The sequence below is a fragment of the Moorena sp. SIO3I6 genome (assembly GCF_010672095.1).
The window spans coordinates 1-41,402 of sequence record NZ_JAAHHU010000053.1 but is presented as its reverse complement, the minus strand read 5'-3'; the positions used below and the strand labels follow the sequence as shown (position 1 = coordinate 41,402).

The 41,402-nt window shown below is 42.9% G+C and carries 45 protein-coding genes and 1 pseudogene; 15 read left to right on the top strand and 31 right to left on the bottom strand.

Going from position 1 to position 41,402, the window contains the following annotated elements; translation table 11 throughout:
* Window positions 1-10 precede the first annotated feature (10 nt).
* The 6 genes from F6K49_RS17100 to F6K49_RS17075 all read left to right on the top strand — a co-directional run bounded on the left by F6K49_RS17100 (window position 11) and on the right by F6K49_RS17075 (window position 1,902).
* Window positions 11-178, top strand: a complete 168-nt coding sequence (locus tag F6K49_RS17100; protein ID WP_366514195.1) for a DUF433 domain-containing protein — start codon at window positions 11-13, stop codon at window positions 176-178.
* Window positions 179-180: 2 nt separating this feature from the next.
* Window positions 181-531 carry a DUF5615 family PIN-like protein gene (locus tag F6K49_RS17095; protein ID WP_293024498.1) on the top strand — a complete coding sequence of 117 codons (351 nt, stop codon included), beginning with the start codon at window positions 181-183 and terminating at the stop codon, window positions 529-531.
* Between the two features lie 13 nt (window positions 532-544).
* Entirely contained in the window at window positions 545-679 is a 135-nt protein-coding gene (locus F6K49_RS17090) for a hypothetical protein (protein WP_293063892.1), read from the top strand.
* A 624-nt stretch (window positions 680-1,303) separates the two neighbouring features.
* Complete coding sequence (locus tag F6K49_RS17085; protein ID WP_293024464.1) at window positions 1,304-1,609, top strand: type II toxin-antitoxin system prevent-host-death family antitoxin; 306 nt, start codon at window positions 1,304-1,306, stop codon at window positions 1,607-1,609.
* Window positions 1,554-1,763, top strand: a complete 210-nt coding sequence (locus F6K49_RS17080; protein ID WP_293098520.1) for a hypothetical protein — start codon at window positions 1,554-1,556, stop codon at window positions 1,761-1,763. Before F6K49_RS17085 ends, F6K49_RS17080 begins: the two co-directional genes overlap by 56 nt.
* Before the next feature lie 31 nt (window positions 1,764-1,794).
* On the top strand, window positions 1,795-1,902 hold the full coding sequence (locus tag F6K49_RS17075) for a type II toxin-antitoxin system YoeB family toxin (protein ID WP_293024466.1): 108 nt from the start codon (window positions 1,795-1,797) through the stop codon (window positions 1,900-1,902).
* Between the two features lie 35 nt (window positions 1,903-1,937).
* Here the strand turns inward: F6K49_RS17075 and F6K49_RS17070 are convergent, their stop codons facing one another.
* A complete protein-coding gene (locus F6K49_RS17070; RefSeq protein ID WP_293024468.1) occupies window positions 1,938-2,279 on the bottom strand; it encodes a XisI protein in 342 nt (113 codons plus the stop codon).
* A 43-nt stretch (window positions 2,280-2,322) separates the two neighbouring features.
* Between F6K49_RS17070 and F6K49_RS17065 the strand changes: the two genes are divergently transcribed.
* Window positions 2,323-2,463, top strand: a complete 141-nt coding sequence (locus tag F6K49_RS17065; protein WP_293024470.1) for a hypothetical protein — start codon at window positions 2,323-2,325, stop codon at window positions 2,461-2,463.
* A gap of 326 nt (window positions 2,464-2,789) precedes the next feature.
* Here F6K49_RS17065 and F6K49_RS17060 read toward each other — a convergent pair whose 3' ends face one another.
* From F6K49_RS17060 to F6K49_RS17040, 5 genes are all read right to left on the bottom strand, one after another.
* Window positions 2,790-3,446, bottom strand: a complete 657-nt coding sequence (locus F6K49_RS17060; RefSeq protein WP_293024472.1) for an ankyrin repeat domain-containing protein — start codon at window positions 3,444-3,446, stop codon at window positions 2,790-2,792.
* A gap of 92 nt (window positions 3,447-3,538) precedes the next feature.
* Window positions 3,539-7,498, bottom strand: coding sequence for a DUF4157 domain-containing protein (locus F6K49_RS17055; protein WP_293098513.1), 3,960 nt, complete (start codon window positions 7,496-7,498; stop codon window positions 3,539-3,541).
* 103 nt (window positions 7,499-7,601) lie between these two features.
* The gene (locus tag F6K49_RS17050; protein ID WP_293098510.1) at window positions 7,602-8,885 is read right to left on the bottom strand and encodes a hypothetical protein; all 1,284 of its coding nucleotides are present in this window, start codon (window positions 8,883-8,885) and stop codon (window positions 7,602-7,604) included.
* A 316-nt stretch (window positions 8,886-9,201) separates the two neighbouring features.
* Complete coding sequence (locus F6K49_RS17045; protein WP_293098506.1) at window positions 9,202-10,719, bottom strand: hypothetical protein; 1,518 nt, start codon at window positions 10,717-10,719, stop codon at window positions 9,202-9,204.
* A gap of 288 nt (window positions 10,720-11,007) precedes the next feature.
* The gene (locus tag F6K49_RS17040) at window positions 11,008-13,092 is read right to left on the bottom strand and encodes a tail fiber domain-containing protein (protein ID WP_293098502.1); all 2,085 of its coding nucleotides are present in this window, start codon (window positions 13,090-13,092) and stop codon (window positions 11,008-11,010) included.
* 157 nt (window positions 13,093-13,249) lie between these two features.
* Between F6K49_RS17040 and F6K49_RS17035 the strand changes: the two genes are divergently transcribed.
* On the top strand, window positions 13,250-13,396 hold the full coding sequence (locus F6K49_RS17035; protein ID WP_293098499.1) for a hypothetical protein: 147 nt from the start codon (window positions 13,250-13,252) through the stop codon (window positions 13,394-13,396).
* On the opposite strand, the gene F6K49_RS17030 is transcribed toward F6K49_RS17035, so the two are convergent.
* The 18 genes from F6K49_RS17030 to F6K49_RS16945 all read right to left on the bottom strand — a co-directional run bounded on the left by F6K49_RS17030 (window position 13,385) and on the right by F6K49_RS16945 (window position 32,129).
* Window positions 13,385-15,595, bottom strand: a complete 2,211-nt coding sequence (locus F6K49_RS17030; RefSeq protein ID WP_293024482.1) for a hypothetical protein — start codon at window positions 15,593-15,595, stop codon at window positions 13,385-13,387. The two genes, F6K49_RS17035 and F6K49_RS17030, sit on opposite strands and share 12 nt — an antisense overlap.
* A 180-nt stretch (window positions 15,596-15,775) precedes the next feature.
* A complete protein-coding gene (locus F6K49_RS17025; RefSeq protein ID WP_293024484.1) occupies window positions 15,776-16,345 on the bottom strand; it encodes an Ig-like domain-containing protein in 570 nt (189 codons plus the stop codon).
* 39 nt (window positions 16,346-16,384) lie between these two features.
* Window positions 16,385-17,647, bottom strand: coding sequence for a hypothetical protein (locus tag F6K49_RS17020; protein ID WP_293024486.1), 1,263 nt, complete (start codon window positions 17,645-17,647; stop codon window positions 16,385-16,387).
* A gap of 62 nt (window positions 17,648-17,709) precedes the next feature.
* Complete coding sequence (locus F6K49_RS17015) at window positions 17,710-18,969, bottom strand: hypothetical protein (protein ID WP_293024488.1); 1,260 nt, start codon at window positions 18,967-18,969, stop codon at window positions 17,710-17,712.
* Window positions 18,970-18,995: 26 nt separating this feature from the next.
* Window positions 18,996-19,226, bottom strand: coding sequence for a hypothetical protein (locus F6K49_RS17010; protein WP_293024490.1), 231 nt, complete (start codon window positions 19,224-19,226; stop codon window positions 18,996-18,998).
* Between the two features lie 70 nt (window positions 19,227-19,296).
* Entirely contained in the window at window positions 19,297-19,743 is a 447-nt protein-coding gene (locus F6K49_RS17005; protein WP_293024492.1) for a hypothetical protein, read from the bottom strand.
* Between the two features lie 87 nt (window positions 19,744-19,830).
* Window positions 19,831-20,346, bottom strand: coding sequence for a hypothetical protein (locus F6K49_RS17000; protein WP_293024494.1), 516 nt, complete (start codon window positions 20,344-20,346; stop codon window positions 19,831-19,833).
* Between the two features lie 59 nt (window positions 20,347-20,405).
* Window positions 20,406-21,233: a hypothetical protein gene (locus tag F6K49_RS16995; RefSeq protein WP_293024496.1), complete on the bottom strand. Its 828-nt coding sequence runs from the start codon at window positions 21,231-21,233 to the stop codon at window positions 20,406-20,408.
* Between the two features lie 13 nt (window positions 21,234-21,246).
* Complete coding sequence (locus F6K49_RS16990) at window positions 21,247-22,011, bottom strand: phage tail protein (protein ID WP_293098496.1); 765 nt, start codon at window positions 22,009-22,011, stop codon at window positions 21,247-21,249.
* A gap of 31 nt (window positions 22,012-22,042) precedes the next feature.
* The gene (locus F6K49_RS16985) at window positions 22,043-23,035 is read right to left on the bottom strand and encodes a baseplate J/gp47 family protein (protein ID WP_293025047.1); all 993 of its coding nucleotides are present in this window, start codon (window positions 23,033-23,035) and stop codon (window positions 22,043-22,045) included.
* Window positions 23,036-23,079: 44 nt separating this feature from the next.
* Complete coding sequence (locus F6K49_RS16980) at window positions 23,080-23,217, bottom strand: hypothetical protein (protein WP_293025049.1); 138 nt, start codon at window positions 23,215-23,217, stop codon at window positions 23,080-23,082.
* 57 nt (window positions 23,218-23,274) lie between these two features.
* Window positions 23,275-26,817, bottom strand: a complete 3,543-nt coding sequence (locus F6K49_RS16975; RefSeq protein ID WP_293098493.1) for a putative baseplate assembly protein — start codon at window positions 26,815-26,817, stop codon at window positions 23,275-23,277.
* A complete protein-coding gene (locus F6K49_RS16970) occupies window positions 26,817-27,209 on the bottom strand; it encodes a GPW/gp25 family protein (RefSeq protein ID WP_293025053.1) in 393 nt (130 codons plus the stop codon). Before F6K49_RS16970 ends, F6K49_RS16975 begins: the two co-directional genes overlap by 1 nt.
* 136 nt (window positions 27,210-27,345) lie before the next feature.
* Window positions 27,346-27,741, bottom strand: coding sequence for a PAAR domain-containing protein (locus F6K49_RS16965; protein ID WP_293042218.1), 396 nt, complete (start codon window positions 27,739-27,741; stop codon window positions 27,346-27,348).
* Window positions 27,742-27,806: 65 nt separating this feature from the next.
* Window positions 27,807-28,454, bottom strand: coding sequence for a phage baseplate assembly protein V (locus F6K49_RS16960; RefSeq protein WP_293042215.1), 648 nt, complete (start codon window positions 28,452-28,454; stop codon window positions 27,807-27,809).
* Window positions 28,451-29,518, bottom strand: coding sequence for a contractile injection system protein, VgrG/Pvc8 family (locus tag F6K49_RS16955; protein ID WP_293098490.1), 1,068 nt, complete (start codon window positions 29,516-29,518; stop codon window positions 28,451-28,453). Before F6K49_RS16955 ends, F6K49_RS16960 begins: the two co-directional genes overlap by 4 nt.
* A 116-nt stretch (window positions 29,519-29,634) precedes the next feature.
* Window positions 29,635-30,387 (bottom strand): LysM peptidoglycan-binding domain-containing protein, encoded by a 753-nt coding sequence (locus F6K49_RS16950; protein WP_293098487.1) that lies wholly within the window; start codon window positions 30,385-30,387, stop codon window positions 29,635-29,637.
* Complete coding sequence (locus tag F6K49_RS16945; protein WP_293098484.1) at window positions 30,378-32,129, bottom strand: hypothetical protein; 1,752 nt, start codon at window positions 32,127-32,129, stop codon at window positions 30,378-30,380. Before F6K49_RS16945 ends, F6K49_RS16950 begins: the two co-directional genes overlap by 10 nt.
* Before the next feature lie 95 nt (window positions 32,130-32,224).
* On the opposite strand from F6K49_RS16945, the gene F6K49_RS16940 reads away from it, so the two are divergent.
* Complete coding sequence (locus tag F6K49_RS16940) at window positions 32,225-32,377, top strand: hypothetical protein (protein WP_293098481.1); 153 nt, start codon at window positions 32,225-32,227, stop codon at window positions 32,375-32,377.
* On the opposite strand, the gene F6K49_RS53410 is transcribed toward F6K49_RS16940, so the two are convergent.
* From F6K49_RS53410 to F6K49_RS16920, 5 genes are all read right to left on the bottom strand, one after another.
* The gene (locus F6K49_RS53410; RefSeq protein ID WP_366511440.1) at window positions 32,356-32,433 is read right to left on the bottom strand and encodes a hypothetical protein; all 78 of its coding nucleotides are present in this window, start codon (window positions 32,431-32,433) and stop codon (window positions 32,356-32,358) included. The two genes, F6K49_RS16940 and F6K49_RS53410, sit on opposite strands and share 22 nt — an antisense overlap.
* Before the next feature lie 74 nt (window positions 32,434-32,507).
* Window positions 32,508-32,873 (bottom strand): hypothetical protein, encoded by a 366-nt coding sequence (locus F6K49_RS16935; protein WP_008178157.1) that lies wholly within the window; start codon window positions 32,871-32,873, stop codon window positions 32,508-32,510.
* A gap of 53 nt (window positions 32,874-32,926) precedes the next feature.
* On the bottom strand, window positions 32,927-33,361 hold the full coding sequence (locus tag F6K49_RS16930; RefSeq protein ID WP_008178159.1) for a phage tail protein: 435 nt from the start codon (window positions 33,359-33,361) through the stop codon (window positions 32,927-32,929).
* 171 nt (window positions 33,362-33,532) lie between these two features.
* The gene (locus F6K49_RS16925; protein ID WP_293025069.1) at window positions 33,533-34,795 is read right to left on the bottom strand and encodes a phage tail sheath subtilisin-like domain-containing protein; all 1,263 of its coding nucleotides are present in this window, start codon (window positions 34,793-34,795) and stop codon (window positions 33,533-33,535) included.
* 28 nt (window positions 34,796-34,823) lie between these two features.
* Window positions 34,824-35,696, bottom strand: coding sequence for a Pvc16 family protein (locus F6K49_RS16920; RefSeq protein ID WP_293098476.1), 873 nt, complete (start codon window positions 35,694-35,696; stop codon window positions 34,824-34,826).
* 283 nt (window positions 35,697-35,979) lie between these two features.
* On the opposite strand from F6K49_RS16920, the gene F6K49_RS16915 reads away from it, so the two are divergent.
* The 3 genes from F6K49_RS16915 to F6K49_RS16905 all read left to right on the top strand — a co-directional run bounded on the left by F6K49_RS16915 (window position 35,980) and on the right by F6K49_RS16905 (window position 37,775).
* The gene (locus F6K49_RS16915; RefSeq protein ID WP_293025073.1) at window positions 35,980-36,912 is read left to right on the top strand and encodes a hypothetical protein; all 933 of its coding nucleotides are present in this window, start codon (window positions 35,980-35,982) and stop codon (window positions 36,910-36,912) included.
* A gap of 78 nt (window positions 36,913-36,990) precedes the next feature.
* Window positions 36,991-37,179, top strand: a complete 189-nt coding sequence (locus F6K49_RS16910; RefSeq protein WP_293025075.1) for a hypothetical protein — start codon at window positions 36,991-36,993, stop codon at window positions 37,177-37,179.
* 107 nt (window positions 37,180-37,286) lie between these two features.
* Window positions 37,287-37,775 (top strand): LuxR C-terminal-related transcriptional regulator, encoded by a 489-nt coding sequence (locus F6K49_RS16905; protein WP_293025077.1) that lies wholly within the window; start codon window positions 37,287-37,289, stop codon window positions 37,773-37,775.
* A 40-nt stretch (window positions 37,776-37,815) separates the two neighbouring features.
* Here F6K49_RS16905 and F6K49_RS16900 read toward each other — a convergent pair whose 3' ends face one another.
* Window positions 37,816-38,037 carry a hypothetical protein gene (locus F6K49_RS16900; RefSeq protein WP_293098473.1) on the bottom strand — a complete coding sequence of 74 codons (222 nt, stop codon included), beginning with the start codon at window positions 38,035-38,037 and terminating at the stop codon, window positions 37,816-37,818.
* Between the two features lie 668 nt (window positions 38,038-38,705).
* Here F6K49_RS16900 and F6K49_RS16895 point away from each other — a divergent pair.
* A complete protein-coding gene (locus tag F6K49_RS16895) occupies window positions 38,706-38,897 on the top strand; it encodes a type II toxin-antitoxin system HicB family antitoxin (protein WP_293025081.1) in 192 nt (63 codons plus the stop codon).
* 46 nt (window positions 38,898-38,943) lie between these two features.
* The gene (locus tag F6K49_RS16890) at window positions 38,944-39,168 is read left to right on the top strand and encodes a type II toxin-antitoxin system HicA family toxin (RefSeq protein WP_293025083.1); all 225 of its coding nucleotides are present in this window, start codon (window positions 38,944-38,946) and stop codon (window positions 39,166-39,168) included.
* A 138-nt stretch (window positions 39,169-39,306) separates the two neighbouring features.
* Here F6K49_RS16890 and F6K49_RS16885 read toward each other — a convergent pair whose 3' ends face one another.
* A complete protein-coding gene (locus tag F6K49_RS16885; RefSeq protein ID WP_293025085.1) occupies window positions 39,307-39,912 on the bottom strand; it encodes a Uma2 family endonuclease in 606 nt (201 codons plus the stop codon).
* A 262-nt stretch (window positions 39,913-40,174) separates the two neighbouring features.
* Between F6K49_RS16885 and F6K49_RS16880 the strand changes: the two are divergent.
* Window positions 40,175-41,402, top strand: a pseudogene (locus F6K49_RS16880) (S9 family peptidase); the annotation flags it as partial.

The following is a 41,402-nucleotide window of genomic DNA, read 5'->3' as shown; positions in this document are numbered from 1 at the left end:
TGGAACTCGTATTCCTGTTTGGGTATTGGTAAATGCCCGTAATCTAGGCATTAGCGAGTCTCAACTACTCTATGACTATCCTACATTAACAGCAATTGATTTAGCGAATGCTTGGATCTATGCCCAAGTTAATCCTGAGGAAGTTGCCACTGCAATCCAAGAAAATGAGGCAGATTAATGATGGTTCGTTTATATGCTGATGAGCAGTTTCCTAGACAAGTAGTAGAATTACTTCGTTCTTTAGAACATGATGTTTTAACAGTCCAAGAAGCTGGTAATCAGGGTTTATCCGATGAAGCAGTATTAGCTTTTGCTGTGAACCAAAATCGCGCAGTATTAACTTTAAATCGCCGTGATTTCTTTCGTTTACATCGTTTAAATCAGGAACATTGCGGAATTATTGCTTGCGTAGATGATGGCGATCGCCAGAGAATGGTAATGAATATTGATCAGGCGATAAATGGATTAGAAACTCTCGCAGGTAAACTTATTCGAGTTTATCGAGTACAACCTCCTAATTTATCACAATAATTGTGGCAAAGCGTTGATCAAACACCTGAAAAATTTATCGAAAGCCACCAAAAGTGAAACCCAACACCAATTCTCCCTGTTGGGTTTCGCGAAAGCTTTACCCAACCTACAAGATTATGCGATCGCACTGGTAAGTAGGGTTTGTTGAAACATTGCCTTGTTGTTTCTTCATTTTGGGAATGTATTGTAGTATTGTAGGTTGGGTTGAGGCAACGAAACCCAACAAATTCAGGTAAAATAAGAGATGATGTTGGGTTCCGCTCTGCTATCAAATCGATAGGTTTTCTCAAAAATATTTATTCGCTCAACCCAACCTAGGGGCGATCGCACTGAATTTGCAATTGCTTAGCGTTGCACTTTGTTTGCTGAGGGATAGGTAGGTGCGCTCTTACCATTAAGAATTAAATTCGCCACGGGTCGCACCTGAAGTTGTGGAAATGGTTAAGGGATTGCAGGAGTCGCTTAAGGTTAACTCTTTGTCTAAAGGTAAATTTTCAGTATGATTACTCATAACAATTTACAATTCATAAAGTCAGATCAGGTTTTGGTTTCAAGGAAAGCATCTGTTGCTAGGTAAGTCTTCAGCTATCAGCGTGTCGCGTATCAGCTATCAGCGTGTCGCGTATCAGCTATCAGCGTGTCGCGTATCAGCTATCAGCTTTTGAATACAATAAGCTGACGGCTGACGGCTGACGGCTGATGGCTGAATGCTTACGTTGCTTGATTTGGAATAAGTGATATAATATATGTACGTAAATCTGTACATAAACTGATGTTTGATTACGAGATTACATCTCAAAATGATGCTAAAAATAACTTATTTAAGTTGTTGGATATAGTTGCACAAAATAATCAGGTATATATCATCAATCGTCGTGATGGGGAGAATGTTGCTTTGATTACAGAATCGGATTTGAGGAGTTTAGTAGAGACGGTTTATCTGTTAAGAACCCCTAGCAATGCAATTCGCCTGCTGGATGCAATTGAGGAGTCTAAGACTGGAAAAATAAAACCTCAAACCATTGAAGAACTTTACTCTGAGTTGGGAATTGAGCAAGAAGAAGAAGAAAAAGGCTGAATTGGATCAAGTAAAGCCAGTTGTGGTTAATCGCAGTCCTGGTTTTAGTTCTAGGTTTAAGGAAGATTTGGCTTGGTGGTTCAAGCATGATTTTAAAGTGGCGTCGAAAATTTTGGATTTGGTTACTGCTGTAATGGACAATCAATCCATTTGAGGGCATTGGTAAACCAGAACCATTAAAGTATATGGATGCAGATATTTGGTCACGCCGCATTGATTTGGAACATCGGCTGGTTTATCGGGTGGGAAGTAGTCAGATTGATTTTCTGGCTTGTCGGTATCATTATGAGTGATGTTTTGTTATATTTTATTGTCAATTAATCCACTACTAAGCCACTCCGTAGCCTGTGTAAGGACGTTTATAACTGGGATGTAAACCGAGAAGAATGTCCTCTTTTGGTATACCCATGTCCACCAAATATTGCGCCAAATCAGCTTCTGTCATATTTCGCTGAATCCAAACTTTACCATCTTTGATATCTAAATGGATGAAACAGTTGTAAACTCGTTTGAGTCCATCCCAGCCGATATCTAGAAGTTGATAATGGTCATGTTCTGTGTCAAAAATAAGTTGACACTCAATCTCTGAATTTGGATTATTCGCTTCTAAGGTGGCATGATTAGTTAATAGCTGGCGGATGAATAATCGGTACTTTTCTAGTTTTTCCATTGGATGATTACCTCTTCAACAGGATTATATATACCAATCCTAAATGAATTGTGATAATTTTTGTTCCCTTTTCCCTACTCCCTACTCCCTGTTCCCTGTTCCCTGTTCCCTGTTCCCTGTTCCCTTTGGTATAGCACTACCCATTAAATTTAGGACATTGATACATGCTCAAAAGCTGTTGTAGTCAACTTTTGCCTCTTGCCTCTTGCCTGGCGCGTAGCGCTATATATGAGTAATTTTCATTTATCCTTCAATAGTGAGCGGGATGCTTACGCTAGCAAAGGGAAACCATAGTGATGAGTAGGGTGCTTCAGGCACTTGTTTGGTCAATATAAGGAACATTTTGCTATTTTGCGGGCGTTAGTACCGTTATCGATTCGATTGCTTTGGTGCGTTACGCTGTCGAAGGGCGCACCAAAGCAAGATCAGCGATTAGCCCAAAGGGCTACGCTTCGCGATCGCACTAAGCTGAACGCCTACCACCATACTATGAGGTATGTCTAGAGTGTGTCATGGGATTGTTTGCTTGAGGTAAGAGACATTTGGCTCTTTTGCGCCGTAACGCACCAATAATCTTGTGATTTTCTCTTTTATCTCAGTGTCTGCATTCTTCGGCAGCCTTTCTATTGGTTTTCGGTAATCGTTATCAATTACTTCGGGATCGGCATCTCGATCGAGAAGCGTTTTAATTATCGGAATATTCAGCTTACTTACCGCGATCCCTAATGCATTCATTCCACTAAATCCGCCAGCTTCATTGATTGTGTCTTTTGCTCCGTGATTAAGGAGCAGTTGAACCATTTCTATATTTTCTTCCTCTACACTCCATCTCAGAGGAGAATTGCCTTCATTATCCTTGACATTAGGATTAGCTCCCGCTTTCAATAGTAAGCTTACTATATCTTTGTGGCCGCCCCACATAGCCATGAGTAATGGATGAGAATCCCGGTCTAGATTCCAAGCATTGACATCAGCTCCGGCTTTTATCAAAAGTTTTACAATTTCTATTTTTCCTCCATAATCCACTTCATCTATCGCTTCTTGTAAGGGAGTCCAGAAAGGGGGATTAGGCATGTAAAAATTAACGTCGAGGCCTTGTTCAATCATTTTCGCAAGATTACTATCATCATGGTCTCGAATTATATCAAAAATATCTTGATTGTTCATTTTAATTAACCAAAATAACATTATGATAAACTACTGTAAACTCAATACTTGAGATTAATAGTAACGTTCAAGGCTTGAGCTAAAAATATTCTCTATATATAATCTCCATAATTGTCTAATAGCTCTTGGCAGTTTTCCAGTGCATTCTTCATTTGATTGATAGCATCTTCATGTCTTTGATCCGGTTTTCCACCAAAGCATTCATCTTGTATTTGTTGTCTTTTATCAATACATTCTTGTATAATTATAATTCTGTTAATAACATGGTTTTTCGTCATTCCTTTGACTGATATTCCTTTGAGTTTTTTCCCTGCTTTTAGCTTATCCAAAGCTGGCTTACACTTAGGCAGTGGTATAGAACCACAAATTGCATCTTTTTCCTCTTGGAGTCTCTCAAGGACTTCATCTTCACAAGTCTGATTTGAATGTTTTCTATCTCTTTCCGCTTTTTTTTTGCCATCTTCTCTTTTACTTCTTCGAATTGTATAATCATAATCCCAATCTTTTCCCCCATCAATAACTGTGATAGAGCTGAATATAGGATGTTTATTCTTTGTAATCTTGGCAGCTTTCATTGCATTAGCTTTAGTTATTTTATTGTTCTTTAAATATTTATTCTCTTCAACATGTAAGTCTCTAAGTCCGGCTTCAACTACTTTTTCTTTACTTTGCTCATTCTTACTCCCCTTACCCTTCTTCCCATTAAACAACCCCCTAGCCTTCAACAACACCTTATCAATCGCCTGATCAATCCGCTGGCGAATCTTACCAATAATATTCTCAACCTTCTTCGCCAAACCACCAATACCCAACAAGGAAGCCAAGAACCCTATTACCACTGGTACAGCTTTCGCTAAAGCATTCTCTACCAACTTGGCTGCACCACCAACTGCACCAGATGCGATCGCACTCACGGCATCTACCACAGCATTTACCAATTCCAGCACCTGACTACCGCGATTGATAAAGAACATTATTATATCATAAATTGCCATGGCGGCTTTGACAAAGGCTGATGCTGGATTTAACAAGCTCAGAACCCACTTCACCCCGGCGGTGATCACCTGGGTAACTACCATGCTTTTGATTTCTTCGATGACTGTTTGTTTCAGGTCGTTGAACTGTTCCTTAACATGTTCCCACAGTCCCATGGGTCCGCGATCGCGTAATACCTGGAATATTTCCACGCTTTTCTCCATCCCAGCTACTACTGGTTCCCCAAATAGTTTGACTGCTTTACCACGAATGTAAGTAAATGTCAAGCCCAAGACTTGGGTTACTAAGCTGAATATTCCCGGTAAGCTAAAGATGTCATCGGGTAGTTGAATACCCATCGGTCCCAGGGTTCCAGTTAACCAGCCAATTAAACCGGCTTGTAGATGTTGCCCAATGTTACCGACAAAATTCTCAAAGCCTTGTTTGATACCACTAATTAAGTTACCTAGGAAGCCGATGGGGTCTTTAATAATGGTACCAATCACACTAGCCGCTTTACTCAAGACACTCAGCAACATGTCTTTGAGTTTCTTAATAGTATCGATGACTCCAGTTATGGCATCAAATGCCTTGGCGAACCAGGGTTGATTGGATGCCTTCATCTCCTCAATACGGGCATCCAATTCTTCGAGGTTTTTAGTGTAGGCTTGTGACAGGGTATCTATGAGCTGACCGTGTTTATCATCAACACTTTGCTCTAGCCCATCAAACTGACTCTGAATATTATTAGCAGCTTCTTGTCCAACCTGCTGCAAAGAAGCAGGTAATCCGTCTACATATTCCTGAGTTTCTCGCCTACCTTCTGCAATCTTCTCCTTGGCTAGGTTAAGCTGCTCAGTCACATAGTTAGCAATATCAGTAAGGGTTACATCCATCTCACTGAGATATTCATTCCGCCCTTCTTTAAAAAAGGCAGTAACTTCTGGGGGAACTCCCAAAAGCTTGTCCTTAAACCACCTGCCTGCGCCCCAAATACCATCGTAACGGCTTTTATAGTCCTCCATGTATGGAGCAACGTAATTTTCATAAGCCTTTTTAGCCCGCTCGGTTCCAGCATTAAAGCGACTCATGACCTCGCCTTGAATGCCATTCAGGATGTTCTCAACTGACGTTTTTGTGTTTTGGTAGATACCATTGATGTGGCTAGCAACATCAATTCGCTTTTGCTCATCCTTACCCTTAGCTTCAACTTGCTGATTGGTAACCTGAGCTAATAATTCAGCGCGGGAGCCATGCATTCCTTGCAGTTGTTGCCCAGCTGTGGTTGCAGCTTCCCCTTGGGCTTGGGTTAACTGGTTTTGCTCGAACTGACGATAGGCTTGGGGTGCTTGGCTGGCATTAGTTTGAGCCTCTTGTTTTGCTGCTAAAGCCGTTTGGAATTGGGGTTGATTGGAATTGGCTAACTGTTCCGTGGTAACATCAGCGTCAGCCATCTGTTGGTCAAGTTTTTGGCTACTTTCTTGTAGCGGTGCCTCCACTTCACCTTGTCCCTTGGCTTTAGGAATAGCTTTTTGAGCACCAATATTTTTGGTTACTGCTCCCGCTTCATTGGCAGGTAGGGGAGTTACTGATTTCGGTTCGATACTGCTGGTATCCGGTGCTTGTTTCGCCTTCTGTTCTAAGGGTGCTTGAGATGCAGTTTGCTCTTGCTTAACGGTATTTTGCATCTGGCTCTTGACAGAAGCCAGTTTGTTACTATCCTTAAACTCATCCGCTTGTTCAAGAGTTTCCGGAGCTGTTGACTGGATGCGCTCCATTAATTTAGCCTTGAAAGCAGCAGCATTAAAACCAGGAGTGGGAGCTTGTGCCATCTCACCCACTTGATTGGCCTGGGCTTTGCTTTCTATTTCCTTGGCAGGACTTACCGCTGCAGCTTGGGCTTGTTTAGCTTTTGTACTAGCTGGGGCGTGTTGTTTTTGCTTATTGGCAACTCCCTTAGCTTTAGCAACCACTGCTTTAAAATCTGGATCTGACTCTGGGGAAGCAGCAGTAGTTTCTTGGGGTGTTGCTTCAGCAGCTGTTGCCGTGGTTTCTTGATTTACCTCAGCTTTCATCCCTTGATTAGCTGCTTCTGGAGCCATTGCCTCCTGGTTTTTCCCTGGAGTTCCTCCAGAACTAACCGATGTGGCATTTGTTTCCGGCTTTGGGGCTGTTTCAGCCTTAGGAGCAGCAGTCTCTTGAGGTGCAACTACCTCTGTGTTAACTGTATTTTCCCCCTCGACTTCTGGTTTTATATCAGTATCCTTGACAAGAGTCTGAGATTCTTGATTGACCCCATTCCCCGGACTCTCCTTGATCGGAACAGCAAACCCAGCCTTCTTTTCTATTTTATTTGTCTTCTTGGCCTGTTGATCAATTACCTTGGCCTGAATTCCCCCAGTTTGCTGTATCGTATGGGTCAACTCATGGGCCGTCAAACTATTCTTACCAGGAGACTTCCCCGCACCATAGAAAATATCCCTACCATGGGTAAAGGCTTGGGCTCCCAACTCCTTATTCATCTGTACCGCACTAGAGTCAGTATGCACCCGCACCCCACTAAAGTCAGCCCCAAATCTGGGTTCCATGAAAGCACGGGTAGATGCTGGCAGAGGTTGACCCGTACCCCGTCGGGATTGGATTTTGGTTTCTAAATTAGGGGATACTTGTGGGGTTTGACTGGGATTTGCTTTAGTTTGTATTTCCTCTTCGTCCGATTGTAACTGTAGGGCTATGGGCTTAGTTTGTATTTCTTCTTCGTCGGATTGTAACTGTAGGGCTATCGGCTTAGTTTGTATTTCCTCTTCCTCCATTTGATTTTGCACTGAGGGTGCTGACATCCGCATTACTTGGGCTGCAACTGTGTCCGCTTCCTTCTCGTACACATCATTTGGTTCCCCCACTTGCATTTTTGTCTGGATGAGACGATTGACGGCTTGGTTACCGATGATGCTTTGCAGTTTCAGGAGGGGGTGAACCGGACTATGGGTAGCCAAGGGGGTTGGCTTGGCTTGAACGGTTTTCCCCGTTGGGGTTGTTTGGTTGTTTTTGGTTTGGCTTGCCCGTTGATATCCCATAATCTCACTGCCTGTGTACCGAGAATGACCGAGTATTGCTAGGGTTCCACTACTAAGTTTGTTGTAATTGCTGGGAAATACTTACCTTAATAGTATCTAAAACTTACAAATCTTCAGCTTGATGATGAACTGTCGCAGAAATATTAAAACCAGCACCTGTTGGATTTGTAAACCATGCCGAAGCTGAAAATCCTAGGTGGTTAGTATTTACTGTGGTTAATTTTACAACAACGTAACCATCAGAACTGTAGTACTGGGAAATGCTGACACCATTGGCGTAATCTTTTGCTTGAGCCGATACTATAGTATTCTCTTGGTAAGTATATCCGACTACATCTGAATTAATAGCAGCAGCAACTCCATAGTTATAGCCTTCCACTAAAATCCTATACATAATATTGGATTTCTTGGGAATATTAGTTTTGATATGTATGGGGTTAGATGTTCTTAGTCTAGTACTCCATGTCACAAAGTCTCTTCTCACTTGGCCATTTTGAGAAGATAATTTTCCGGTAGCTTGAATATCTCCAGACACTTCTAGTTGGGCGTTAGGATTTGTGGTGCCAATACCAACTTTGCCACCTGTTGAATCACCCCTTAAGGTCATGACAACATTATCATTTGCATTTATTCCTCTTCCTGTTTCAGTATCTGTATTTTGTAGTCTAAACCATATCGAATTACTAGCTTCATCATTGATATAGTGGAATGTCATCAGAGTGTCATGTACGCTAATTTTTGCAGCTTGATTTGCACTACCTAGCCTGCTAATTATCAAAGGGTATTTTCCATCACTAGTATCAAAATTTGCTGAACCACCGTCTACAGTCAAGGACCCCGTGGTATGCAAAGCATCATCTATCCTCAGTGCCCCAGATGAATGCCCTGAGCGCAGCACTCCGGTAATTTTCACTTCATCATTATCAGCGTCTCCCAAGGACACATTTCCGGCAATATGCTCCGTATCACGGGCAATCACATCCCCCTGTACTTCCAAATTCCCCGATACCTGTAGATTACCCCCTACTGACAAGTTTTTAGTGGCAAAATCTTGGTTAACAGCACCGTTAAGAGCCGCTTTGGTATCTAAGGTATTATTAACTTTGGTAATTTCATTATCCACATAGGTTTTAACGGCTTGTTCGGTAGGAACAGCTAAATTGCTGTTATCTGCTAGGTTTCCATCACTAGAAAATGCGTTTATCGATAATGTTCCTAGTTGGAAATTACCACCAACAGTCAGGTTTTCATCAATAGTGAGAGAGCCATTCAGGTTTAAGTTTTTGGCGGAAATATCACCAATTACGTCCAACTCCTGTGAGGGAGTATCTGTACCAATGCCAATTTTACCATCGACTGTAAGTGTTGGCTCTGGCCAACTACTCATTTGTTTTTACCTCCGTTGATAAAAAAATTGTTAATTGCTCAAAATACTTACGGCATCTTTATCAAGATTTTGAGCCTCGTTTTATTCTGGTGTTTGGGCTTGGGCAAAGCAAGTCTTATAAGACTTGCTTTGCCCCACTAATACGTAACCAATAATCTCTGAATTTTGCCGGTTATTTATCCAGAGCATCCAGCCTTTTTTTCTATAATTAAAATTTGGAGGTTTAGGTGGCTAGACGTTGTTATAATTGTTGTCTCAGTTTTCTCCTTGTTATGGTATTACTCAAAATGAGCTAATAGTAAGTGGAAAACTTTTGCTATGGCAGGTTACCTGTAGCTGCAACTTGTATCAAGTTAAACCATTTATCATCTGATCTCCACAGACCATAGCAGTCTCGATTTCCTGCGCCGACCCCTTTATGTCTCATCCAGTGACCTTCATTTCTGGCTAATAATTTATCTGAAGCTTGAACCCGAATTGTAGAGAACCACTTGTGATCATGACGCCATACCTCAAACAGATCGTGGTTAGAGCTATCAACTCTATGAAATCTCATCCAGTAATCTTCATTTCTGGCTAATAATTTATCTGAAGCTTGAACCCGAATCGTAGAGAACCACTTGTCATCATTACGCCATAACTCAAACAGATCGTGGTTAGAGCTATCAACTCTATGAAATCTGAGCCAGTGACCTTCATTTCTGGCTAATAATTTATCTGAAGCTTGAACCCGAATCGTAGGGAACCACTTGTCATCATTACGCCATAACTCAAACAGATCGTGGTTAGAGCTATCAACTCTATGAAATCTGAGCCAGTGATTTTCATCTCTTGCTTGAAGCATAGCCGCTTTTTGAGCAATAATCGACCCGGTTTCAATTTCATTTTTTAAAGAAGAAATACTTGATATAATTTGACTCTCAAGAGCTTTTTTTGTCGCTGTTAGTTCATCCTTCGTTTTCTTGAGTTCTTTTTTTAACTGCTGTATTTGCTCGTCTACATAAGTTTTCACCGCCCTTTGGGTAGGTACTGCTAACTGGCTATTACTACTGAAAGTGCCGTCACTATAAAACTGATTGACTGCTACACCTTCTTGCAACTTAAGCTCGCCATTAACTTCTAACTTCGCCTGCGGATTCATGGTGCCGATACTCAAATTACCATCCACTCTGAGGGAACCAGTGGTATGCAAAGCATCATCTATCCTAAGCGCCCCAGATGAATGCCCTGAGCGAATTACACCGGTAATTTTCACTTCATCATTATCAGCATCCCCCAAGGAGACATTTCCAGCAATATGCTCGGTATCACGGGCAATTACGTTTCCTTGTACTTCCAAATTCCCCGATACCTGTAGATTACCCCCTACAGACAAGTTATTAGTGGCAAAATCTTGGCTAGCAGTACCATTAAGAGCCGCTTTGGTATCGAGGGCATTATTAACCTTGTTAATTTGATTATCCACATAGGTTTTAACCGCTTGCTCGGTAGGAACAGCTAAATTACTGTTATCTGCCAAGTTACCATCACTGGAAAATGCGTTGATCGATAGTGTACCTAGTTGGAAATTGCCACCGACACTAAGGTTGTCATCAATAGTGAGGGAGCCATTGATGGTTGAGTTTCCGGTAGTGGTGACTAAGCCGGTTAAACTGGAACCATCCCCAACAAATTGGGCGGCAGTAGCACTACCACTCAGGGTTAAGTTTGTGGCAGAAATATTGCCAGTAGCGGAAATATCACCAATTACGTCTAACTCCTGTGAGGGAGTTTCTGTACCGATACCAACTTTGCCATTGACTGTAAGTGTTGGAAGTGTCCAACTAAAAGCCATTTTTATTTACCTCTGTTGAGAACAAATTGTTAATTGTTAATTAGCGGTAGCGTTGCTACAATTGGTGCTTGAGCACCAAAGCTGTAAATCTTGACTAGAGAGGATTTTATAATTGGTTTAGCCTGCGGTCATATTGCTGGAGCTTCTGCTCAAGGTCTTTGACAACTTCAACCAAGTACATGCTGATTTTCCGTATTGGAATACACAGGGATTCTAGTAGTTGTAACTCATGGGGTTTACATCTTACTGTAATTACTTTTAATCAATACATTTTATAGAATGTCAGATCTAACCCCCGCTTTGTAGTACCCTTGAGGGTACCTTTTTTTCTAATTGATTGAGCCTGCGCTCATATTGCTGGAGCTTCTGCTCAAGCTCTTTGACAACTTCAACCAAGTACATGCTGATTTTGCGGTAATTGATTGCCCCAGGGGAGCCGTCTTGATCGTAGTAAACGAGTTGATTTAAACCTAGTTCATGAAATTCTTCAGCAATGTATCCAATTTCCCAGTGTTCTGCATCCCCAGGTCGTGTATAGGTTTTTGGTGCTACTTGCAAAATCTTGGTGAAATCATCTTCTAGAGATGCGATGTTTTCCTTGCTTTTTCGGGAGGAGTTATCTTGATAAAAGAGCTTGCTGGAATTATCCCACTGCATATTACGGCGATCGCCAAAGGGAATATTATTGACTAACAATCTTCCTCTGATGCGGACATCACCATTACGAAAGAACATGATGCCTTTGCTCCAATCCCAACCCCCGGCAGAGTTATCACAAGTTATATGGATAAAATCCCCATTACCATTAGTTCTTGAATGAAAAATAAACTTCTGGTTATTCACATCTTTACCAAGAACTAAGTCACCAACAATATGCTGTGTGCTCTTGGGGGTTTTTGTGCCAATACCAACCTTACCGCCTGTTATGGCCAGAGCGTTACCTTCCTCAAGTCTTAGATCTACATATTTTCCAGGAGAGCCCCATCCCAGGTACAAACCTCGCTGATTGTTTTTTCTTCTGACTTCAAAGTAGCCATAGCGATTATCAGCGGTCGATTGCGCTCTGTGCCAATAGTTGTTGGAAGCAATTGCTGCCTGACCGCCAACATAGACATTACCCCGAACATCTAATTTGGCTCCCGATGCGGGACTAGTTGTACCGATGCCCACATTTCCATTTCCTTTAATGACTAGCGCGGTTTCTACAACGCCATCGTTACCCGTATTAACAAAACCAATGCCTCCATCAGGGTTAGGGTTATTACCATCGGTTTTTTCAATCACTAAAGCATCTTGATTACTCCCAAAGAAATTGTTGTCGTACCTGAGTCGAAAACCATCTCCAGTAGGTGTACCGGATTCATTGGTACTATAAAAAATCTGAGTTCCAGTAGTTGCTAATTTTAAAGCACCTGCCAGTTCTAATTTGGCGCTAGGATTTGATGTGCCAATCCCTACATTCCCATTGTTGTAGTAAATACTGCCACTACTACCCTCAGACCACTTTCCAGGATTAATACCTGTTAAAGCGGAGCCATCCCCCTCAAACCGATTTGCCTGAATAGTTCCAGTGGCATTGAGTTCACTAGTAGCGATCGCATTACTAACAGTTAAATTATTCTCTATCGCTAGAGAACCTGTCACCCGATCGGTCACACTTAATTGAGCAGTAGCGATCGCATCCCTAACACTGAGACTGCCATCCACAGTCAACGACTCAGTGGTATGCAAAGCAGAATTAACTTCCACAGCTCCGGAGGAATGTCCGGAACTTACCACCCCGGCGATGGTAATGACATCACTATCTTCATCCCCCAAGGAGACATTGCCAGCAATATGCTCCGTATCACGGGCAATCACATCCCCCTGTACTTCCAAATTCCCCGATACCTGTAGATTACCCCCTACTGACAAGTTATTAGTGGCAAAATCTTGGCTAGGAGCACCATTGAGATTCGCTTTGGTATCGAGGGCATTATTAACCTGGGTAATTTGATTATCCACATAGGTTTTAACGGCTTGTTCGGTGGGAACAGCTAAATTACTGTTATCTGCCAAGTTACCATCACTGGAAAATGCGTTTATGGATAATGTTCCGAGTTGGAAATTACCACCGACACTAAGGTTGTCATTAATAGTGAGGGAACCAGCGATGGTTGAGTTTCCGGTAGTGGTGACTAAGCCGGTTAAACGAGAACCATCCCCAACAAATTGGGCAGCATTAGCACTACCACTAAGGGTTAGGTTTGTGGCAGAAATATTGCCAGTAGCGGAAATATCACCAATTACGTCTAACTCCTCTGATGGAGTGTCTGTACCAATGCCAACTTCACCGTTGACTGTCAGTGTTGGAAGTGTCCAATTAAAAGCCATTTTTCTTTACCTCATCTGTTCCAAGGTTTCTACCTTTTCCATCAGCACTGAAATCCTATGGTGCTGCTCTTTGACGACTTTGGTTAAAACCGCAATTGCGTTTGATTGGTTGTTCTGTCATAGTTTTTATTAACCATATAGCAATCCTAAATGAATTGTGAGAATTTTGTTCCCTGTTCCCTACTCCCTACTCACTACTCCCTGTTCCCTGTTCCCTGTTCCCTGTTCCCTTTGGTATATAATTAAGCTGTTGGTAATTCTGTGCCATTGTGTTACGGAATTTAAGTCAAGACTAAGACACTGAAACACCTGTTGGTGATTTCAACTCTTGAATTTGGTTTTTTAAGATCTTTATTTCCGATTGCTGAATTTGCATCTTTTGCAACAAACTTGAGAGCCAGTGGTAATTAGAATTAAGACCAACGACAACGTTGATCGGTTTTACACCTTCTTGCTCGGAAGTTTCCCAAGCTCTACCAACAATAAGGGCAAATTGGTTGGCTGCGATTTCGTGAGGTGAGACTGCTATCCCCATACCATCATTGAAACCTGAAGGGATAATATAATCTCCTGATTGCACGCTACCTCGAACTTTAATGGGCACTTGTCCCAAAAATGCTACTTGCTCATAGAGATGTTGCTCTTGCTTTTGGGGAGCATTGCCTAAGACAATAGGCTGATTAGTAATTGCCATAACTTGATCTGCTCCCTGGGTATACTTGGTAACTTTGCCACCAAATACACCCACTAGTTCACCTGGTTCAATTACTTCACTATGATTAAGTCGTGGTAAGTATTCTGCATAATCTCCACTACCGCTTCTCAAACGAATATTATTATTGCCAGTTCCCTCAATGGCACCAACGTCACGGTCACCAGATTTGAAGGTGATAAAATTACAGCCCCCACCAGGGGAAATAGTACCTATCTTGAGAGCTAAAACATCTGCATTTGTACCACTGCTAGTATTTTCAATCACTGCAATATTATTAGCCATCGAAGCAGCACCATTTTTAGTACCCCTAACATGCAAAGTAGTAACTGGATTAGACAGTCCAATTCCAACCCTACCTGGCGATTTATTTTGAATTAGTAAGTTACCCCCGCTAGCTTGTAGATGTAGGTTAGAAACAACTCCATTATTTCTAGCCATAATTTCATTATCATCTATGGCAAGATTTACACGATTAGTGTTGCCGACAACTAAATAGCCACCGCCATTGGGTTCTGCATCAGTACCACCGATAATGTGCAATCTGGCTTGGGGATCTGTGGTGATAATACCTACATTACGATTTTCAGCAATAGTTAAAGAATGTAGACCATTACTGGCTCTCAAGGACAAATCTCCATTATCGATCAGACGAATTCTCGATGTGTTGCCAGCATCTCGGATATCTGCTCCGCGCAACCGTAAATCTCCACCGAGATCTAACGAACCTGTAGTCGTTAAGTTGCCATTTACCGTTAAATTATTCTCTATCGCTAGGGAACCTGTGACCCGATCGGTCACACTTAATTGAGCAGTAGCGATCGCATTACTAACACTGAGACTGCCATCCACAGTCAGGTTATTAGCAGTAAAATCTTGGTCAGCAGCACCGTTGAGAGCAGCTTTAGTATCGAGGGCATTATTAACCTGGGTAATTTGATTATCTACATAAGTTTTAACCGCTTGTTCGGTAGGGATAGCTAAATCACTGTTATCTGTAAGGTTTCCATCACTGGAAAATTCATTAATGGCTAACCCCGTTCCGAGCTGGAGACTATTCTCAATGGTGAGGGAACCTGTCACCCGATCTGTGACACTTAATTGAGCAGTAGCGATCGCATTACCAACACTGAGACTGCCATCCACAGTCAACGACTCAGTGGTATGCAAAGCAGAATTAACTTCCAAAGCACCGGAGGAATGTCCGGAACTTACCACCCCTGCGATGGTAATGACATCACTATCTTCATCCCCCAAGGAAACATTCCCAGCGACATGCTCGGTATCACGGGCAATCACATCCCCCTGTACTTCCAAATTCCCCGATACCTGTAGATTACCCCCTACTGTCAAATTCTGGGCAGTAAAATCTTGGTCAGCAGCACCATTGAGATTCGCTTTGGTATCGAGGGCATTATTAACCTGGGTAATTTGATTATCTACATAAGTTTTAACGGCTTGCTCGGTAGGAACAGCTAAATTGCTGTTATCTGCTAGGTTTCCATCACTGGAAAATGCGTTGATGGATAATGTTCCGAGTTGGAAATTACCACCGACACTAAGGTTGTCATTAATAGTGAGGGAACCAGCGATGGTTGAGTTTCCGGTAGTGGTGACTAAGCCGGTTAAACTGGAACCTTCCCCAACAAATTGGGCGGCAGTAGCACTACCACTCAGGGTTAAGTTTGTAGCGGAAATATCACCAATTACCTCTAACTCCTGTGAGGGAGTGTCTGTACCAATGCCAACTCTACCACTAACTGTAAGTTCTGGATCTGGCCAACTACTCATTTTTCTTTACCTCCGTTGCCAAAATGTAACTGTGAATGATGTTTGATTTGTGCTTACAAATTTGGGTGAGTAAAATCTCTGATGATTTCAGTAGAAATTTTTTATTCGTTGGTTTTTGGGTTGCTCATTGATGCCCTATAGGTTTCGCCTTTTACTTTTCATCAATTGGCTGCTTGCCAGTCATGATTCAGGTGGCATAAATTCCAATGAAATCGAGTCACTTTTAACGCCTTCGGCTACCGCACTCACGGTCACTGATACAGTTTCAACAGAAGAGGTAAGTTCTACTGTGGCTTGTCCCTCTTTAGCGGTTACTCTTCTTGCTGAAAGGGTACCTCCAGTTGTTTTAAGAGCTATATTGAAATCTTTTTTTACGATTTCATCTCGTGAATTTATGACTTCGATTGTGATAATCGCTTTATCTTTACCATCAGCAATTAATTCAGGAATAGCGTCACCATCTGTATCGATAGCAGTTGTGATCAGATGGATTTTAAGAGGATTCGGTTTTCTTTCAACTCCTATGGGTACTCCATTTTCATCAAGTTTAAGTTGCCATCGGTCTAGATTGGGGCTTAAGGCATATTTAGGGGAGTCTTTGATACAAACAAAGCCCCAGGCGGAAAAGTCTTCAGGGTTCTTGTTTGGATAGAGTTCTTCTAAAGTTGGTTCTCGCCATTTTCCACAATCCAAAACTCGACCTGCAAAGCTAACCAGCTTTTTTGTTTTTTTATCAAAAATAATAATCATAGTCAGTCTCCTTAAATAAACCCTTTTGTTAGTAAGCCCTCACTGCCATCCACCTTTTTGAGCGATCGCATAACCTTTAGCGGCTACTTTACCCTCAGGAGTTGCAGTAATGGTTCCATTAGCATCTGCGGAACAATTAACAAGAATGTCCTCGCCAGCTCTGAAGTTGAGATATTTGATGGTTGCAAAAAAGAGGCATTCATCTCTAGTAAAACCCTCGGGAACAGGTATACTTTGACCATGGGTTAATGATGAAGCAGTGGCAATACCTAGCCCAGCTAGTCTACCTGCAATACTTCCAGTTACGTTCAAATCTCCGTTAATATTGACACTGCCACTCACGTCTAATTTCTGAGATGGATTCGTCGTTCCGATACCTACATTGCTATTTCCTCTAATAACAAGGGCAGTTTCTACAACCCCATCGTTACCTGTATTAACAAAAGCAATGCCTCCATCAGGGTTAGGGTTATTACCATCGGTTTTTTCAATCACTAAAGCATCTTGATTAGTCCTAAAGAAATTGTTGTCGTACCTGAGTCGAAAACCATCTCCACTAGGTGTACCGGATTCATTGGTACTATGAAAAATCTGAGTTCCTGTAGTCGCTAATTTTAAAGCACCAGATACTTCTAAAGTGGTAGCACGCAAACCACCCACAGTTAAGTTATTCTCTACGGTGAGGGAACCTGTCACCCGATCGGTCACACTTAATTGAGCAGTAGCGATCGCATCCCTAACACTTAGACTCCCATCCACAGTCAAGGACCCAGTGGTATGCAAAGCATCATCTATCCTAAGCGCCCCTGATGAATGCCCTGAGCGAATTACGCCGGTAATTTTCACTTCATCACTGTCTTGGTCCCCCAAGGAAACATTCCCAGCGACATGCTCGGTATCACGAGCAATCACATCCCCTTGTACTTCCAAATTCCCCGATACCAGTAGATTACCACTTACTGACAAGTTATTAGTGGCAAAATCTTGGCTAGCAGCACCATTGAGATCCGCTCTAGTGCTAATTTGATTATCCACATAGGTTTTTACTGCTTGCTCGGTAGGAACAGCTAAATTGCTGTTATCTGCTAGGTTTCCATCACTGGAAAATGTATTGATGGATAGTGTACCTAGTTGGAAATTGCCACCAACAGTCAGGTTTTCATCAATGGTGAGGGAGCCCTTCAGGGTTAAGTTTCTAGCGGAAATATCACCAATTACTTCCAATTCCTGTGAGGGAGTATCTGTACCAATGCCAACTCTACCATCGACTGTAAGTTCTGGCTGTGGCCAATTAAAAGCCATTTTTATTTACCTCTGTTGATCAAAACTTGTTAATTGTTAATTGATAATTACCTGTAGCGGTACTAATTCCCAATTGCCAGCCATTGAATATGCCATCCTCTGCTATTGGCAAAATCTGGTGTTAGGTCTTCACCACTAGAAAATCGCACATAAACACGGAAACCTTGGTTAGTCCTGTCGTATGCAGAACTTCCGCCTGTTGCTCCCCAATTACTACCGTTTCCATGCATATTAACTAGGTAAATTGGTGTCGATTTAAAACCACAGGCTGAGGTATCTACATCTACATAAATACCTTTAGTCCCACCACGATAAGGTTGCCAATTAGTTGAGCCTTCGGGAGTTTTTCCACAACAGATTCTTAAGGCTGTTCCTGAGGTGTCTTGTGCCGCGCCTAGTAGCTTGCCTATTACGTGTAACTCTGCTTCTGGGTTTGTTGTACCGATACCAACGTTACCACCAGCTTTTATAAAAAATCTTCCATCTGCTACACCTGTTTCCACAAAATTGAGTCCTGGATTTGTGCCTCCTAAATTTTGGTTTATGTGCCACTTAGTTCTTCCACTTGGATCTTCAAAACTGATCAATTCTTCCGATTGACGTGTTGCTCGAATTCCCAAAGTATTTCTAGGATTTGGTGTGCCAATGCCGACTTTGCCACCTAAGGTTAAATTATTCTCTATTTTTATAGAACCACTCACCAGATCGGTCACACTTAATTGAGCAGTAGCGATCGCATCCCTAACACTTATACTCCCATCCACAGTCAACGACCCCGTGGTATGCAAAGCATCATCTATCCTAAGCGCCCCTGAGGAGTGTCCTGAGCGAATTACGCCTGTAATTTTGACTTCATCACTGTCTTGGTCGCCCAAGGAGACATTACCCTCAATATGCTCGGTATCACGGGCAATCACATCCCCCTGTACTTCCAAATTACCCGATACCCGTAGATTACCCCCTACGGTGAGGTTATTAGTGGCAAAATTTTGGTTAGTAGCACCGTTGAGAGCAGCTCTAGTACTAATTTGATTATCCACATAGGTTTTAACTGCCTGCTCGGTAGGAACAGCTAAATTGCTGTTATCTGCTAGGTTTCCATCACTGGAAAATGCGTTGATCGATAGTGTACCTAGTTGGAAATTACCACCGACAGCCAGGTTCTTATCAATGGTGAGGGAGCCATTCAGGTTTAAGTTTGTAGCGGAAATATCACCAATTACCTCTAACTCCTGTGAGGGAGTTTTAGTACCAATACCAACTTTGCCTTTGACTGTAAGATTTGGTTCTGCTTCGGGCCAAGTATATTTAAGTTCATCCATTTTTATTTATATCCTGGGATAAAAAGTTATGAATTAGTTAAGATACTTGTGACATCACTTTCAAGATTTTGATTCCCGTTTTCTTCTAATGTTTGGGATTGAACTAGCATTTCTTCTAAGACTTGAATTGCGCCGCTAATCCGTAATAAAGTTTCTGTAAGGTTTGCCTTTTTTGCCTCTAACTCTGTCAACATTGTTTGACCGGATTCAAATTCAGTTTTTAGGCTTGTCAGACGTTGTTCTAGTTGTTGTTTCATCGTTCTTCTGCTTCTTTACTAACGTTGATAAATTTATGTAATTGTTAATTGTCAATTCCCGGTAGCGGTACTAATTACCAATTGCCAGCCATTGAATATGCCATTTTTGATCATTGTGATTGGCAAAATCTGGTGTTAGGTTTCGATCATAAATAAATCTGAGGTAAATTCTAAAACCTTTAGCTGTGGCGAAGTATGGAGCACTTCCACCTGTAACTATCCAATGACTACTATTGCCATGCAGATTTACTATGTAATATGGTGTAGATTTAAAACCACACGCTGAAGTATCTACATCTACATAAATACCTTGAGGAGTAGAATCATAAGGTTGCCAATTAGTAGAGCCTTCGGGAGTTTTGCCACAACAGATTCTTAGTGAATTTCCCGATGTATCTTGGGCTGCGCCGAGTAGCTTGCCGAGCACATGTAACTCTGCTTCTGGGTTGGTTGTACCGATACCAATTTTATTCTTGACAGTAAGATTCATAGCATCAGGCCAAGTGTATTCACTCATAGTCTTTGCTCCTTTATCACTTGCATATCATTGAACTGTACGGATTTTTTGATGGTGTGTAGGGGGACTATTTCCTAAGAGTTAGTTTCAGTCAACAAACCACTTCATCGCTACTTTGTCATTATCATGACCACGGGGAGTATGTTCCCCTACATTCCAACGAATCTTATCCCGATCGCCTTTAGTACTAACAATAACCATCCACCAGTAAGAATCGTCTTGAAATTTCAATACATCTCCCTCAAAACTTATGCTTACATGAGAATTATTTTGAACATAAACAATTCCAGTTTTTATCGTAATATTTTGTGCATACGTGATGTATTTATGGTCACCACTATCCATTAATACCCTTACTTGAGAGCCATTTTGTACTGCATTAATTAAGTCATCAATATTGCCTGCCGTGCGGTTACCATTGGCATCATGGGCATAGGCTAGTGACCAACGATTTAGATTTGTCAATTTTGAACCATCTCCTACAAATTCTGTCGCTTTAACTGTGCCTTCAATTTCCAATTTTTCCGTAGGATTTTCTATGCCAATCCCAACGTTGTTCTTGACGGTAAGATCGATATGATCAGGCCAAGTGTATTCACTCATAGTCTTTGCTACTACCTAGCTTGTTTATCAATTTAAATGTACAGAATTAAGTCAATAGACTATTTCCTAAGCAACATATAGTTAGCTGTGCCAGGGTTAATTGTATTTGTTGATAAGTCCTGACTGTAACAACGAATTCTCCAGCCGTTTGTCTCTGGCTCGGCAGAAACTTCTATCTCAAAATCGGAGACAAAAGCACCACTTTTTTGTACTGCCAGCTCTCTAGGGGAAACAAAAATTACCCAGTCATCCACAGTTGTTCCCGCTGGTACAGAAATTGTTTGATCATCTTCAGCTATATCCACAATAAACTGTCTGGGGGAAGGTAACTTGGCACCAGCAAGTTTCCGTACAGAATTATCCACTGTACTAACATTACCGTTATTGTCTAGTCTCACCTGTGCCAACCGCACTACAGTACCATCGGTAGGGACATTACCAGTTCTTAAATCTACATTGCCATCTTGGAGATTGTCTTGCCTAGTGGTACCACCGTAGATAACAAATTTGGGACGTTCAGCGGTGCGAGTGTATTTAGTCACGCCACCTACTTCTACTTGGTAAGGGTTTTCTGGAATTTCCCGATAGATGATGGTAATTTCAATAGTTGTATTGAGTTCTAATCCATCTAAGTTAATGGTGTCTGGTAGAGGAGAATCCGATAAGATAATAATGTCTCGACCTTCGTTATCGATTGCCATTCCTCTAGTAACAGCAATTTGTTTTTCCGCTTCTCTGCTGACTTCTAGCCCTTCCACCACACCCCATTCATGGAGGGAACGATTGTGGCGCTTGCGCATATCACGATGGTAAGCTTGTTCCTCATTAAAGTCTGCTTCGATGAGAAACTGAGAGGTGAAGTAATTGGGACGTTGAATATCTGTCATAATTGCTACTCTCCTAAGTTGACTCTAAATTTTCGGGAATATTGCCTAAAATAGTATCAATACCAATCTGGGAACCTTTAATTCCAGACGTAGGATCTGCAAGCTGGATGGTGTCAGGAAAAATAATTTCTAGTTGGTAGTCGGTATGGGCAGGTTTTTCCTGTTCGATAATAGCTGTGGCAATTTCTACTTGTCGGCTGAGTTGCTCTGGGTTTAATCCTTTATTGAGAGCAATTTTTACTCTAAAAAAGTGAGGTAATTCACCACCAATATAACTACCTTTTCCAAGGACTGACTGCGGAGGAAGTTGTTGAGGATTTTGGTTTAGTAGTTGGGAGTCACCAATTTGAAACTCTGCGTCGATAGTTTCGGGAATAGTAGTTTCGGTAATGGTGGGAGTTCCCTCGATAAATAGGTCTAGCAGTGCTTGTAAATTGGCTTTGGTTCCTCGAAAGCGATACCGTTCTACAATATTAGCAATGAAATCCCGTTGTTGTTGGAGAGATAGATCGGCTCTGAGACTCAAAGCTACCCAACTCGCTAACCAGGGTAGAAATTCTTTCGGTGTTTGTTGGGGATCGAAGTATGTATGGATATCGGCAATTTTTTGTTCTAAACCTTTGTCAGAACCTTTGTCGGAAGAGTTGACACCATCTTTTTCAGGACCCAGGAGAATCTTTTCAAAGGCAAGTAAAAATTGCCCGAGGAAAGGTTTGCTTTGATAAATCTCCGGTAAGTATTGTAACAGGTTACTGGGGGCGCTGGTTCTATTTGTCATCAGTTTTTGAGATGCAATGCATTGTTAATTGTTAATTCTCCTCAGGGATAACTGGTTCTAAGGGAGATATGATTTCTATGTCCCTGGCTGTAATAGTTAAATTTACTAGTTCTTCTGGTTTAAGCTGGATGGCACTTAGCTGTCCTGTATCGGTGTAAACTAGGCGTTGTTGGTTGCCTAAAATTGAATCAAGATTAGGCAAAAATACTTCGTCTTGTTGATTATTTTTGGTGATATAATCCACACCTTCTAGTTTATCAAGTAGTTGATAAATTTCGGAAACATAAACATTCCGACCAAATGGCCAACTTGGTTGTTGAGGATTGTTTCTATCTGGCACAACACGGAAAAATTCTTCTAGTGCATTGTTTATATCTCCCCTAGTGTCTGTTTCTTTAGCTTCTCGGTTGAGATGTATCGTTAATCTGATACTAATAGTGAGGTAGCGTGGCCTAACAACATGGATTTTAGTAGTGATTAGTCGCCGTTGTTCTAAGTAGTCTTTTACTTTGTTAATTAGTTCTTGGCTCGGTTGAGGAGTGCTATTATTACTATCCTGACTATGAGGGATAATAATAATACTGACATGACCTGGTTTATCCACAGGTTCCCCTAGGGGATTCTCCGAATTAAGGTTACGTCGAGGCAAGCAGTGCGCTCTGGCAATGGTATCATCTGCTTCTAGGGCTAATTCCACAAAGTCGGCACAGGTGATAGCTCGGTAGCGATCGCGTACCTGATTAATTGCTTCTTTAATCTCTATTTGTAAATCCTTTTTGGGATCGTGCTGCCAACTTTCCCCATTAAGCAGCTTTAAAAACATGATAATATTCGCCTCTGTCACCCGATTTTGCCGATAAAGCAGCATCTCGGTCAGGTAGGCAAATAGCTCAATCAAGGTAATCCCCGGATCGGAGGGGTTATGATTTGTCCATTGGGGGGCGTAAGTCGGAATCAAGCTAATCGCTTCCGCCACCAAATCATCATAGGTTTTGTCATCTAAATTAGGTAATTGTAAAGGCATTTTTAGAATTTAGAATTTAGAATTTAGAATTTAGAATTTAGAATTTAGAATTTAGAATTTAGAATTTGGAATTTGGAATTTAGAATTTGGAATTTAGAATCGGGAATCGGGAATCGGGAATCGGGAATCGGGAATCGGGAATCGGGAATCGGGAAAACTGATCTTACTCCCCATCTCCCCATCTCCCCATCTCCCCATCTCCCCACCTCCCAAACTCCCTACTCCCTACTCCCTACTCCCTACTCCCTACTCCCTTGGCTATACACAAGATTGATGGTATGGTTGCCGGAATAAACCAGAAAGTTACCGGTGACTCTTGCACCTCCTATGTCTTCACATTTTTCTCCTGTGAGACTAACGACGTGATCGACTCCGGGGATGGATTCGAGGAGTCTATATAAATCAGAAAGATAGGGTTCTCGACCAAAATCCCATCCTTTTCGGTCAAAACCGCCGGTTAGGGGATGTAAAAAGCGTTCTAGGGCTTGCTCAATTCCTTGTTCTACTTGGCTGGCTGTTTCTAAGGATGTTACGGCAATGGTAGTGGTGATATTAACACTGACATAGGCTGCTCCAACGACGGAAATTCTAACGGTGGGTTGGGCATTGGTTTCTAGATAAGTTTGAACGCGGTTAATTAATTCTTGACTGGGTAAAGGCTTAGCTTCCTTGGAGTGGGGAACAATAATCACGCTCACCACTCCTGGTACTTTGGCTGGTGCAACAGCAGAATTATTATCGATATCTGTGAGGGGAAAACACTGGGGCTGATTATTAGTAGGAGCAAGCAATTGGGCTAAATCTACGAGGGGAACACATTTTGCCCTGACTACCCCTGGCAGGGCTTTAGCTAAGTCTTGATAATCGTCTTGGGTAACAGCACGGTGGCGGTGGCGAATTTCTTTGGGAATGCGATCGCGTAATGAATCGAGGCTTTCTGCATCTGCCCCCCCTGTGGCTGCTGCTGGGTTAATTACCCGGTCTACATAGGGAATGGTAGTTTTTAACTGCACGATCTTGCCTGCATCTTGGTTACCCTGGCTACCTCCTCCGGTTTGATACTGCTTGAGGCGCAGGTTACCTCTACCAATGGCCGGAATTAAGCCATTAATGCCGTCACCAAACTGAATTGTCCCGGTGAGACGATCTAAAACATAGTGGCGATCCCGTGGGCTAGATTCATAAAAATCCGCTACTTGATGCCAGCGGACCCAAATCTCTTGGGCTCTTCCGGTACTATCGTAAGTAATATTGATCGCGTCTTCCCCTTCTTGCTGTTTAATTTTTTCTTCTTCCATCCCAGAGGGTAATTCTAGTTCCCGCACTTCCAATTGTTGCCCTTCTAAAATAGGAGTACGGTTAGTAGTAAAGGTTTGTTTTTTCGAGCCATCACTAGAACCCAGGATTTCGTTACGGATGGTAACTCGTTGGGCTGCCATAGTCGTGTTAAGGAGTACCTGGCCTAAGCGAGGCTCAAAGGTATAATTGCCACTAGCGTGTTGCACCCGCAGCCAGTAGCGAGGAGATAAGCTAAATTCCTGTTTGGGAGTAATATCTGCTGGTGGTAAAACGATGATTGTACCGGAACGGGTGAGATTGTCGGTATTATCCTGAACTGTTATTTTCCGCCACTGTGAACCATTCCAGTATTGCCAAACGAGTTGGGGGGTTTCATCTGCTGGTAATTCGGTGTCAGCAAAGGTTTCCATCGTGGCACTGTAAACTAAGTTAGGCTGATCGCTCTTAACTAGCTGGAGAAAAACCCTATCGCTACTTCCCAAGGCAGCCTGGGCAGGAATAGTTACGTTGATAGCTATGGTTTTCGCTTCACCCGCCTCTAGTTGTAATCGAGCAGATGTCACCTGAACGCTCCATTCCGGTACACGCTGCATCCCCACAGTAGCAAGTTGGAAAGTAACCGTTTCTGAGTTAGTATTGGTTAACCAAAACCGATGGGTAACCGTTGTACCAGGTAAACCAGCATTTTTGCTGATAGTAGGAGAAATTGGTATTAAATTTTCTCCATATTTGAATGCAGCTGCACTCACAAAAAGACTGAGAGGAAGATTAGGAAAACTCCGTTCCACTGGCAAGGAAAAACCTAGATAGGTCGTTGGTTTATCTAAGTCTAGTGACTCAAAAGGAGCGAAGGGGAAATCCTCAATAGTTCGAGTCAAAAAATCATTGTCAGTAATTATCTGTTCCGGTGGCTCTGTCAAGGTAAATTCGTAGTCGATGGAGACGGAATTAATTACTGGGGGGACAAACGTTTGCGGATGATAGTTATTATCCGTATCAAACCTCGCTTCCTGACCATAATTACCACTAATAATTCGTACCCGAATCCAGAAGCTAGTTACCCCATTGATAGTAGTTTCCTGGGGTTGGATATCTGCTTCTTCTGGTAGGGTAAATGTGATTTTTGGATTGAGATTGCCATCGCTGTCATCCAGTAAGTTCGTAAAAGCCCTAGTTTCGTCTACAAATGTGTCTGGAAGTTGAATGGGATTGTCTGGGGTTGAATCTGGATCTAAAAGCCCTTCCCTGGTAGCGATAAACAGGGCTTGCCAAGATTTACCATTCCAAAACTCCCACTGTAATCTGGGATTGAAGTGTTCAGATATAGTCTTGTCTGGTTCAAATCTAGTATTTAATTGGTCAGATATAGTCTGTAAATTAATACCAATATCCCTAGGATGTGCCAGGTTTAAATTCAGAGTAATTTGCGCTCCTGACTGGGAAAATGCTTCTGCATTAGCCAGATAAAAGGTGTCGCCAAATTTAGGCTTTTCCCCAAAGGTAAAGATTGACTGATTGATATCTTGGTTGAGGGAATTGGTAACAGCAGCCTCTAATCTTAAGTCAGTGCGGTTTAATTCTACTTCTAGGCTTAGGTTACTAATAGTTGGTAATTGGTGTTTGCTCACCATACCCACAGCAGAATTTTCACTAGAACTAATTGGAGTTACTAAACGGCAACGCAGCCAACGGTTAGTAACTCCATGCACTTGAGTCAGGGGTATAGCATTAATCTCCTCAAAGTTAATTTCCCCCTCACCACTCTGACTAAAGTTGTTAGTACTATCACTATTAGGTGTAATTGTCTGCCAAGCTTGTAAATCTTCTGTTTCGTGCCAAACTTGCCACTCTAACTCAGCTGCATCAGCAAATACTTGGTCTAACTCTATGATTAACTTAAGATTATTAATAGTAGGAAAACTGAGCAGTTGCTTATGCCCCACATAAAAAACATGCTCAATCTCTTGATTTCCCCGAAAAATCGGTAAATATGTTGTTGTTGGGCTAATTTCCGTCAGAGAACTGTAATCAGCATACTGGTCTTGTGAGGGATTACGCACAAATAGAGATTCTAATTGCGCCCCAGTTACCACCAACTCCTGTTCAGTTTCAAAAATTACCGATTCGGTTTCTCCTTCTGTGGGGGGTGCAGCAACTTGTGTCCCTGTTGGTACTAATGCATCCACTGTAGTTCCCGTCGCCAGGAAAAATGTCAGGGGTGCCCTTGCTGGTTGAGGTGCTAAACGGGAAGCTCCCAACAAATCTAGAAAGGCGAGGAAATTTTTATCTGGCACTTGATTGAGGCGAGAAATAATTATCTCACCAAAGCGGGCAAAGATTTGCACCAGTGCCTGGGCAACACCTTTATTTTTTAGTGCTGCAGAGGTTGGATACTCGGTGAGATATTTAGCCAGTAGGTCTTGCACATCTTGAGCAATAATCTCTGCCGTTCTAGAATCAATTTGAGGAGCTTTTCTTGCCATTACCCTGCACCCCCTTCCAGATAAAACGGATACACTAAATTAAATACGTTATTAGTTGCTCGCACCCGATAGTCAATATTAACCAGCATTTGTTCTGGAGTAGGGGATTGAACGCGCACATCCACAACATCAATGCGGGGTTCAAACCGCAATAATGCTTCCTGTACCGCTTCAGAAACTCTAGCCGTAGTGGCAGCAGAATTGGGCTCAAACACCAAATCGTAAATACCGCAACCAAAATCAGGGCGCATAATTCTCTCACCCCTAGCAGTGCCGAGGATAATTAAAATTGATTGGCGTACACTCTCTTCATATTCCGCAAGTTGGAAATCTCCCTGAGTATCTAAACTAAGGGGAAAGCCTACACCTACACCTAAAAATGGTTTCGTCATATAGCGTTTTTAAATTATGTGAGGTACAAATTTTTGGGTTTTAGGGAACAGGGAATAGGGAACAGCGGATCTGGGAATAGGCAATCATATCCCCCCCTTATTAAGGGGGGTTAGGGGGGATCCCATCTTCTCCTTTTCAGCCTATAAACACCGTACCTACTGCGATTACTTGTCCGATTGGTAAATCAGCAGGATCATTACAGGTTTCAGCAATATCCCCATTACGGGCAGCTGCTTTACCGTTAATTTTCACAGTCTGACTCCCAATTTTGATGGTGCCTCGATTAGCGGGTGGATTTTGAAAAGAAGTCCCCGGTGGACTGGGAATATGGGGTGGAGTATTATCTGCCGTACTATCTACCGTAGCGGCTGGCATCCCCATAATGTTGACATCACTGCTCAAATTGCCATTGATAATGCCCGCAAAAGGATGGGGTAGGGGAGTTGGTGTCGGAGGTGTTCCCGGCACGATCACAATATGAGTATCAACTGCGGTAATTTGGTCCCCTTGTTTGGCTGCTGGTTGTCCCATAATTAAAGCTGATTGCTGATAGCTGTTCGCGTAGCGTGCGCGTAGCGCATTTGCTGATTGCTTACCTAGTTGAGATTAATGATTTGACCGTTAAGATTCATGGTGCTGCTGGCTTTAATATCCATTATAGCACCGGATTCAACTTTGGTATCTGCTGAAGATTTGATTTCAATATTCTGTGCTTCTAGTTTAATATTACCTTGAGATGCTGATAAAGTAATGTCTCCTTCAGTAGTAATAGCAATAGTGTTGGTAGCCGTATCAAAAACAATGCTGTTTTTCTCGGTTTTATCTACAATTTCAATAGTTTCTTCCCCTTCTTTGTCATTGAGACGGATTACATGACCACTACGGGATTTAATCATGCGGACATTGTTTTCTCCATCATCATTATTAATAGGAGGTTTATCCTCACCATTCCACAGTGCTCCAATAATGTAGGGAAAACGCACATCCCCGTGTTCAAAAGCCACTAATACCTCATCATTAACCTCTGGGATAAAATACATACCCCGTTTATCCCCCGCCATGGTTACAGCTATTCGCGCCCAGTCGCTTTCGTCTTCATCACTTAGCCAGGGGTATTTCACTTTAACCCGACCTAGTCCTTCTGGGTCTTGATTGTTGGTAACCACACCAACCACGACACCATAAATACGAGATGCGATCGCTCGCTGGGATTGACTATCCAGAAGTAATTCAGAGAATTTCATTCGGCATTCCTCCGCACTGTAAACTTGGTCTGATATTGGCTATCACGATAGCGATGTAGGACACTAGTAACATAGTATTGACCGCTAAAGCGCCTGCCCACACCCTCAATTTGCACCACTTTGCCAGCTCGTAAATCGGTACGTCCTCGACAAATTCCTTCCCCTGTGATCAACTCTAAATTGAGTTGCCGAAAACGGGCTTGAGCGAATTGCTCTGCTTCCGCTAAAGTGATAATCGGGCGATCGCTCAGGGTTTTTACTGCTGTACCAAAAGCATTTTGACTTAGGGCTGCACCGCTAATTTCTCCCCCCATTTTGCTGCCTTCATCACCAGTGGTTGCGCGTCCGATAATTGCTTGCTTTTCTTTCGGATTCCAACCCTGTACTTTGACTTCATTCACTTGACTTGCGGAGGACATACAAGGGTAAAATTGCAGTAGGTCATCACTAAAGGTTAGGGTAATAATTTCACTGTCTTGATTAGCCGTAGGTCGAAATACTAAATTACGATCCTCCACCATCACCTCATAATTAATTTTTCCTGCCCGTTCTTGCAAAAACTCCATATGGGTTTGATTGGCTTGTAAAATATAGTCATGCACTACCCCACTATCTTCCACTTGGGATGAAAGTCCTACCTGCTGGGCAATTTGCCCTGCAATATCACTATCTTTTAGTTGTACAAAAGTCTGGGTATGACGACCACGATGTAAGCGATGGCTGCGATCATAACCCCGAATCATTACCTTCGGTAGTCTATCAATGGTAAACTCCGGTTCTATAGCAGTAATTTCCCCTATTATAAGGGTAGCTAAGTTTTCCCGGTAACCTAATTTCACTTCTACCGTATTGCCAATACTAAACAAGGAGTTATCTAGCCACAACACTTCCCCTTCCTGCACATCCAAACTGCCAAACGTTAAGGCAAACATGGTGGGTAAATTAACCTGTTCATCTACTGTTACCCCAGTAATATGTAACTGTGCAGACCCTGGTAAACTAGAACCATTAACCAGGATTTCATAATCTGCGAATATGGAGGCTTGGGGTTGAGTAAAGGGCATTTTAAAAAGTTAAAAGGGAGTAGGGAGTAGGGAGTAGGGAGTAGGGAGTAGGGAATAGGGAACAGGCAATAGTAACGCACAACCCTTGGGCTTGCTACAGCAATCAATCATAACTATCAACGCAATTTGGGAATAGTTAAGGTTTTACCAGTATCAAGTTCACGGGGATTATCCAATTGATTTTCTTGGGCAATCAGTCGCCACAGCTTAGGGTTACCATAGACATCCGCCGCAATGGTGCTGAGGGTTTCACCTCTTTTGACAATACGAGTGGTTAATTCTGGATCGGTACGCCGTTTATCATCTTCTGGGTTAAGATATTCCGAAAACGTGATATTAACTTTTGCCCGTATCGGTTTACCATCACTTTTGAACAGGGTGAAGGTTTGGGTCAGATTAGTAATTACCCCCACAAACGGGAAGTCAGAATTAGTTGGTGCTTTACCCCAGTAAACCTTACAAGCTGGTGGTGGTTGTTCTTTACCCCCAACACGTTGAATGCGGGTCAGGGCAACAAGTTTATTGGTTTCCTCCCGTACATCCTCGATGGCGGTACTGTCTATTAAACGATTATTATTTTGATTTTGATTTTGAAGTCGTGAATTTCTAACCCCTTCGGAAACATCAAATAACAATTCCAGAGTTAGTTCCCGACTTCCCCCGCCACCAAAATCTAAGATGGGCGCATTATATTCTTTTTGGCTCGAACCACTCCAACTAACTCCTTTTTTGATAGCATAGGATTCGGGGTTAAACAAAACCGTAATCTCTGGATAATTGGCTCTGTCTTCCGACTCTACAGCACGGTACTTACTGTCTTGAGTTTTTTCCCACTTCAAAGGAATTATAGTTAGTTTAGCTAATGCCATTTTTCTATCCCCCGACGTTCTTGTTCCATCGTTAGCTGACGAGTGAGAATACGACTAACGTGTTCCGCTATTGCCTCGATATCCACATCTACTCCTTGGGCTGGGGGTGTTGGTAGATTTGACGTGGCTGTGGTTGAAGTAACTGGTGCTGTCATGGGAATGGAATTAGCTCCAGTTAGATTATTAGGTTGACGAGCAATTACCCCATCACTTAACTGTTGCAGTTTCGATACTTTGGCTACAGAGTCGTTATCAGTTTTGCGCCAAACTAAATCCGGTGTCGAGCTAGTTTTACCTGTCTCGGTATATAAATTCATGTTTCTATTTGGGCTTGTAGTTGTTGTCAGTGAGAGCTGGCTTGGTTTGAGGACAACCGATTTGGTTTGAACTAAAGAGATGTCATGATTGTGGTTATAATCCGATAGCTTATTTTGTACCAAACTACTGTCTGATTCTTTTTCCTCCTGGGAGCGCCAAACCAAATTATCTGCCGAGTTATTGATTGCTGTATCCTTGGTCAGATTAGTAGTTTGAGTTGGGGTTATAGTTGTTGTCGGTGATGGCTGACTTGGTTTGACAACAACCGGTTTGGTTTGAACTAAAGAGATATCCTGAGAGGTTGTCTGAGAAGTCTCATTTGCTACATCCAAGCCCCCTAAATCCCCCAATTTTGGGGGACTTTTACCAGCCAATTGGATTCTTGTTCCCCCCAGAATTGGGGGGCTAGGGGGGCAAAATTCAGTATCAAAAAAGTTTTCAGATATCCTCTGATTGGGCTTAGAATCCGAGAGCTTAGTTTGTACCAAACTACTGTCTGATTCCTCTTCCTCCTGGGAGCGCCAAACTAAATCCGGTGTCGAGCTAGTTTGTCCTGTCGCTAAAGGCTGAGTGGGCTTAGCTACAACTAATTTAGTTTGTATAACAGAAGCTGGATTGACTGGAGAGGGGGAATGGAAATCACCCTCTGTTTGCGGTGGGACAACCTGAGACTGAACAATCTCTGGAGGTGTAAACTTATCCTGGAGTGCAGATAAGGTTGCCTGACGATTAATCTTGACTTGCCTTGGCAAAGATGTTGGAGGTTGAGCACTAGGGCGTGTCTTCAAACTCGGAGATCCCCCATTATCCCCCGAGCGAGCAATCCCTCTCTCGGGGGACTTTGAGTATGGCTCCCCCTTCCGCGCGGGGGGCTGGGGGGGATCATAATCTTGCGGAAAACTTTGAAAACACGCCCTAGACCTGGATACAGTTGAAGATTTAATTTGGCTGATAATCGGGACTTTAGGACTAGTTGATGGGACAGATCGAGATGGTGGTTGGGATCTCCCCTGATGCCCTAGGTGGTCGGGAAATTGGCGAGAATTATTCCTAGTTGCCATTGACCTTTGCACCCCTTCTCCCCTCCCTGAAAGGGCAACATTAGAAGGCGCAACATTAGTCGGCTCCAGATAGGTATTACTCACATCAGCAGATTCTACCCTAGGGCGACTAAAACGCTCCAGATTTAACTTGGGTTGTAAACCACTGGCACCATAACGGGAGTTAATTTGTTCTGGTAGGGTTAATCGTTGGGTCAGCCTTGCCGTGGTTGCTTGGGTAGATTGGTAATGGCGGTGCAGTTGGCGGGTATTAATTACTCCACCAGACTTTTCTTGTCGCCGTTGCAGACGACTTAGTAAGGGGGAATTTTCTGGACTTCCCGATTCCTGGAAATTATTGGCTTGTGAAGCTGAATTATCCATCTTATTTAGAAAGGGGAAAATCCCCAATTACCGACCTATAGCGTTTATCATCCTGATGAGGTATAGCCCTACGCGCAAGGCAAGAGGCAAAAGGCATGCATGCTAAAGTTGACTACAACAGCTTTTCAGCTTTTATCAATGTCAAACACCTGGGTAGTGCTATACATTCAATTTTCTTACCGCTACTCCCTGCTCCCTGCTCCCTGCTCCCTGTTCCCTTTTCCCTTTACGAACTATTCAAACGCTGATTGATTTTGGCGACTTCGGTAACCCATTTTCGGCGCTCCCGGTGTTCCATGGTCATGATTGATTCATAATGCCAGTGGAAGTGATAGGCCAGATAGGCTACCTCCTCATGGATTTGGGTAAGGGGGTAGCCTAGGATTCCCCCGATAAATCGAGTTCGACAGCAAAATTTTGCTCACAGTGGGGGCAGCTAATTTGAAGCGATCGCATACCATTGCCATTGATTCGATTGTACAGATCCTGCAAATACGCTAAATCAGAGGCAAATAAACTTTCGATAATCTTAGGATTAACTACCTCCACCGAACCAAGGCGAGTCACAACACGGGAGAGCAACAGCACAATCAGATAGGCTGGGTTGTTTTGCACACGAGGATCTTTGAGGGGCAGAATTTCATCCGCCGCTGTCGCCATCCGCATGACTCCTTCCTGATGCAAATTCCCTTCTTTATCTATATACCCTGCTGGTAAGATAAATTCGTATTCCGTCTGTAGCATTTTGGTTCTTGGTTATGGCTAATTGCTAACTGATTACTGTTAACTGATGACTGTTAACTGACATTAACTCTCTGCAAACGTTCACAGGTAATCGTTAGGGAATCAATCCCAACATCGCTACCCTTAGCATCTAAGCTGGGTGCTTCATACTTACTCGCCCAAGCATTAAAGAAATCCCAGCGCACTTTTTCTTCCCCATCATCATTGAGCAGGATAATCGAGCCATTTTTGCGCTCAATTGTCCCATTCACTGCTTGTAAATGCCAATCGTAAAGTTCCTTGGAGTCAGTAATACCATACTTGAGGGCAATATCAGGGTAACTAGCTTTGCCCCGCAACTTACGTACTGTGGCATCATCTCCCCCCTCTCGATACTCCACAACTTCTACTTCTGAACCAAAACCACTACACTCAGAAAATCCTGCTTGAACAATTCCATCCAGTTCTACCAGAAAGCGATAATTTTTATACGGATCTACTCTGGGCATAACTCACATCTCCTTGTTGTTTGGTAATAAGTAAGGTAATGGGTAATTCAAGAAATATCTATTCTTATAACACTACGCATTTAGATTAGGACATTCCTAAACTCCGAAATCTAGTCATAGCTTACTTCTGACTTCTGACTTCTAACTTCTGACTTGCGCGTAGCGCTATATCTATTCTCCAGCCATCTGTTGAATGCGGAAGATGACAAACTCCGCTGGTTTAACAATAGCGACACCAATGAGAGCAACAACTTCTCCTGCTTCTCTTACTTCTTTGGGATTAGTTTCTGCATCGCACTTGACAAAGAAAGCTTGCTCCGGAGTTGCTCCAAACAAAGCTCCATCCCGCCACTGATTCAACAGAAAGTCACCGACCGTACGCTTAATACGCTGCCAAAGTGCTAGGTTATTAGGCTCAAACACTGCAAATTGAGTACCCTCATCAATGGACTCTCGCAGGAAATTAAAATAACGACGGGTGCTAATGTACTTATATTCTCCGTTGTCATCCCCTCCCAGGGTGCGCGCTCCCCAAACTTTGATATTGCCTTTAAAAGAGCGAATGATATTAATTCCTAGAGGATTTAAAATGTCTTGGTCTGCTCTGGTGAGGTTGTATTCCAAATCTAGAGCGCCTCGAATCACTTCATTAGCGGGCGCTTTAAACACACCCCTTTCTCCATCCACTCGTGCGTAAACCCCAGCCATGTGTCCACTGGGAGGCAGGAATATACTGCCATTGCTTGATGGGTCTAGAATTTGTTGGGCAGGGTCAAAAACCGTAATCCAGGGGAAGTAAAGAGCCGCATAGTTACTATCTCTAGTACTACCTTTAATGCTGTCTCGGTCAAAAGTAGTAGGATTTTGTTGCCCATCAAGAATGGCAAACCTGTCTTGGAGGTTTTCACAGTGCTCTATGACAGCTTGTTGTTCTGCTTGGCTGGTAATGCCAGGAATAGCCACCATAGTAATTTCGTCAATAGCAGCAAAACTATTGAGAGCAGCAGCTAACTCCGTATTAGCACTAATCCGGATCACATAGCACCTGGTGCCACCATTATTGAAGAAACCGTAGACTGCTTGAGCAAAACGACTCCAGGCGTTGAGTGGATTGGCATCAAAATCAGTTTCATTTACCTCTGTGAGATTATTAAGAGTCTTATCCCCAACTAAGTCAGCAAAGGTAGTGACGAACTGACTCCAATTAGTTACCAACTTAGGGGTTCCGGCTTCCGGAAGAGTCTTTGCTTCTACTTTGAAGGTAACAGTGGTAGTGTCATCACTAGTAGTAGTTTCGACACGCTCGGCAGGGAGTTGGATACTTTGGGGTACGATACCGATAAATCCGGCTATACTGGTAGCCACTCCAGCAATAGGTCGAGAGGAGGGCGGAACTTCTTCAACATATACGCCTGGCGAAAAATACTGTGGCATAATCTTTAACTCCTTGATTAAACAGAATTTACTGTTGTAGTTGTAGGTTGTAATTACTTGCTGCCGATTCTACTGGGATAGTGATAGTAACCTCCTGTACTGCATCCTCTAACTGCACCCGTAAGGTATAAGCACCAGCGGTAATTGCCCCGATGGTGTACTGTCCATCTCTATCAGTGGCTGCGCTGAGATTACGCTCAACCAAAATAACCGTTGCGCCAACAACAGGTTTATTCTCAGCATCGGTAACTCGCCCACCAATCCGGAAAAATTGTTGTGCGGTGCCTGGCACCAGTTCTTCTGAGGATGGTGAAATCCGCTGACCTAATTGCCAATCTTGAGTAATGACAATGGGGGTTGGCTCTGGCTCAAATAGTTCCTTGATCGCAATGGTTACTGTGACTGTGATGGAAGCACGTAATTGATTTCCCAATGCAGTCCAAAACTCAGCAGTGCTTTGTACTCCATCTACTTGAGCAGTTACCATTGGTAAGGCTGGTTCTTGCCCAGCAAGTCGAGTATTTTCTAAAAAAGGTATTTCTGGAATAGTTGGATAGGCTGAGAATACTTGCAGGACTTGGCTGAGTAATCGGTGTTCTTGCAGGGGTAATTCTTCGCCACCAATGGGCCAAGCTGTTACTAAATAAGAACAGGCTATGCGCTTTGGAGGATTATGAATAATTGCCTGTCCATTGCGCCTCTCGATCGTTGGTTCATTATTACGTAGTTCCAGGTGTTCCCGAATATCGTACAGAAATAAATTCACCGTTGTCTGTCCAGGACTAAAGGTTTCTGAGGGACGCTCAAAAGAAATTTGAGCCTCCGCTAATTCTGGAAACCTCGACGATAGGCTGGTCTGTTCCAAAATTCTTCTCAACACTTGACTCAGATCGCTAATCATCCTAACTGACCTGGTTGGATTTACTGAGCAGCCACGCACCAGACTCTCAAAGCTTAGGGCGTTATTTATTAATAATTCTTTTAGACATCCTCTACAAGTCACGTTTTCTAGCTAGTCAAGTTAAACTAGCTCATTTGAACTAATCCATTTGGAGTAGCAAGATCCTGTGACTGGTTTTTCAAATCCAAAATTGATAAATTAACGCTATTCCTCTGGAGATGGGTAAATGGGGAGATGGGGAAATAGAGAGATGGGGAAATAGAGAGATGGGGAGATAAAATTGATGGCTAGCCGTAATTTACAGAATTGGTCTAAAAACTGCTATTTTAATGGGAGTGACGTCTTTAAAATGCTGATAACTCCCCTTTTCAGCCAACTTGATTCCAAGCAATGGATCTGTGTACTGGATCCAGCCTTAGCGCTCTCCTATTATGGAGTCCACATCGCTCAGCAGCTAGGAGAAATAATGGAACTCTGGATAGCAAGAGAGCTTTGGCATATTCTCAACAATACTAAGTTTTATTTACAACAACCAGAACTACTTATTCCCAAAAGCACTCTCAATGACAAGGCACCTGAACAGGACAGAGCCACTTTAGAGAGTGTGATTTGGTCACTTCAAGAGTGGAAACGATTACAAAGCGAGAATGATTTGCTAGGACTAAATCTATTCTGGCTGGGGGATAGTCTAAGGGAGTCTTTACTGCCAAAAGGTACAACTATCAAGCTATTGCCACGATGGGAATATTTAGCACGCTTATTAGATCGATGCATTAATCAGTCACAGGGGACCAATGATACTTTAATGGCGTCATTTCGGGATACTATAGCCCTAAGTGCGAGTTTGGGTTCTGCTTTTATACTGAGCTATCAGAAACCTACAGATTTTAGTCATAATCGTCCTCCAGATATCTGCAAAGCCTTGGAAAACTTGGGAATCTCTTGCGAACTGGTCAGTGCGCAGGATCGAATTGTGGCTTTGGAATCGGAGTACTTACGCCAGTTGATGATTTACACCGGACTGGCAAAACTTTTATGGGAAGGGCTTCATCTGTGTGTTATACATCTTGTGACACCTGCAGTGCCAGCATTTGAAACAATGTCTAAGGGGTCTGGGAGCGATAACTGTGCCGATGATCCTGAAGATTCGGGGAATTTCCCAGAGTTAAAGGGCGATTTATGGATAAATGCTAAAGCGTTCTGGTATAAACTATAAATTTTGTTAACAATTTAGTTCCTTTTTGATTGGTATTTCACAGAATGGAAGGGGGGGAAGACCATCAATGGATCTGATATGCCTAAATCATTTGTGAATACTTATAGCAATGGGTGTAATGGTGTTGACAAATTCAAGGAACGAAGCTATTCAGCGCGGTCTTGGGGAGCTAAATCATGCCCTGGTCCGACGTTCGTCAGCCGTCAGCCGTCAGCTTTTAGCTCACGCTACTTGAGGTGCCGTCAGCCGTCAGCCGTCAGCTTTTAGCTGATAGCTGATAACTGATAGCTGATAGCTGATAGCTGACTTTTATCCTTCCCCAGGTTGCGGTCACCAATCAAACAGGATGTCTATAGGTACTTGACATTTCTATCATGAAAGAGAAACGTAATCTTACTCTTTATGGTCAAGATATAGCTAGTGAAGATCTAGAATCAGAGTTAGGAAATCAAGTTATTGGTAAGCTGTTTATCAATAATTCTTGTTTTTTAGTTTGTGAAACAAACAACGAATTTAAACCTAGTTTAGGGTCTAGCTCTAATTCACCCCCTCAAAGCAGTTGTCCTTTGAATGCAGTTGGTTATCTGGAGGTAAATGGAAAATTTTATGCAATTACAGAATTCCAAGACAATACTACTTCCGTTACATCTCATCTTGCTAGTATCTTAACAGAACGAGAGTTACAAATTGTTACTCTTGTTGCTTTAGGTCAGTCTAATAAGCTAATTGCTAAACAGCTTGAAATTAGTGAATGGACAGTTTCTGCTCATCTACGTCGGATCTTCCTGAAGCTGGATGTAGATAGTCGAGCGGCTATGGTTTATCAATGTGCTCCTTTGATTCAGCAGTTAGAAATGAAGTAGCTATAGCAGAAGTCAGAAGTCAGAAGTCAGAAGTCAGAAGTCAGAAGTCAGGTATGAGCTGATAGCTGACTGCTGACCCATGATATTGTATGGCACTGGATGCGATCGCGTAATCTGGTCGAGCACTCGATGCGATCGCGTAATCTGGTCGAGCACTCGATGCGATCGCGTAATCTGGTCGAGCACTCGATGCGATCGCGTAATCTGGTCGAGCACTCGATGCGATCGCATTATCTTGTACGGGTATTGGATGCGATCGCATTATCTTGTACGGGTATTGGATGCGATGCGTGAGCATTGAGCCGCTACGCGAACGCATTTTATTCTAATGATGTAGACAGGCTTTTTAGTACTTTAACTCTTACCTACTCTATGCTCCCTAATTTTATATCATAAGCTCCCTTTTTATATCAGTAAATTTAAAAAAAATGTAAAATTAAATTACACATAAATGAGTCTATAAATGGCTAATTATAATAGTTGTAAATAAATTTAAACATTATTCATTTAACCCTTGCATTTTTTCGAGGAGTTATCTATACTATAGAAGGTGACGACCGATACTAATAGCCGCGCTGGTCAGAACCGTTAATAACTACCAGCGCGGCTTTCCTCCCAACCAAGTAGGAGTTACTTCCATAATGGCAGAAAAATCAAGATCATCAATCCCAGGATTTCAGCAACCCACCGGTGCTAATGATGCTGGTTTGGTTAAGATTTGGAATTTTTTACTCTTTTGCGCTTGCTGCCTTACCCTGTCGAGGGCGCACTCTACAATATCGTAGATTAGCCCAAAGGGCTAGGCTTTGCGTAGGCACTAAAACCCAGAACAAAAGTACCTCATCTATTTGGGAAATGCTATACTATTAATTTATAGTAAATTTTGTTCAGCAATAAATACTATCTTTAGTAAATAAATTGAAATCAAAAATGAGTCGAGAATTTAATGTAATTATCGAGCGCGATGCTGATGGCTACTTTGTAGCTTCTGTTCCCACTCTTAAAGGGTGTCATACCCAAGCAAAATCTTTGGATGAATTGATGGAGCGTATTCGAGAAGCGATTGGCCGTAGGCCACGCGGGGCGCGATCGCCCTTTGTTTGGAATTTGAATAAAATCTAGAAAATTCCCTTGACTTCTTTGGTGTACAGCGAGGGGACGTGGAAGTATGAGTCAATTCCCAAATGTAACTGGACGGGAAATTATCGCAGCACTGGAGAAAGCAGGGTTTACAGTGGCGAGGGTACGTGGAAGTAACCATATTTTAATTCATGATGACGGACGTAGAACAGTTATCCCGGTACATTCTGGTGAAACCATTGGACGTGGTTTATTGTCCCAAATCTTGCGTGACACTCAGCTTAGTCGTGAGGAATTCAGGGAATTGTTGTGATGGCTGTGTCAGTCCACTACAAGATCGGCGATTAGCCCAAAGGGCTAGGCTTCGCGATGCTCCGAGCCGCTAAAAGCGATTGGCCGTAGGCCACGCGGGGCGCGATCGCAAAAATTGAACGTATCTTGGGTAGGCTCCTCAATCCCAGATCTGATCCATCTTGAGCACAAACCCAGGTAAAACTGGCTCACCACTCACCGTCGCTGGATTATCCAGCTGTTCAACTTCCGCCCCAAGACGATAAGTATAAACTTGGCGCTGATCCGGGTCAATCAGCCAACCGAGCAAAGTCCCATTTGACCTATACTCTGCCATTTTGTCTTGCAAGTTTTCCAGGCGATCACTCCCAGAACGCAGCTCAATCACAAAATCCGGGCATAGGGGTACAAACTTCTTTCGTTGTTCTTTAGTCACGGATTCCCACCTCTCTAGCTTGACCCAAGCAACATCAGGAGAACGATTGGCTCCATTGGGAAGTATAAAGCCAGTAGAAGAATCAAAACCTTTCCCTGTACCATCTTGGCATACCCAATTACCAAACTGAACAATCAAATCAAAATTGCGACCGCCAGTTTCCCCTCCTGTAGGAGTGCTAATAATAAGCCTTCCATCTTGGTGGCGTTCGATCCGTAACTCCCGATTGAGCTGACAAAAAGCAAAGAATTCCTCATCACTCATATCAAAAGCCGGACGAGTCTTGAGCTCTAAGGGCGTTGCTAGTTGTGGTGTGATCGATCCAGTCATAATTATCAGGCGCGATTTGCGTTCCGTAACGGGCATCTTGGTGGAACCGGCATCTTGGTGGAACCGGCATCTTGCCGGTTACAATTTCCACCGCAGGCAGGATAGCCACCCCACTCATAGTCATTCCGCCCGTCAGCAATGCTTATCGCTCTACTAAGATTTTAGCTCAATTCGCGACAGCTCCATAGCTGCCCATGTCCTCCAACCTCGACCTAGGGAATAGAAACGTTACACTAGAAAAGCTGCTTCACCATCTGCCACCATGCCATCTACCAGTCAACCCCTGAACTATCCCAAAAGCCGCAAATCCGACCAAGTCGATGATTACCACGGTACTCTAGTTGCTGACCCTTACCGCTGGCTAGAAGACCCAGATTCAGAGGAAACAAAGGCTTGGGTAGAAGCACAGAATCAAGTCACCTTTGGTTATCTCAGCGAAATACCAACACGGGAAACACTTAAGCAGCGCATCACCAAGCTATGGAATTACGAGAAATATAGCACTCCCTTTAAAAAAGGCGATCGCTACTTCTATTTCAAAAACGATGGTCTCCAGAACCAAAGTGTTCTCTACACCTTGACCTCCCTCGATGCTGAACCAACCCTATTACTTGACCCCAACACCCTTTCAGAAGACGGTACCGTTGCCCTATCAGGTTTAGCCATTAGTAAAGATGGCAAGCTGCTGGCCTATGGTCTGTCTAGGTCTGGTTCTGACTGGCAAGAGTGGCAAGTGCGGGAAGTAGAAACCGGTCTTGACCTCTCGGATCAGATTAAGTGGGTAAAGTTTTCTGGGGCATCTTGGACTCACGACAATCAAGGTTTCTTCTATAGCCGCTTCGATGAACCCAATGAAGCCACTAAGTTAGAAGACCTCAATTATTATCAAAAGCTCTATTACCATAAGCTGGGAACACCCCAGTCAGAGGATATTCTCATTTATGAGCGCCCTGACCAGAAAGAATGGGGTTTTAGTGGTCGAGTCACTGAAGATGGTAATTATCTGATCATTACAGTCTTCCTGGGTACTGACCCCAAGAATCTGGTGTTTTATAAAAATTTGCAAGACCCAGATGCCCCCGTTGTGGAACTCATTAAAGAATTTGATGCCAGCTATAGCTTCATCGACAATGATCAATCAGTATTTTGGTTCCGCACAGACTTAGATGCCCCTCGCAGTCGAGTCATTGCCATAGATACTAATCATCCTGCTCAGGCACAGTGGCAAGAAGTAATTCCCCAAGCGGATGAAACCCTAGAAGCTGTAGGCTTACTCAACAACCAATTTGTGGCCGATTACCTCAAAGATGCTCACTCCTCCATCAAAATTTTTGACCTGGATGGTTCCTTTGTGCGGGAAGTCGAATTACCTGGTATTGGTTCCGCTGGTGGTTTCAATGGGTTACGTTATGATACTGAAACCTTCTACACCTATACCAGCTTCACCACCCCTGCAACCATCTATCGCTACGACATGGTAAGTGGGGAAA

Coding starts and splice junctions, on each gene's coding strand:
- F6K49_RS17095 (WP_293024498.1), top strand. CDS start 181: ATGGTTCGTTTATATGCTGATGAGCAGTTTCCTAGACAAGTAGTAGAA.
- F6K49_RS17085 (WP_293024464.1), top strand. CDS start 1,304: ATGTTTGATTACGAGATTACATCTCAAAATGATGCTAAAAATAACTTA.
- F6K49_RS17075 (WP_293024466.1), top strand. CDS start 1,795: ATGGATGCAGATATTTGGTCACGCCGCATTGATTTGGAACATCGGCTG.
- F6K49_RS17070 (WP_293024468.1), bottom strand. CDS start 2,279: ATGGAAAAACTAGAAAAGTACCGATTATTCATCCGCCAGCTATTAACT.
- F6K49_RS17065 (WP_293024470.1), top strand. CDS start 2,323: ATGAATTGTGATAATTTTTGTTCCCTTTTCCCTACTCCCTACTCCCTG.
- F6K49_RS17060 (WP_293024472.1), bottom strand. CDS start 3,446: ATGAACAATCAAGATATTTTTGATATAATTCGAGACCATGATGATAGT.
- F6K49_RS17055 (WP_293098513.1), bottom strand. CDS start 7,498: ATGGGATATCAACGGGCAAGCCAAACCAAAAACAACCAAACAACCCCA.
- F6K49_RS17050 (WP_293098510.1), bottom strand. CDS start 8,885: ATGAGTAGTTGGCCAGAGCCAACACTTACAGTCGATGGTAAAATTGGC.
- F6K49_RS17045 (WP_293098506.1), bottom strand. CDS start 10,719: ATGGCTTTTAGTTGGACACTTCCAACACTTACAGTCAATGGCAAAGTT.
- F6K49_RS17040 (WP_293098502.1), bottom strand. CDS start 13,092: ATGGCTTTTAATTGGACACTTCCAACACTGACAGTCAACGGTGAAGTT.
- F6K49_RS17030 (WP_293024482.1), bottom strand. CDS start 15,595: ATGAGTAGTTGGCCAGATCCAGAACTTACAGTTAGTGGTAGAGTTGGC.
- F6K49_RS17025 (WP_293024484.1), bottom strand. CDS start 16,345: ATGATTATTATTTTTGATAAAAAAACAAAAAAGCTGGTTAGCTTTGCA.
- F6K49_RS17020 (WP_293024486.1), bottom strand. CDS start 17,647: ATGGCTTTTAATTGGCCACAGCCAGAACTTACAGTCGATGGTAGAGTT.
- F6K49_RS17015 (WP_293024488.1), bottom strand. CDS start 18,969: ATGGATGAACTTAAATATACTTGGCCCGAAGCAGAACCAAATCTTACA.
- F6K49_RS17010 (WP_293024490.1), bottom strand. CDS start 19,226: ATGAAACAACAACTAGAACAACGTCTGACAAGCCTAAAAACTGAATTT.
- F6K49_RS17005 (WP_293024492.1), bottom strand. CDS start 19,743: ATGAGTGAATACACTTGGCCTGATGCTATGAATCTTACTGTCAAGAAT.
- F6K49_RS17000 (WP_293024494.1), bottom strand. CDS start 20,346: ATGAGTGAATACACTTGGCCTGATCATATCGATCTTACCGTCAAGAAC.
- F6K49_RS16995 (WP_293024496.1), bottom strand. CDS start 21,233: ATGACAGATATTCAACGTCCCAATTACTTCACCTCTCAGTTTCTCATC.
- F6K49_RS16990 (WP_293098496.1), bottom strand. CDS start 22,011: ATGACAAATAGAACCAGCGCCCCCAGTAACCTGTTACAATACTTACCG.
- F6K49_RS16985 (WP_293025047.1), bottom strand. CDS start 23,035: ATGCCTTTACAATTACCTAATTTAGATGACAAAACCTATGATGATTTG.
- F6K49_RS16980 (WP_293025049.1), bottom strand. CDS start 23,217: ATGGGGAGATGGGGAGTAAGATCAGTTTTCCCGATTCCCGATTCCCGA.
- F6K49_RS16975 (WP_293098493.1), bottom strand. CDS start 26,817: ATGGCAAGAAAAGCTCCTCAAATTGATTCTAGAACGGCAGAGATTATT.
- F6K49_RS16970 (WP_293025053.1), bottom strand. CDS start 27,209: ATGACGAAACCATTTTTAGGTGTAGGTGTAGGCTTTCCCCTTAGTTTA.
- F6K49_RS16965 (WP_293042218.1), bottom strand. CDS start 27,741: ATGGGACAACCAGCAGCCAAACAAGGGGACCAAATTACCGCAGTTGAT.
- F6K49_RS16960 (WP_293042215.1), bottom strand. CDS start 28,454: ATGAAATTCTCTGAATTACTTCTGGATAGTCAATCCCAGCGAGCGATC.
- F6K49_RS16955 (WP_293098490.1), bottom strand. CDS start 29,518: ATGCCCTTTACTCAACCCCAAGCCTCCATATTCGCAGATTATGAAATC.
- F6K49_RS16950 (WP_293098487.1), bottom strand. CDS start 30,387: ATGGCATTAGCTAAACTAACTATAATTCCTTTGAAGTGGGAAAAAACT.
- F6K49_RS16945 (WP_293098484.1), bottom strand. CDS start 32,129: ATGGATAATTCAGCTTCACAAGCCAATAATTTCCAGGAATCGGGAAGT.
- F6K49_RS16940 (WP_293098481.1), top strand. CDS start 32,225: ATGCATGCTAAAGTTGACTACAACAGCTTTTCAGCTTTTATCAATGTC.
- F6K49_RS53410 (WP_366511440.1), bottom strand. CDS start 32,433: ATGACCATGGAACACCGGGAGCGCCGAAAATGGGTTACCGAAGTCGCC.
- F6K49_RS16935 (WP_008178157.1), bottom strand. CDS start 32,873: ATGCTACAGACGGAATACGAATTTATCTTACCAGCAGGGTATATAGAT.
- F6K49_RS16930 (WP_008178159.1), bottom strand. CDS start 33,361: ATGCCCAGAGTAGATCCGTATAAAAATTATCGCTTTCTGGTAGAACTG.
- F6K49_RS16925 (WP_293025069.1), bottom strand. CDS start 34,795: ATGCCACAGTATTTTTCGCCAGGCGTATATGTTGAAGAAGTTCCGCCC.
- F6K49_RS16920 (WP_293098476.1), bottom strand. CDS start 35,696: ATGATTAGCGATCTGAGTCAAGTGTTGAGAAGAATTTTGGAACAGACC.
- F6K49_RS16915 (WP_293025073.1), top strand. CDS start 35,980: ATGGCTAGCCGTAATTTACAGAATTGGTCTAAAAACTGCTATTTTAAT.
- F6K49_RS16910 (WP_293025075.1), top strand. CDS start 36,991: ATGCCTAAATCATTTGTGAATACTTATAGCAATGGGTGTAATGGTGTT.
- F6K49_RS16905 (WP_293025077.1), top strand. CDS start 37,287: ATGAAAGAGAAACGTAATCTTACTCTTTATGGTCAAGATATAGCTAGT.
- F6K49_RS16900 (WP_293098473.1), bottom strand. CDS start 38,037: ATGCGATCGCATCCAATACCCGTACAAGATAATGCGATCGCATCGAGT.
- F6K49_RS16895 (WP_293025081.1), top strand. CDS start 38,706: ATGAGTCGAGAATTTAATGTAATTATCGAGCGCGATGCTGATGGCTAC.
- F6K49_RS16890 (WP_293025083.1), top strand. CDS start 38,944: ATGAGTCAATTCCCAAATGTAACTGGACGGGAAATTATCGCAGCACTG.
- F6K49_RS16885 (WP_293025085.1), bottom strand. CDS start 39,912: ATGACTGGATCGATCACACCACAACTAGCAACGCCCTTAGAGCTCAAG.